50 protein-coding genes and 1 pseudogene (1 of these 51 running past the window's edge) are annotated in these 57,076 nt (G+C 69.3%); 18 read left to right on the forward strand and 33 right to left on the reverse strand.

Features of this window, described 5'->3' with window-relative positions; genetic code table 11:
* Positions 1–84 precede the first annotated feature (84 nt).
* Positions 85–2,265, reverse strand: coding sequence for a molybdopterin cofactor-binding domain-containing protein (locus J2X41_RS19425; RefSeq protein WP_310084559.1), 2,181 nt, complete (start codon positions 2,263–2,265; stop codon positions 85–87).
* Positions 2,266–2,267: 2 nt separating this feature from the next.
* Positions 2,268–2,732, reverse strand: a complete 465-nt coding sequence (locus J2X41_RS19430) for a 2Fe-2S iron-sulfur cluster-binding protein (RefSeq protein WP_310084561.1) — start codon at positions 2,730–2,732, stop codon at positions 2,268–2,270.
* 197 nt (positions 2,733–2,929) lie between these two features.
* On the opposite strand from J2X41_RS19430, the gene J2X41_RS19435 reads away from it, so the two are divergent.
* The 5 genes from J2X41_RS19435 (at position 2,930) to J2X41_RS19455 (ending at position 6,746) form a co-directional block, all read left to right on the forward strand.
* Complete coding sequence (locus tag J2X41_RS19435; protein ID WP_028040345.1) at positions 2,930–3,586, forward strand: DUF47 domain-containing protein; 657 nt, start codon at positions 2,930–2,932, stop codon at positions 3,584–3,586.
* A complete protein-coding gene (locus J2X41_RS19440) occupies positions 3,586–4,587 on the forward strand; it encodes an inorganic phosphate transporter (protein ID WP_310084564.1) in 1,002 nt (333 codons plus the stop codon). The genes J2X41_RS19435 and J2X41_RS19440 overlap by 1 nt, the downstream gene beginning before the upstream one ends.
* Positions 4,584–5,144 carry an NUDIX hydrolase gene (locus tag J2X41_RS19445; RefSeq protein WP_310084565.1) on the forward strand — a complete coding sequence of 187 codons (561 nt, stop codon included), beginning with the start codon at positions 4,584–4,586 and terminating at the stop codon, positions 5,142–5,144. The genes J2X41_RS19440 and J2X41_RS19445 overlap by 4 nt, the downstream gene beginning before the upstream one ends.
* Before the next feature lie 87 nt (positions 5,145–5,231).
* On the forward strand, positions 5,232–5,960 hold the full coding sequence (gene nth, locus J2X41_RS19450) for an endonuclease III (RefSeq protein ID WP_310084568.1): 729 nt from the start codon (positions 5,232–5,234) through the stop codon (positions 5,958–5,960).
* Between the two features lie 48 nt (positions 5,961–6,008).
* Positions 6,009–6,746 (forward strand): DUF72 domain-containing protein, encoded by a 738-nt coding sequence (locus J2X41_RS19455; RefSeq protein ID WP_310084570.1) that lies wholly within the window; start codon positions 6,009–6,011, stop codon positions 6,744–6,746.
* Here the strand turns inward: J2X41_RS19455 and J2X41_RS19460 are convergent.
* The 8 genes from J2X41_RS19460 to J2X41_RS19495 form a co-directional block, all read right to left on the reverse strand.
* Positions 6,721–7,713: a M15 family metallopeptidase gene (locus J2X41_RS19460; protein ID WP_310084572.1), complete on the reverse strand. Its 993-nt coding sequence runs from the start codon at positions 7,711–7,713 to the stop codon at positions 6,721–6,723. The genes J2X41_RS19455 and J2X41_RS19460 overlap by 26 nt on opposite strands.
* 11 nt (positions 7,714–7,724) lie before the next feature.
* Positions 7,725–9,221, reverse strand: coding sequence for a CoA-acylating methylmalonate-semialdehyde dehydrogenase (locus J2X41_RS19465; RefSeq protein WP_310084573.1), 1,497 nt, complete (start codon positions 9,219–9,221; stop codon positions 7,725–7,727).
* A gap of 75 nt (positions 9,222–9,296) precedes the next feature.
* A complete protein-coding gene (locus tag J2X41_RS19470) occupies positions 9,297–9,818 on the reverse strand; it encodes a flavin reductase family protein (protein WP_057184515.1) in 522 nt (173 codons plus the stop codon).
* Between the two features lie 134 nt (positions 9,819–9,952).
* Entirely contained in the window at positions 9,953–11,278 is a 1,326-nt protein-coding gene (locus tag J2X41_RS19475; RefSeq protein WP_310084578.1) for an RNA polymerase sigma factor, read from the reverse strand.
* Entirely contained in the window at positions 11,275–11,631 is a 357-nt protein-coding gene (locus J2X41_RS19480) for a YciI family protein (RefSeq protein WP_310084581.1), read from the reverse strand. Before J2X41_RS19480 ends, J2X41_RS19475 begins: the two co-directional genes overlap by 4 nt.
* A 996-nt stretch (positions 11,632–12,627) precedes the next feature.
* Positions 12,628–13,797, reverse strand: a complete 1,170-nt coding sequence (locus tag J2X41_RS19485; protein WP_310084582.1) for a glutathionylspermidine synthase family protein — start codon at positions 13,795–13,797, stop codon at positions 12,628–12,630.
* 183 nt (positions 13,798–13,980) lie between these two features.
* Positions 13,981–14,706 (reverse strand): PspA/IM30 family protein, encoded by a 726-nt coding sequence (locus J2X41_RS19490; RefSeq protein WP_310084586.1) that lies wholly within the window; start codon positions 14,704–14,706, stop codon positions 13,981–13,983.
* 27 nt (positions 14,707–14,733) lie between these two features.
* On the reverse strand, positions 14,734–15,162 hold the full coding sequence (locus tag J2X41_RS19495) for a YjfI family protein (RefSeq protein WP_310084588.1): 429 nt from the start codon (positions 15,160–15,162) through the stop codon (positions 14,734–14,736).
* Between the two features lie 195 nt (positions 15,163–15,357).
* Between J2X41_RS19495 and J2X41_RS19500 the strand changes: the two genes are divergently transcribed.
* From J2X41_RS19500 to J2X41_RS19525, 6 genes are all read left to right on the forward strand, one after another.
* Positions 15,358–16,011, forward strand: coding sequence for a DUF2491 family protein (locus tag J2X41_RS19500; protein WP_310084590.1), 654 nt, complete (start codon positions 15,358–15,360; stop codon positions 16,009–16,011).
* Positions 16,012–16,030: 19 nt separating this feature from the next.
* The gene (locus J2X41_RS19505; protein WP_310084593.1) at positions 16,031–16,444 is read left to right on the forward strand and encodes a DUF350 domain-containing protein; all 414 of its coding nucleotides are present in this window, start codon (positions 16,031–16,033) and stop codon (positions 16,442–16,444) included.
* Between the two features lie 8 nt (positions 16,445–16,452).
* Complete coding sequence (locus tag J2X41_RS19510) at positions 16,453–17,118, forward strand: DUF1190 domain-containing protein (protein WP_310084597.1); 666 nt, start codon at positions 16,453–16,455, stop codon at positions 17,116–17,118.
* Positions 17,119–17,358: 240 nt separating this feature from the next.
* Positions 17,359–18,078 carry a response regulator transcription factor gene (locus J2X41_RS19515; RefSeq protein ID WP_310084599.1) on the forward strand — a complete coding sequence of 240 codons (720 nt, stop codon included), beginning with the start codon at positions 17,359–17,361 and terminating at the stop codon, positions 18,076–18,078.
* Positions 18,075–19,442 carry a FecR domain-containing protein gene (locus J2X41_RS19520; protein ID WP_310084602.1) on the forward strand — a complete coding sequence of 456 codons (1,368 nt, stop codon included), beginning with the start codon at positions 18,075–18,077 and terminating at the stop codon, positions 19,440–19,442. Before J2X41_RS19515 ends, J2X41_RS19520 begins: the two co-directional genes overlap by 4 nt.
* Before the next feature lie 3 nt (positions 19,443–19,445).
* Positions 19,446–21,770, forward strand: coding sequence for a CHASE2 domain-containing protein (locus J2X41_RS19525; RefSeq protein ID WP_310084604.1), 2,325 nt, complete (start codon positions 19,446–19,448; stop codon positions 21,768–21,770).
* Between the two features lie 240 nt (positions 21,771–22,010).
* Here J2X41_RS19525 and J2X41_RS19530 read toward each other — a convergent pair whose 3' ends face one another.
* From J2X41_RS19530 to J2X41_RS19550, 5 genes are all read right to left on the reverse strand, one after another.
* A complete protein-coding gene (locus J2X41_RS19530; RefSeq protein ID WP_310084606.1) occupies positions 22,011–22,781 on the reverse strand; it encodes a class I SAM-dependent methyltransferase in 771 nt (256 codons plus the stop codon).
* Between the two features lie 292 nt (positions 22,782–23,073).
* Complete coding sequence (locus tag J2X41_RS19535; protein WP_310084609.1) at positions 23,074–23,574, reverse strand: hypothetical protein; 501 nt, start codon at positions 23,572–23,574, stop codon at positions 23,074–23,076.
* Positions 23,575–23,707: 133 nt separating this feature from the next.
* Entirely contained in the window at positions 23,708–23,866 is a 159-nt protein-coding gene (locus J2X41_RS19540; RefSeq protein WP_310084612.1) for a hypothetical protein, read from the reverse strand.
* A gap of 2 nt (positions 23,867–23,868) precedes the next feature.
* Positions 23,869–24,258 carry a hypothetical protein gene (locus J2X41_RS19545; protein WP_310084613.1) on the reverse strand — a complete coding sequence of 130 codons (390 nt, stop codon included), beginning with the start codon at positions 24,256–24,258 and terminating at the stop codon, positions 23,869–23,871.
* A gap of 85 nt (positions 24,259–24,343) precedes the next feature.
* Entirely contained in the window at positions 24,344–25,837 is a 1,494-nt protein-coding gene (locus J2X41_RS19550; RefSeq protein WP_310084615.1) for an amino acid permease, read from the reverse strand.
* A gap of 166 nt (positions 25,838–26,003) precedes the next feature.
* Here J2X41_RS19550 and J2X41_RS19555 point away from each other — a divergent pair, with 166 nt between their 5' ends.
* The 5 genes from J2X41_RS19555 to J2X41_RS19575 all read left to right on the forward strand — a co-directional run bounded on the left by J2X41_RS19555 (position 26,004) and on the right by J2X41_RS19575 (position 30,988).
* A complete protein-coding gene (locus J2X41_RS19555; RefSeq protein WP_310084618.1) occupies positions 26,004–26,393 on the forward strand; it encodes a VOC family protein in 390 nt (129 codons plus the stop codon).
* Between the two features lie 84 nt (positions 26,394–26,477).
* Positions 26,478–27,053 (forward strand): MarR family transcriptional regulator, encoded by a 576-nt coding sequence (locus J2X41_RS19560; RefSeq protein WP_310084621.1) that lies wholly within the window; start codon positions 26,478–26,480, stop codon positions 27,051–27,053.
* 65 nt (positions 27,054–27,118) lie between these two features.
* Complete coding sequence (locus tag J2X41_RS19565) at positions 27,119–27,826, forward strand: DUF4166 domain-containing protein (protein ID WP_310084624.1); 708 nt, start codon at positions 27,119–27,121, stop codon at positions 27,824–27,826.
* On the forward strand, positions 27,823–29,319 hold the full coding sequence (locus J2X41_RS19570; protein ID WP_310084628.1) for a TIGR01777 family oxidoreductase: 1,497 nt from the start codon (positions 27,823–27,825) through the stop codon (positions 29,317–29,319). Before J2X41_RS19565 ends, J2X41_RS19570 begins: the two co-directional genes overlap by 4 nt.
* Before the next feature lie 49 nt (positions 29,320–29,368).
* The gene (locus J2X41_RS19575; RefSeq protein WP_310084632.1) at positions 29,369–30,988 is read left to right on the forward strand and encodes a GMC family oxidoreductase N-terminal domain-containing protein; all 1,620 of its coding nucleotides are present in this window, start codon (positions 29,369–29,371) and stop codon (positions 30,986–30,988) included.
* 728 nt (positions 30,989–31,716) lie between these two features.
* Here J2X41_RS19575 and alaS read toward each other — a convergent pair.
* The 4 genes and pseudogenes from alaS to J2X41_RS19600 form a co-directional block, all read right to left on the reverse strand.
* Entirely contained in the window at positions 31,717–34,365 is a 2,649-nt protein-coding gene (gene alaS / locus J2X41_RS19585; RefSeq protein ID WP_310084721.1) for an alanine--tRNA ligase, read from the reverse strand.
* A gap of 168 nt (positions 34,366–34,533) precedes the next feature.
* Positions 34,534–34,683, reverse strand: a pseudogene (locus J2X41_RS25355) (transposase family protein); the annotation flags it as partial.
* Between the two features lie 112 nt (positions 34,684–34,795).
* Positions 34,796–36,625, reverse strand: a complete 1,830-nt coding sequence (locus J2X41_RS19595; protein ID WP_310084638.1) for a DUF885 family protein — start codon at positions 36,623–36,625, stop codon at positions 34,796–34,798.
* A 130-nt stretch (positions 36,626–36,755) separates the two neighbouring features.
* Positions 36,756–37,133, reverse strand: a complete 378-nt coding sequence (locus J2X41_RS19600) for a nuclear transport factor 2 family protein (protein WP_310084641.1) — start codon at positions 37,131–37,133, stop codon at positions 36,756–36,758.
* A 71-nt stretch (positions 37,134–37,204) separates the two neighbouring features.
* On the opposite strand from J2X41_RS19600, the gene J2X41_RS19605 reads away from it, so the two are divergent.
* Positions 37,205–37,735, forward strand: a complete 531-nt coding sequence (locus tag J2X41_RS19605) for a GNAT family N-acetyltransferase (RefSeq protein ID WP_310084644.1) — start codon at positions 37,205–37,207, stop codon at positions 37,733–37,735.
* Here J2X41_RS19605 and J2X41_RS19610 read toward each other — a convergent pair.
* The 3 genes from J2X41_RS19610 to J2X41_RS19620 form a co-directional block, all read right to left on the reverse strand.
* Positions 37,696–38,091, reverse strand: coding sequence for a hypothetical protein (locus tag J2X41_RS19610; protein WP_310084646.1), 396 nt, complete (start codon positions 38,089–38,091; stop codon positions 37,696–37,698). The two genes, J2X41_RS19605 and J2X41_RS19610, sit on opposite strands and share 40 nt — an antisense overlap.
* A 163-nt stretch (positions 38,092–38,254) precedes the next feature.
* Positions 38,255–40,342 (reverse strand): cell cycle histidine kinase CckA, encoded by a 2,088-nt coding sequence (cckA, locus tag J2X41_RS19615; protein WP_310084649.1) that lies wholly within the window; start codon positions 40,340–40,342, stop codon positions 38,255–38,257.
* Positions 40,343–40,461: 119 nt separating this feature from the next.
* Positions 40,462–40,932, reverse strand: a complete 471-nt coding sequence (locus J2X41_RS19620; protein ID WP_310084651.1) for a MarR family winged helix-turn-helix transcriptional regulator — start codon at positions 40,930–40,932, stop codon at positions 40,462–40,464.
* A 63-nt stretch (positions 40,933–40,995) separates the two neighbouring features.
* Between J2X41_RS19620 and J2X41_RS19625 the strand changes: the two genes are divergently transcribed.
* On the forward strand, positions 40,996–41,349 hold the full coding sequence (locus tag J2X41_RS19625; RefSeq protein ID WP_310084653.1) for a hypothetical protein: 354 nt from the start codon (positions 40,996–40,998) through the stop codon (positions 41,347–41,349).
* Positions 41,350–41,353: 4 nt separating this feature from the next.
* On the opposite strand, the gene J2X41_RS19630 is transcribed toward J2X41_RS19625, so the two are convergent.
* From J2X41_RS19630 to J2X41_RS19680, 11 genes are all read right to left on the reverse strand, one after another.
* On the reverse strand, positions 41,354–41,956 hold the full coding sequence (locus J2X41_RS19630; protein ID WP_310084654.1) for a hypothetical protein: 603 nt from the start codon (positions 41,954–41,956) through the stop codon (positions 41,354–41,356).
* 67 nt (positions 41,957–42,023) lie between these two features.
* A complete protein-coding gene (gene flhB / locus J2X41_RS19635) occupies positions 42,024–43,106 on the reverse strand; it encodes a flagellar biosynthesis protein FlhB (protein WP_310084658.1) in 1,083 nt (360 codons plus the stop codon).
* A 9-nt stretch (positions 43,107–43,115) separates the two neighbouring features.
* Positions 43,116–43,871 carry a flagellar biosynthetic protein FliR gene (gene fliR / locus J2X41_RS19640; protein ID WP_310084662.1) on the reverse strand — a complete coding sequence of 252 codons (756 nt, stop codon included), beginning with the start codon at positions 43,869–43,871 and terminating at the stop codon, positions 43,116–43,118.
* Between the two features lie 10 nt (positions 43,872–43,881).
* A complete protein-coding gene (fliQ, locus tag J2X41_RS19645) occupies positions 43,882–44,145 on the reverse strand; it encodes a flagellar biosynthesis protein FliQ (RefSeq protein WP_056758903.1) in 264 nt (87 codons plus the stop codon).
* Between the two features lie 277 nt (positions 44,146–44,422).
* The gene (locus tag J2X41_RS19650; RefSeq protein WP_310084665.1) at positions 44,423–44,917 is read right to left on the reverse strand and encodes a RidA family protein; all 495 of its coding nucleotides are present in this window, start codon (positions 44,915–44,917) and stop codon (positions 44,423–44,425) included.
* Positions 44,918–44,983: 66 nt separating this feature from the next.
* Positions 44,984–45,379, reverse strand: a complete 396-nt coding sequence (locus tag J2X41_RS19655) for a cytochrome c (RefSeq protein ID WP_310084667.1) — start codon at positions 45,377–45,379, stop codon at positions 44,984–44,986.
* Between the two features lie 41 nt (positions 45,380–45,420).
* The gene (locus J2X41_RS19660) at positions 45,421–47,037 is read right to left on the reverse strand and encodes an FAD-dependent oxidoreductase (RefSeq protein ID WP_310084669.1); all 1,617 of its coding nucleotides are present in this window, start codon (positions 47,035–47,037) and stop codon (positions 45,421–45,423) included.
* Between the two features lie 302 nt (positions 47,038–47,339).
* Positions 47,340–49,754 carry a TonB-dependent receptor gene (locus J2X41_RS19665; protein ID WP_310084672.1) on the reverse strand — a complete coding sequence of 805 codons (2,415 nt, stop codon included), beginning with the start codon at positions 49,752–49,754 and terminating at the stop codon, positions 47,340–47,342.
* A gap of 480 nt (positions 49,755–50,234) precedes the next feature.
* Positions 50,235–52,775 carry a TonB-dependent receptor domain-containing protein gene (locus tag J2X41_RS19670; RefSeq protein ID WP_310084674.1) on the reverse strand — a complete coding sequence of 847 codons (2,541 nt, stop codon included), beginning with the start codon at positions 52,773–52,775 and terminating at the stop codon, positions 50,235–50,237.
* Between the two features lie 332 nt (positions 52,776–53,107).
* Positions 53,108–55,669 carry a family 20 glycosylhydrolase gene (locus J2X41_RS19675; protein WP_310084677.1) on the reverse strand — a complete coding sequence of 854 codons (2,562 nt, stop codon included), beginning with the start codon at positions 55,667–55,669 and terminating at the stop codon, positions 53,108–53,110.
* Between the two features lie 75 nt (positions 55,670–55,744).
* Positions 55,745–57,076 carry the 3' portion of an alkaline phosphatase family protein gene (locus J2X41_RS19680; RefSeq protein ID WP_310084679.1) on the reverse strand. The gene runs 351 nt beyond the window's last position, so the window shows 1,332 of its 1,683 coding nt (coding positions 352–1,683); its start codon lies off the right edge, out of view — the gene reads right to left on this strand; the stop codon is at positions 55,745–55,747.

Below are 57,076 nucleotides of genomic sequence, written 5' to 3' on the forward strand. Positions count from 1 at the left end.
AAAGGACCGCCCCGCCGGATGGGGCGGAACGACGACGAACTTGGCCATGGGACGCTATGCCGCGCCTTACGGAACGCCAGGCTTCTAAGCCAATTGATCGCCGATCGGCAGGGTCCGGATGCGCTTGCCGGTCGCGGCGAAGATCGCGTTGACCAGGGCGGCCGGCGCCGGCGGCAGGGCCGGCTCGCCCAGGCCCGTCGGCGGGTTGTCGCTGGTCACGAAATGCACCTCCACATCCGGCGCGTCGGCCAGGCGCAGCATCGGGAAGTCGCCGAAATTGCTCTGGGTCACGGCGCCGTTCTCGATGGTGATCGCCTGGCCCAGCGCGCTGCCGATTCCGTCGAGGACCGAGCCCTGCACCTGCTGCTCGGCGCCGTTGGGGTTGACGATCTGACGGCCGACGTCGGCCGCCGCCCACGCCTTGCGAACCGTCAGGCTGCCGTCCACGACCGCCACCTCGACGACCACCGCCACATAGCCGCGATGGCTGTAGTGGCAGGCCACGCCCAGGCCGACGCCCTTGGGGGTCTTTCGGCCCCAGCCGGACGCCTCGGCCGCCCGGTCGAGCACGGCGCGCATCCGGCCGGTATGGAAGCTGTCGCCCTTGCCCGGCTCGCCGATAAGCCGAGGTTCGCCCAGCAGCTTGCGGCGGAACTCGACGGGGTCGACGCCCGCCGCGTGGGCCACCTCGTCGGTGAAGCTCTGGTACACGAAGCCGTAGGCGTTGTTGCCCGGCGCTCGCAGCCAACCAGTCGGCACGCCCAGCGGCATGACTGAGACGTCCTGGGCGTAGTTTTCCACCGCCCCGTACGGAAACTGCGTGCCGCCAATATTGGCCGCGCGCGCGAACTTCTGGCCTTCGCCGAAGGTCACGAAGTGGTTGCGCCAGGCGGTCAGCCCGCCCTGGGCGTCCAGCCCCGCCGTCAGCCGGTGGAAGCCGGCGGGACGGTAGAAGTCGTGCTGCATGTCGTCCTCGCGGGTCCACAGCAGCTTGACCGGCGCCCCGACCGTCTTGGAGATCCACGCCGCCTCGACCATGAAGTCGTTCATCAGCCGCCGGCCGAAGCCGCCGCCGCTGCGGGTGAAGTGGATGGTGATGTCCTCGGGCCGGATCCCGAGGGTCTTGGCCACCAGTTCGCGCCCGTCCTCGGGGTTCTGGGCGGGAGCCCAGATCTCGACCTTGCCGTCCTTGAAGCTGGCCGTGCAGTTCTGCGGCTCCAGCGTGGCGTGGGCGTTGAACGGATAGCTGTAGTCGGCCCTCACCACCTTGGCCGCGCCCTTCAGGGCGGCGTCGACGTCGCCGACCGTCTTGAGATTGCGATGCGGCGGCTGGCCGTGCAGTTCGGCGGCCTTGGCGATGAAGCCCGCGCTGCTCTGGGCGCTGGTCGGGTGGTCGGCCCAGGTGACCTCCAGGGCGTTGCGGCCCTTGCGCGCCGCCCACCAGGTGTCGGCCACCACCACCACGCCGCCGAGCAGGCCCTCCAGCTCGGTTCCGCCGTCGACCACGAAGGCGTGGCGCACGCCCTTGACCGCCTTGGCCGGGGCCAGGTCGACCTTGGCCACCTTGGCGGCGAACACCGGGGCCTTGAGGAAGGTGGCGTACAGCATGCCCGGTACGCGCACGTCGATGCCGTAAAGCGGCTTGCCGACCACGATGGCGGCGGTGTCGGACTGGGGCTGCGGCTTGCCGATGATCCGGTAGGCCTTGGGATCCTTGAGGACCAGGGTCTTGGGGTCGGGCGCCGCCAGGCCGGCCGCGGCCTGGGCCAGCTCGCCATAGGACAGCCGGCGCTTGCCCGCCTCGTCGACCACGAAGCCCGGCTCGGTGGCCAGACCGGCCGTCGGGACGCCCCAGCGCTGGGCGGCGGCCTGGATCAGCAGGGCCCGGCCCACCGCCCCGACCTGGCGCATCGGCTCCCAGTCGTCCGGGGTGGAGGTGCTGCCGCCGGCCGACTGCTCGCCGAACACCTTGGCGTCGATCGGGGCCTGCTCGATGCGCACGGCCGACCAGTCGACGTCCAGCTCCTCGGCGATCAGCATCGGCATCGAGGTCTTGATCCCCTGCCCGATCTCCGGCCGCTTGGCGGCGATGGTCACCACGCCGTCGGGCGCGATGCGGACGAAGGCGTTGAAGGGATTGGCGCTGGCCTCGCCCTGGGCCTGCACCAGCCCCGGCAGGCTGAACGACAGCAGCAGACCGCCGCCGGCCGCCGCGCCGGTCTTGAGGAACAGCCGGCGAGCGGGACTTTCCAGGATCGCGGCCATGCTCACGCCTCCACCTGGCCGGACGCCGCCTTGATGGCCTTGCGGATGCGGATGTAGGTGGCGCAGCGGCAGAGATTGCCGTTCATCGCCGTGTCGATCTCGTCGTCGGTGGGCTTGGGCGCGGCGGCCAGCAGGGCCGTGGCCGACATGATTTGGCCGGCCTGGCAGTAGCCGCATTGCGGCACGTCGATCGCCTTCCACGCCGCCTGCACCTTGGCCCCGACGGGATTGGCGCCGACACCCTCGATGGTCGTCACCGCCTTGCCGCCCACCCGGGCCAGCGAGGTGACGCAGGACCGCATGGCCACGCCGTCGATATGGACGGTGCACGCGCCGCACTGGGCGATCCCGCAGCCGTACTTGGTCCCGACCAGACCCAACTCGTCGCGCAGCACCCACAGCAGGGGCGTATCCGGCTCGGCTTCCACCGTGTGGACCTGGCCATTCACCTTGAGACTGGTCGACATGCCGCTGCTCCCGAACTGACGCGGCGACACAGTGCCAAAGGCCGGGAACGACGACCAGAGGGTGTGGTTGTCATAAATCCGTCACTCAAGGCTTGAACGCGGTCGCCTTCCGTGGTTCCGCTCCGCCCCGTCGGGCGTCGTTCGGTACCAGGATCGCCTGAAAGATCTCCACGCTTCGAACAGAGGATGAAGCGACCATGCTGGGCTTGTTCCGGGCCGTCATGCCCAAGGAAGACCGCTTCTTCGAGCTGTTCGCGCAGCATGCCGCCACCCTGGTGCTGGGCGCCAAGGCGTTGCGGGACCTGATGGAGGGCGGCGAAGGCGTCGAGGCCGCCAGCGCCCGGGTCTACCAGCACGAGGAGGAGGCCGACGAGATCACTCGCCAGGTGATGGGCGCGATCCGCCGCAGCTTCATCACCCCGTTCGACCGCAGCGACATCCAGGACCTGACCACCTCGCTCGACGACGCCATCGACCAGATGCGCAAGACCGCCAAGGTCGTCAGCCTGTTCGAGGTCAAGACCTTCGAACCCCAGATGCGCGAGATGGCCGCGATCATCGTCCAGGCCGCCGAACTGACGGTCGAGGCCGTGGCCCTGCTGCCCGACATGCGCAAGAACGCCCAGCGCCTGACCGAACTGGCCGTCCGCGTCACCCAGATCGAGGAACAGGCCGACCTGATGTACGACCAGGGCCGCAAGGCGCTGTTCCTGGCCAACCGCGCGACGGGCTCCTCCGGCGACCCGATGACCTTCATCGTCGGGGTCGACATCTACAGCCACCTGGAAAAGGTCGTCGATCGCTTCGAGGACGTCGCCAACCGCATCAGCGGCATCGTGGTCGAGCAGGTCTAGTGGATCCGACCTTCCTGATCCTGGTCGTGCTGGTGGTCGTGGCCCTGGGCTTCGACTTCCTGAACGGCCTGCACGACGCCGCCAACTCGATCGCCACCATCGTCTCGACGCGCGTGCTGTCGGCCAAGTGGGCGGTGCTGTGGGCGGCATTCTTCAACTTCATCGCCTTCATCTTCTTCGGCACCAGCGTCGCCAAGATGGTCGGCGCGGGCATCATCGACCCGCACATCATCAGCGACCGCCTGATCTTCGCCGCCCTGATGGGCGCGATCAGCTGGAACCTGATTACCTGGTGGGCCGGCATCCCCTCGTCCAGCTCGCACGCCCTGATCGGCGGCCTGGTCGGAGCCTCGGTCGCGCGGGTCGGCAGCTTCGACGCGGTGCAGTGGGCGGGACTGGGCAAGACCGCGGCCGGCATCGTGGTCTCGCCGTTGATGGGCTTCGTCCTGGCGCTGCTGCTGGTGCTGATCGTCTCTTGGACCTTCCTGAAAAGCTCGCCCTTCTTCGCCGACCGGGTGTTCCGCAAGCTGCAGTTCGTTTCGGCGGCGGCCTATTCCCTGGGCCACGGCGGCAACGACGCCCAGAAGACCATGGGCATCATCGCCGCCCTGCTGTTCGCCCACGGCGCCACCCACGCCCCCGGCACGATCCCGTTGTGGGTGGTGCTGTCGTGCCAGACCGCTATGGCGCTCGGCACCCTCTTTGGCGGTTGGCGCATTGTGCACACCATGGGCAGCAAGATCACCCGCCTGACGCCGATGCAGGGCTTCTGCGCCGAGACCGGCGGCGCGATTACGTTGTTCCTGGCGACCCATATCGGCGTTCCGGTCTCGACGACTCACACGATCACGGGCGCTATTGTCGGCGTCGGCGCGTCGCGTCGGGTTTCAGCCGTCCGCTGGGGCGTGGCCAAGAGCATCGTGACGGCCTGGATCGTCACCCTGCCCGCGGCCGGCCTCGTCGCGGCGGCGTTCTACTATCTCGGGTTCTGGATGAAGTGAGCGACACGGCGGGCGGCAAGCAGGCGGGACGCAAGTCCGGAACACGGCGCCGCCAGGTCGCCGCCCTGCCCTGGCGCGCCGACCCGGTCGCGGGCCTGCAGATCCTGCTGGTCTCGTCCCGCGAGACCCGCCGCTGGGTGATCCCCAAGGGCTGGCCGATGAAGGGCAAGCTCGACCACCAGGCGGCCGCCCAAGAAGCCTATGAGGAAGCCGGGCTGGACGGCCGCATCGTCGAGACCCCGATCGGCGACTATCCCTATCTGAAGCGGCTCAAGAGCGGCACGGCGCGTCCGGTGACGGTCGACGTCTATCCGATGGAAGTCACGGGCGAGCACGCCGCCTGGCCCGAGAAGGGCCAGCGGACCCTCCGGTGGATGTCGCCGGTCGAGGCGGCGCTGGCGGTGCAGGAGCCCGAGCTGCGCGACATGATCGCCCGCTTCGCCCAGGTCGAGCTGCCGGCCGAGGAGCGCCCGGCCCCGACCCTGGCGCCGACGCCGGTCCGAGTGGCCTTCGATCGCCTGCGCCGGCGGGTCACCGCGCTGTGGGGCCGACGCTAGGCCGACGCCTTTCAACAGGCTGGGGATAACTCGACAAGCCGCTTTGCGTTCACTATGTTCTCGTTACGTTCCGAAGCGAGAATCGCCATGCAGCTGTCCCTCGACCTTTCGACCTCGCCGCTCGAAGCCCTGCGCGACGGCCTGCTCAAGACCTTCGGACCGCAACGGCCGACCAAGCGGCTGGATCCGGTGTCGCAGCTGGTCAAGTCGTCGATCAGCGGCCGGACCAAGGACGCGGTCTCCTGGGCGGTCTATCACCGCCTGAAGGACCGCTTCGCCACCTGGGAGGAACTGGTCGAAACGCCGGACGCCGAGGTCCAGGAGCTGATCAAGGACGTCACCTATCCCGAGGAGAAGGCCCGCCACCTGCCCCACGCCCTGCGGCTGATCCAGGTGCGCAGCGGCTGGAAACTGTCGCTGGACCACCTGGCCGAACTGGAGCTGGACAGCGCCCGCTGGTGGCTGCAGGGCCTGCCCGGCGTCGGGGTCAAGGTCGCCGCCTCGGTGCTGAACTTCAGTCCGCTGAACATGCGGGCCCTGGTGGTCGACACCCATGTGCATCGCGTGGCCGGCCGCTATGGGCTGATCCCCGCCAGCTACGACACCGCCCACGCCTACCGGGCGCTGATGGACCTGGTCCCCGACAGCTGGACGGCCGAGGATCTCTACGAGCTGCACTGGCTGATGAAGGGGCTGGGCCAGCTGCTGTGCTCGCACCACGCGCCGCGCTGCGGGGCGTGTTCGCTGAAGGCGACCTGTTCCCGGGTCGGGGTGGAACGCAGCGCCGACATCCTGGCCTGGCGACCGCGCGCCTAAGGCCGGCGGGCGCGGTGAACCGCTTGCGTCCCCGCACGCTCCCTCCGCATGGCTCACGACATCCGCATCGGCACGGCCGGCTGGAGCTTTCCGCGAACGCTCGACGTCTTTCCCGCCGAAGGTTCCGGCCTGGAGCGCTACGCCGCGGTGTTCAACAGCGTCGAGATCAACTCGTCCTTCTACCGCCCCCACCAGCGCAAGACCTACGAGCGCTGGGCCGGCTTGACCCCGGCCGGGTTCCGCTTCGCGGTCAAGGTCCCCCGGACGATCACCCACGCGCGGCGGCTGGTCGATTGCGGCGAGCCGCTGGCCCGGTTCCTGGAGGAGTGCGGTGGGCTGGGCGACAAGCTCGGCCCGCTGCTGATCCAGCTGCCGCCGAGTCTGGCGTTCGACGCAGGGACCGTGGAGCATTTCCTCCGGCGCTGGCGCCAGGCGACCCGCGCCGCGACGGTGCTGGAGCCGCGCCATGCCACCTGGTTCGAAGCGCCAGCGCAGGCGCTGTTGCAAACCTTCGAGATCGCGCGGGTCGCCGCCGATCCCGCCGTGGTCCCCGCCGCCGCCCAGCCCGGCGGCTGGAGCACACTGGCTTATCGCCGCCTGCACGGCTCGCCCGCCATGTACGCGACACCGTATGACGACGGTCGGCTCGAGCCCCTGGCCGAGCAGGTCGCCAGCGAGACCCGGAGCATCGAAAGCTGGTGCGTGTTCGACAACACCCAGTTCGGCGCGGCGACCACCGACGCCCTGAGGCTGATGGCCCTCACCGCTCCGCCGCCAGTTCGCTGAAGGTCCGCGTCCCGATGCCGTAGTGGCGCCAGTCCTTGTAGTCGAAGTGCCACCATTCCTCGGGATAGACCTCGAATCCCTGGGCGACCATGGCCTCGCGCAGCGTCGCGCGCATCGCCCGCTGCCGGGTCGTGCCGCCGATGAAGTCGGCGTAGGAGCGGCCCGACATCTCGTCGTAGCGGCTGGGCATCTCGACCGGCTTGCTGGTCTTCAGGTCATAGAGCGTCAGGTCGACGGCGCAGCCGCGGTTGTGGCGCGAGCCCTGGGCCGGATCGGCCACGAACATGTGGTCCTCGGGCGGCGTCGCCTCCCAGAACATCCAGGTCACGAACCAGGGCCGGTAGGCGTCGTGGATCAACAGGCCGTAACCCTTGGCCTTCAGCGCCTGGGCGGCCCGGGCCAGGGCCAGGGCGGCGGGGCGCTGCAGATAGGCCGCCGCCCGCTCGTACAGCGGCAGGCCCATGAAGTTGTCCGCACCGGCGTAGCGGATGTCGAGGCGGATCGTCGGGTCCAGGGTCGACAGGTCGACCAGGTCGGCGGGCCGGTGCTCGGCGGTCTCGACCGGCGGCTTGGCGGCCAGGGCCCTGGCCCGCAGGGCGGCGGGATCGGCGCGGACCGCCGCTCGGATGCCCGCCTCGACCTCCGCCCCGAAGTCGTGGCGCGGCAGGCGGATCCCGTCCAGGCGCACGGCGACCGGCTCCAGCACCAGCTCGCCGCCGCCCTCGATCCGGTAGCGGCCGCGGCCCAGCGGCGTCAGCCTGGCGTCCTGACGGCCCTGGCCGTCGACCCGCAGCACCCCGGCCCGCTCGAACACCGTCAGCGGCGCGGCGCGCTGGCCGTACTGGCCGACCGCCGCCATCTCGGCGGCGTCCAAGGGCTGGGCGAAGGCGGTGGTGCTCAGGACAAGTCCCATCAGCAAGGGGGCGACAACGGTGAAAGCTCCGGCCAGTTTTCGCATCGTCCCCATGCCGTGTCGTCCTACTTCATCGTCGGGATGACGAAGGCGTCGCCCTCGTGGTCGCCCTCCGGCCACCGCGCCGTGATGGTCTTGACCTTGGTGTAGAACTTCACGCCCTCGACGCCGTGCTGGTTGGTGTCGCCGAACGCGCTGCGCTTCCAGCCGCCGAAGGTGTGGTAGGCCACCGGCACCGGGATCGGCACGTTGATCCCCACCATGCCGACATTGACCCTGCTGGCGAATTCGCGCGCCGCCCGGCCGTTGCGGGTGAAGATCGCCACGCCGTTGCCGTACTGGTGCTCGGACGGCAGGGCCAGGGCCTCCTCGAAGCTCTCGGCGCGGACGATCTGCAGCACGGGGCCGAAGATCTCCTCCTGGTAGGTCCGCATGCCTTTCTTGACGCCGTCGAACAGCGAGGGGCCGATGAAGAAGCCCTCTTCGAAGCCCTGCAGGGAAAAGTCGCGGCCGTCGACCACCAGCTCCGCGCCCTCGTCGACGCCCAGCTGGATGTAGTCGGCGATCTTGGCCCGGTGCGCCGCGCTGACCACTGGTCCGTAGTGGGCGGCGAGATCGGTGGAGATGCCGACCTTCAGGGTCTCGATCTCGGCGACCATCCGCTCGCGCAGTTCGTCACCGGTCTTCTTGCCGACCGGAACGACCACCGGCAGGGCCATGCAGCGCTCGCCGGCCGAGCCGAAGGCCGCCCCCGACAGGTCCTTGACCACCTGGTCGAGGTCGGCGTCGGGCAGGACGACGCCATGGTTCTTGGCCCCGCCCATGGCCTGGATGCGTTTGCCGTGCGCCGTGCCGGTCTGGTAGACGTAATGGGCGATGTCGGAACTGCCAACGAAGCTGACCGCACGGATCAGCGGGTGGGTCAGGATGGCGTCGACGGCGGTCTTGTCGCCGTGCACCACGTTCAGCACCCCGGGGGGCGCGCCGGCCTCCATCATCAGCTCGGCCAGCTTGACCGGCACGGTCGGATCCTTCTCCGACGGCTTGAGGATGAAGCTGTTGCCCACGGCTACGGCGATGCCGAACATCCACATCGGGATCATGGCCGGGAAGTTGAACGGCGTGATGCCCGCGCAGACGCCCAGCGGCTGGCGCATCGAATAGACGTCGATACCGGGGCCCGCGCCCTCGGTGTATTCGCCCTTCAGGACGTGGGGGATGCCGCAGGCGAACTCGATGACTTCCAGGCCGCGCTGGATGTCGCCCTTGCTATCGGCGATCACCTTGCCGTGCTCGGACGACAGGATCTCGGCCAGGGCGTTCATGTCGCGCTCGATCAGGCGCTTGAACTCGAACATCACCCGGGCGCGGCGCTGGGGATTGGTCGCCGCCCAGCCGAGCTGGGCCTTGGCGGCGGCCTGGACGGCGGCGTCCAGCTCGGCGTCGGTCGCCAGGGCCACGCGGGCCTGGACCTCGCCGGTGTTCGGATTGAACACATCGCCGAAGCGGCCGGAGGTTCCCTCCAGGGTCTGTCCGTTCACGAAATGGCTGATGGTCCGCATGATACGCTCCCTGGATCTTGTTTTGCGCGTCAATAGCATCCGAATACCGGGCCGTATCGCGCAAATTCGTACCGCCTACTCCTCTACGTGCACCCGCCGGAACCGGCCCTGCAGATAGACCAGCGGCTCGTGGTCCGGGTCGTAGCGCAGCTTGACCACCCGGCCGACATAGACCCGGTGGTCGCCGGCGTCGAAGACCTGGTGGGTCACGCATTCGAAATTGGCCATGCAGTCGGGCAGGATCGGCGCACCGGTGCCCCAGGTCTCGGTGTCGATGCCCGCGAACCGGTCGCCGTCCTTCTGCACGAACTGGCGGGCCATCAGTTGCTGGTCGGCGTGCAGCACGTTGACCGTGAACCGCTGGGCGGCGTCCAGGATCGGCAGGCTGCGCGAGTTGAGATCGACGCAGACCAGGGCTAGGGGCGGATCCAGCGACACCGAGGTGAACGAGTTGGCCGTCAGCCCGACGCGGCGGCCGTCCTCGCACACCGTGGTGATCACCGTCACCCCGGTGGTGAAGCATCCGAAGGCGTGGCGCAGCGCCCGGGCGTCATGCGCGCCGCCCTCGCCCAGTTCGATCGTGACCGGCTGACTCATCCGCTCACCAGTGATGCAAACCGGCGTGACGGGCAAGGGTCGGCCGCTCCGCCAGCGACAGGTCCTCCCCCTGTGGGGGAGGTGGCCGAAGGCCGGTGGGGGGAGTGCTCGGACGGTTGATCCGGATTGCTGGACTATCCTACCGCTCCCCCCTCCGTCGGCTTCGCCGACACCTCCCCCACAGGGGGAGGACCTGGACGCCCCGCCTCCGCCGCCCGTCGCCGCAGCAGCGCTTCCTCCCGCCGGTTGCCGGCCAGGGCGGCGGCGGCCTCGAACGCCACGCGGGCTTCCTCGAAGCGGCCCAGCTTGAACAGCAGGTCGCCGCGGACGCTGGGCAGCAGGTGATAGGCCTTCAGCGCCGGCGCCTCGGCCAGGGCCTCGACGATCGCCAGCCCGGCCGCCGGACCTTCCGCCATGCCCACCGCCACGGCGCGGTTCAACTGGACCACCGGCGAGGGCGCGACCACGGCCAGCTCGGCATAGAGGGCGGCGATGCGCGGCCAGTCGGTGTCGGCGGCGGTCCGCGCCTGGGCGTGACAGGCGACGATCGCCGCCTGCAGGGCGTAGAAGCCGCCGGCCCCGCCCAGGTCCCGCGCCCGCTTCAGGGCCTTCAGCCCGCGCCGGATCTGCAGCAGGTCCCAGAGGCCGCGATCCTGGTCGAGCATCAGCACCGGCTCACCCTCTGCGTCGGTGCGGGCCGCCGTGCGCGAGGCGTTCAGCTCCATCAGGGCCAGCAGGCCATGGGCTTCAGGCTCGTCCGGGGCGATGGCGGTCAGCACCCGGCCCAGGCGCAGGGCCTCGCCGCACAGCTGCGGCCGCTGCCAGTCGTCGCCCCGGGCGGCGGTGTAGCCCTCGTTGAAGATCAGGTAGACCACCTCCAGCACCGAGGCCAGGCGCGCCGAGCGCTCCGCGCCGCGCGGGGTCTCATAGGTCAGGCCTGACTCCGACAGGGTCCGCTTGGCCCGCACGATGCGTTGGGCGACCGTGGCCTCGGGCAGCAGGAAGGCGCGGGCGATCTCGCCCGTGGTCAGGCCGCAGACCATGCGCAGGGCCAGGGCGGCGCGGGCCTCGCGCGACAGCAGCGGATGACAGGCGGTAAAGATCAGCCGCAGCATCTCGTCGCCGATGTCGTCGTCCAGGACGGAGTCGAAGTCGGGCATGGCCTGCTGCTCGGTCTCCAGGTCGCGGGCGACCATGCCGTGCTTGCGCTCCAGCATGCGGCCACGCCGCAGGCGGTCCAGGGCCCGGCGCTTGGCGGTGGCCATCAGCCAGGCGCCGGGACGCTCGGGCACGCCGGCGGCCGGCCACTTTTCCAGCGCGGCCACCAGGGCGTCCTGGGTCAGTTCCTCGGCCAGGGGCACGTCGCGCAGCATCCTCGCCAAGCTGGTGATCAGCCTGGGATGCTCCACCCGCCAGACGGCGAGGATGGCGCGACGGGTCTCGGCGTCGGGCGGGCTCAATCGCCGAACATCTCGCGGATCTCGCACACGCCCTTCCAGCCGGGGATGTGGTCCAGGTGCAGCTGCAGGAACTCGCGCGCCGAGGCGATGGCCTCTTCCTTGCTGGCGAACTCGAAGATCGCGTAGCCGCCGATCACCTCCTTGGCCTCGACCATCGGGCCGTCCAGCACCGTCAGCTTGCCGTCGTCGACGGTGACGCGAGCGCCCCGGTCCAGCGGCAGCAACTGCCCGCCGCCCAGCATCCGGCCGGCCTGGATCTCGCGGTTGGCCATGGCGTGCATGGCCTCGACCAGTGCGGGCGAGGCTTCGGTCGGGCCGTCAATGGGTTGGGTGATGATCGACATGTAGCGCATCTGGGAATCCTCCTGAAGCGACCGGGGTGCCGTCGCCGCCGGACTGTCTCGCTATTGAAGTCGACGAACCAGTCCCGAATGGATCGACAGCGGCGGCGAAGATTTTTGACCGTGCGGCGAATGCTTGCCCCCAACGGACCGGCTCATCCAGATCCTCCCCCTGTGGGGGAGGCGATCGCGCAGCGATCGGTGGGGGGAGTTTTAGGGTCGAAGATCGTAGAACCGGCCATCGGCCGATCACTCCCCCCTCCGTCGGCTTCGCCGACACCTCCCCCATAGGGGGAGGATCTGATGAGCACGGCTTGGCCGCCTCACGCGGCTGGCCGCTGAGCTATCGGAAAGGGACGCGGAGCGCCGGACATCGTCCGGAGTATTTGAAGTAGTAACCGTTTCGACGAAGCCCGAACGCTCCGCGCGGTCGTTATCCGGAAGCCCGCGGCGCTGAGCCCTGTTGGAGCCTCGCCGCCTTGAAGCCTCCGGCGGGCGGGCCAGGTCAACGAACCCCGGTCCCGGACCGCGAGCGCGTCACCGCCCGCCTGTTGCGCCGCCAGCCCTCGCGCCACGCCGTTTTAGTGTTCCATGCCCGGCCGGCCCTGGAGACGCGAGGTTTGGTCCCAAGGGACCGCCGACGGAGCTTCCCGCTCGATCGCCCCCCGCCGCCGCATCGGTCGCTGGCCATGCGCCCTTTCCCTGCGTCGAGGTGAGGTCAGGATAAGGGCGGTCTGGAAGGGTGGGGATCAAATCGGGTCGAGAAAGTTCAGGGCGTTGGAATCGTGGGGGTTTGTCCGCTGAACGCCGAGCACAGCCGGGGACGTGCTCTCACGGCAAGGCGTCGCGGATCGATCCACGGCAAAGAGAGTGAGTGCATGTCCCCAACGCCATCCACGGCGTCACGAGACTTCTGCGCCGGACTCAGCGGGTCCGTTGGGGACACGCACTCACAACCGACGCCCTGCAAACCGGCTGGCGCCTTGCCGTGAGTGCGCGTCCCCGCGGCTATCCCTCGATCACGTGCGGCACGAACCGGGCCAGGTTCTTGGTGACCACGCTGTCGTCCTCGCGGATGCCGATGCCGGCCGGTTCGTTGCCGACCATCCAGGCCCCGACCACCGGGCGCTTGCCGTCGAACTCGGGCGGCGGATGGTAGGCCTGGACGATCGCGCCTTCCGCGCCGTAGCCCTGGTCGAGGACAGGCTCGTCAAGGTGTTCTGGGCCGCCGACCACCTCGACATTGGCCCCTTCGCGCGAGAACAGCGGCTTGCGCACAAACCGCCCGCCCAGCGCGCTGGCCGCCGGGTCGCCCTCGAAATAGGCCTCCAGCAGGTTGGGGTGGCCGCGATGGCGCTCCCACAGCAGCGGCAGGACGCCCTTGTTGGACAGGATCGCCTTCCACGGCGGCTCGATCCAGCGGACCTGGGCCGTGTTCAGGTGCGCGGCGTAGGGCTCGCGCAGCATGAACTCCCACGGATAGAGCTTGAACGCCGCCTGCAGGACGAAGCCCTCCAGGTCGACGAACTGGCCCTCCTCGTTCAGGCCGATATTGTCCATGGCCACGAACTTGGGCTCGACGCCGGCCTGCAGGGCCAGGTCCTCGAGGAAGCGCACGGTCTGGCGGTCCTCGACCGCGTCCTCGTCGCTGGCGAAGTGGACGAAGCCGCCCGTGGGGAACAGGACCTTGAACCGGTCGCGCAGGGCCTCGAACAGGCTGTTGAACTGGTCGGCATTGGCCGGAAGCGTGCCATTGGCGATCAGCTCCTCCAGCCACAGCCACTGGAAGGTGGCCGCCTCGAAGACGCTGGTCGGGGTGTCGGCGTTGTATTCGTAGAGCTTGGGTTTGGCCTGGCCGTCATAGCCGAAGTCGAAGCGGCCGTAGAGCGACGGCGACTTGGCGCGCCAGGAGGCGGCCACGAAGTCGCGGTGCTCGGCCGGGATCGCCAGCCGCTCCATCAGCTCCTGACTGCCGGCGACCTCGTCGACCAGGTCCAGGCACAGGTCGTGGAGCTCGGCCGCGGCCGGCTCCAGGTCCTGCTCCACCTGGTCCAGGGTGAAGGCGTAGGCCACGCCCTCGTCCCAATAGGCCTGGCCTTCGGTGTGGTGGTAGACGAACCCGACCGCCTCGGCCTTGGCCTGCCAGTCGGGACGCGGGGTGAGCTTGAGGCGGCGCATCAGGCTTCGATCCATTTCAGCATTGCGGTCGACAGGACCAGGTCTTCCAATCCGGTTGTCTTCCCGGAAGCCTCGAAGAGGCTGTCCGGGACCCAGGGGACTGGGCTGATGCGGTGCGGCTCACCTGGGTCCCGGACAGCGCTACGCGCTTCCGGGATAACAACCCTCTGAGGGCCGGAAACCCTACGCCTCGCCGTCCGGCTTCTGCTCGATCTGCAGGGGCGGCTGGGCCGGGGCCAAGCGGGCCAGGATGTCGTCGGCGCTGGACTGGCCGGGCAGGATGCCGGCCAAGCGCAGCTTTTCGTCGAGGTCGGCGCCGGTGCGGCGATCTTCCAGCTCGCCGGCGGCCTTGATCCGTTCGCCGCGGATCATCTGGCGTTCCTTGATGCGGGCCAGGCTGTCGGCGGCCGAGCCGAGCGAGGCGCCCGCGCCGGCCCCGCGCGCCGAGACGGCGGCCTGGGCCTTCTGGACGCTCTCGTTGACCTTCACGACCTCGACCTCGCGACGCAGGGTCTCGATGCGGCGGTCGGTGGCGGTGACGGCCTGGTGCAACTGGTCCTCGGCGGCGCGCATGTCGCCGATCTGCGGCTCCTTCAGCGCGATGTCCTGCTCGAGGTCGGCGATGCGCTGGGCCACCTGGCGGGCCAGGTCCATGTCGCCCTTCTGGACGGCGGCGCGGGCCGAGGCCTCGTACTTGGTGACCTGGTCGCGGAAACCGGCGACTTCCTTCTCCAGGATGCGGCGGCGAGCCACCAGCGTGGCCATGTCGTCGCGGGCCTTGCCCTGGGCGGTGTCGGCGTCGCGGATTTCCTGATCGAGAATACGCAGGGCGTTGGCGTCGACGACGGCCGCGGTGGCCTCGTGCGCGCCGGCGCGACCCAGGGTGAACAGCTTGTTCCAGATGGACATGAGGGGTCTCCGAAGGTGCGCGGGTGTTTAGGCGGCGGGGGTGAAGGACGAGCGCAGGTCGGACGCGGCCTCGATGGCGTTCTCGGCCAGGACCCGCAGCTCGATCAGGATATCGTCCAGGGACGAGCTGGGCGACAGCTCGCCGAACAGCTCGTAATAGTCGCGGCCGTTCACGGCGCTGATGCCGAAGTTCGACAGCGGCACCAGCTTCTGGGCCTTGAGCAGGAACTCGTTGAAGGCGTGGCGGTCGGCCTGTTCGTCGACCGGCCACAGCAGCACCGAGGCGGCGATCTGCTGGTCGCTGACGCTGACGAAGATCTCCAGGTCGCCGTGATCGTGCATGGTCACCAGCAGGATCGGGTCGGCGCCCTCGACCACGCGGGCCGTCATGGCGTCACTGAAACCGTCGGAAAGCGCCGTCTTCAGCGAGCGAACAGTCCAGGCGGGGGTCGTCATCGGGCGGTGTCTCCTCGGGAGCGTGTCTTGCGGCGAACCGATCTTGGGGCCGTTTCATACTAGATGGGCCGGCGAACGCCAGTCGTCGAGAGCGCAACCTTACGTGCGCTCATGACAAGTTGGTAATCCCCTTCCCTCTTTTGTCGCCGGGATTGGCGTCGTACATGTGACGGGAGTTTCGCATCGGGTCGCTTCATGTTCGGTAAGCTCTTCGGCCGCAAGGACGCCGCGCCCGCCTCGGCCCTGCCGGCGATCCGCAACGTCACCCTGGGCCGCACGGTCTGGTTGGACACCCTGGCCTGGCGACGCCTGGGCGACGACCTGAAGTTCGCGCTCGACACCGACACGCTGGAAATCACCGCCCAGGGCCTGGTCGAGCTGCGCGAGGGCGGCTTCGTCCACCGGTTCTATACCGACGACAACATCATGTTCCAGGCGGTGTCCGACGACCGCGAGGGCCAGCGCGTCACCGACATCACGCTCTTCATCCCCTGGGACAGCGCCTATCCGGGCGGCCGGGCCGACGAGGAGGCCTGGGCCAAGCGGCTGCGGGCGCGCACCTTCACCGGCCCGGGCTTGCCGGAGTACCGGCGCGACTGGTTCGGTGACGAGGCCGAGAGCCAGGAACCGGTCAGCTTCTGGGAAGACGTCCACGACGACCGTGACGGCGTTCCGGACCGGCGGATCTTCCAGACCTGCATGCTGTTCTCCCGCGACTTGCCGGGCGACGGCCGCGAGCTTCTGCTGGCCATCCAGCAGGAAAACGAGAACGAGGACACGCGCCAGCGCGAGATGTCGTTCGAGATCATGGTCGGCGTCGCCTTGGGCGTCGGCGAATTCCGGGCCTAGGCCTTTTAGGGGGAAAGACATGAGCGATCTGCACGGATTTGGCGGCAACGCCCTGGCCTTCGTGGTGGCCTTCGTGGTGGCCGGCCTGTTCACCGTCGTCTTCAAGCTGATCTACCAGTGGGTGACGCCCTATAACGAGGCCAAGCTGATCCGCGAGGGGAACGTCGCCGCGGCCCTGGCCCTGGGCGGAGCGCTGGTCGGCTATGTGCTGCCCCTGGCCTCGGCGCTCAGCAACACCGTATCGCTGGTCGAGTTCTGCGCCTGGGCGGCCCTGGCGGGCGTGATCCAGATCGCCGCCTTCACCGTGGTGCGCATGGTGGCCATGAAGGACGTCTCCGCCCGGATCGAGAAGGGCGAGATCGCCGCCGGCCTCTATCTGATGAGCATCTCCCTGGCGGTGGGCCTGCTCAACGCCGCCTGCATGACGGCCTGAGGCGCGCCATGACCGATCAGACCTCCATCCCCCAGACCTCGCGCCCCCAGACCTCGCGGGCGAAACGCCGCCTGCGCTCCAGCAGCCTGGCCCTGACCGGCCTGATGGCCGGCACGGCGATCTCGGTCAGCGCCTGCGACGATCCCGGCACGGCCACCCAGTGGGGCGACCCGCCGGCCGCCTCCAGCGAGGTCGACGCCAAGACCTACGCCTCGCTGGCCGACTGCAAGAGCTCGGGCGACATGACCGCCGAGCAGTGCGACACCGCCTACGCCCAGGCCCAGAAGGACAGCGCCGCCAACGCCCCCAAGTTCGGCGACCAGCAGAGTTGCGAGGAGCGCTACGGCGTCGACCAGTGCGTGCCGCGCAACAACGGCGGCGGCGGCAGCTTCTTCACCCCGCTGCTGACCGGCTTCATCGTCGGCCAGGCGCTGAACAACCTGGGCGGCGGCGGCGGCCGCTACTACGGCGCGCCGATGTATCGCGACCGCGAAGGGACCTATTACGGCGGCTCGGGCTATCCGCTGTCGCGCGACTATGTCACCGGCCGCACCCGCGTGCGCACCGACAGCTTCAACGCCCCGGAAATGCGCGCCCCGGCCCGCGTCCAGAGCCGCAGCGCGGTGATCTCGCGCGGCGGCTTCGGCGGCGGTGGTCGCGGGTTCGGCGGCTAGATCCAGATCCCGCTCGTCCCGGCCAGTCCCGGACGAGCGGAACGGGGCGGCCGGCGCGTAAACCCCAGACTGTAAACCATTGTAAATTTGGCCGTCCTAACCGGGCGTAGGGGGCTTCCGCACGGTACGCTTGCCAACGCGGATGGTCGCCTTGATCCTTCTCGGACGGCGCCCCGCCGCCGCGCGCCCCGCTCCCCACCCCCACGGGGCGCGCGAGTTACCCTGGTTGCAAGTGAACGCATGAAAGTCGCCCTGCTCGACGACGACGACAGCCACAACGCGCTGGTCGCCGCCCTACTGGGGCCGGCGGGCTATGACTGCACCAGCTTCACCCGCCCCGAGCGCCTGCTGGCCGAGCTGCGCCGCCAGACCTTCGACCTGCTGATCCTGGACTGGAACATGCCCGAGCTCAGCGGCATCGAGACCCTGCGCCGGGTCGGCGAGCTGCTGAGCCCGTCGCCGCCGGTACTGCTGCTGACCAGCCGCTCGGTCGAGGCCGACCTGGTCGAGGGGCTGAACGCCGGGGCCGACGACTACATCGTCAAGCCGCTGCAGCCGCCCGTGCTGCTGGCCCGCGTCAACGCCTTGGCCCGGCGCGCCTATCGCCCGACCGCCGTGCCCCAGGTCGAGCAGCACGGCCCCTATCGCCTGGACCCCGGCGCCCAGACCGTCAGCTGGGGCGATACTGTCGAGACCCTGACGCCCAAGGAATTCCAGCTGGCGGCCCTGCTGTTCAACAACCTGGCCCGGCCGCTGTCGCGCGAATACCTGCTGCGCCGGGTCTGGGGCCAACGGCCCGACCTGGAGACCCGCACCCTGGACGCCCACGTCTCGCGCCTGAGATCGAAGCTTCACCTGCGCCCCGCGAACGGCTTTAGACTGACGACGGTCTATGGGTTCGGCTACCGCCTGGAAGTCTGCGAGCCCGAGGCTGACGCCGCGTCCGGAGCCGCTGAATGATTCTTCGACCTTCGCTGTTCGCCCTGGCCTCCGTCCTGGCCCTGGCGTCCGGCCCGGCCCTGTGCGCGCCGCGGGCCCCGGCGAAGCCCTCCAAGCCCGTGGCCAGCCCGGCCGACCCGCCGGTCCGCTATGTCGTGCGACGTGGCGACACCCTGTTCGACCTGGGCCGCGCCTATCTGCGCCAGGTCAACGACTATCGCCATGTGCAGCGCGCCAACCAGATCAGCCGGCCGCGCGTCATGCCGGTGGGCAAGACCCTGACCATCGACGCCGACCTGCTCAAGACCGTGCCGATCGACGCCCGGCTCAGCGCCTTCAGCGGCAGGGTCGAGATCGAGACCGACGGCCGTCGGGCCCCGGCCCAGACGGGCATGCCCCTTCGGGAAGGCCAGCGCGTGATCACCGGCCCCGGCGCCTTCGCGACGTTCGAGATGGAGGACGCCTCGCGCGTCACCCTGCCCTCCAACACCGCCATGCGCGTGGTGCGGCTGCGCAGCGTCGTGCTGACCAACGCCCCGCAGCGGGTGTTCAAGCTGGACGAAGGCCGCAGCGCCATCCAGGCGACACCCAACCCCAATCCCAACGCCCGCTTCGAGGTGCGCACCCCGGTGTCGATCTCGGCCGTGCGCGGCACCGAATTCCGGGTGGCGGCGTCGGAGGGTCGGGCCCGGACCGAGGTGCTGAAGGGCGCGGTCGGCGTGGGCCCTGGCGAAGCGCCCCCCGCCGGGCCGCCGGTCCCGGCCGGCTTCGGCGTCACTGTTACGCCGGGGATCGCCGGTGTCAGCGCCCCCGTCGCCCTGCTGCCCCCGCCCCGGCTGGACGAGGCCGGCCAGAACCAGACCGGCCGCACCGTGCGCTTCGCCGTCCAGCCCCAGGCCGGAGCCGCCGGCTACCGGCTGCTGCTGTCGCACGACGCCGGCTTCGTCGACCTGTTCGCCGAGGCGACCCAGGCTGACTCCACGGCCGACTTCGGTCCGCTGGAGGACGGCGTCTATTTCGTCCGCGTCACCGCCCTGGACCCCGCCGGCTTGGAGGGCGCGCCCGCCGACTACAGCTTCGACCGCGACCTGGACCTGCTGGAGCCGGGCGCTCCGCCGGTCGCCGAGGTCAGCGGCAAGCATCGCCGTTTCCTGTTCCGCTGGAGCGCGGCGGGCGGCGGCGTGCGCAGCTTCCGCTTCCAGCTGTTCGCCGGGACCGAACCGACCAAGCCGATCGTCGACCAGCCGGGCCTGGTCGCGCCGCAGCTGACCCTGACCGACCTGCCGCCGGGCCTCTACAGCTGGCGGATCAGCGCCACGCGGGTGAAGAACGGCATCGTCACCGAGAAGGTCGCGCCGCTGCAGTCGCTGAAGATCGGAAGCTAGGCCTTGGCCACCTTTCCCCCTGCGCCGCTCTCCCGCCTGGCGCCGCTTCGGCGGCTGAGGCCCGGACCGCCGCGATCCCCGCGCCGGCGGCTGGCGCGCTGGCTGATCGTCACCGTCCTCACCGGCCTGGCCCTGGCCGGCCTGACCGCCAGTTCGCTGACCACGCGGCTGGACAACATCCTCTACGATCGGCTGGTGCGCGCTTCGGAGCGGCCGGTCGATTCCTCGATCCTGATCGTCGGCGTCGACGAGCGCAGCCTGCGCGCCTTGGGCGCCTGGCCGTGGAACCGCGCGCGCCATGCCCAGATGATCGACCGGCTCAGCCAGGCCGGCGCCAAGGCGATCGTCTATGACGTGCTGTTCGGCCAGCCGTCCCAGGACCCCGCCGCCGACGACGCCCTGGCCGCCGCCGTCGCCCGCTCGGGCAAGGTCTACCTGCCGCAGTTCCTGGAGCCTTCGCCCCAGGAGGGCGCGCCGCCAACCCTGGTCGGGCCGATGCCGAGCATCGCCCAGGGCGCGGCGGCCGTCGGCCTGGTGCACGTGCGGTTCGACCGCGACGGCATGGTCCGCCGCATGGCGCCGTTCGAGGCCGACGGCTCGCGCCTGGCGCCCGACCTGATGACCGTGGTCCACCGCGCCACCAAGCCGTTCGACGCCCCCGACGCCACGCGCGGCGAGGCCCCGACCCTGCTGATCCCGTTCGCGGGCCCACCGGACCGCTATCGCCAGGTGGCCTTTTCCAGCGTCCTGGCCGGCGAGGTGCCGCGCGAGTTGATCGCTGGCCGGACGGTGTTCGTCGGCCTGACCGCGCCGGGCCTGGGTCCCGCCTTCCCCACCCCGGTCACCCCCGACGCCGCTAGCATGACCGGCGTGCAGCTGCAGGCCAGCGTGCTGGACGGCCTGCGCGGCGGGACGATGATCCGGCAGGCCGGCCTGGCCGCGCGGCTGGTCTTCGCCCTCAGCCTGCTGTGGCTGCTGCTGGCCGGGCTGCTGGTGCTGCCGCCCCGGGCCAGCCTGCTGCTGCTGGCGGTGCTGCTGGCCGCGGCCCTGGGGACCAGCGCGGCCCTGTTCTCCAGGGGCCACCTGTGGCTGTCGCCGGTGGCGGCGATCATCGGCATGGGCCTGGTCTCCCTGGTCTGGGGCTGGGGTCGGCTGGGACGGGTCAACGATCTGCTAGGCCATCAGCTCGACCGCCTGCGCGCGGTGGATCCGACCGGCGGGGTCCATGCCGACGCCGAATTCGAAAGCGACCTCGTCGCCCGCCAGGCGCTCAGCCTCGGCGCGGCCATCACCCGGATCGACGACCTGCGGCGGTTCTCGGCCGACGCCCTGTTCAGCCTGCCCGACGCCACCCTGGTGGCCGACGCCGAGCGGCGGGTGATCGCCGCCAACGCCGCGGCCCAGGCCTTGCTGGCCGATCGCCGCCCGGTGCTGGACGGCGGCGGCCTGGCCGACGTCCTCAACGCCCTGTCGCCCCTGGGCCGCACCTTTCCGGCCAGCTGGCCAGCCGAGGGCGACGGGGGCCATCCGATCGACCTGCACCTGGCCGACGGTCGCGCCTTCCAGATCCAGACCGTGTTCCGGCGCGACGAGGCGGGGGACGGCGCGGGCTGGATCGTGCGCCTGGCCGACATCACGCCCCTGACCGCCGCCATGCGCCAGCGCGAGCAGGCGCTGCAGCTGCTGACCCACGACATGCGCTCGCCGCAGACCTCGATCCTGGCCCTGCTGGCGACGACGCCCGGCCTGCCGCCCGAGCTGTCCGAGCGCCTGGCGGCCTATGCCCGGCGCACCCTGGCCCTGGCCGATGGCTTCGTGCAACTGGCCCGCGCCGAGGTCACCCAGACGGCGATGGAGCCGGTCGACCTGTGCGACGTGGCGGTCGAGGCGATCGACGAGCTGTGGCCCCAGTGCCGCCAGCGCCATATCGAGATCCGCCAGGAGGGTTGCAACGGGCCGATGATGGCCCTGGGCGACCGCGGCGTGCTGGCCCGCGCCCTGGTCAACCTGATCGGCAACGCGGTGAAGTACGGTCCGGACGGCTCGACCATCATGGTGCGCGCGGCCACGGTGCTGGACGGCGGCCGCACCTATGTCGACCTGTCGGTGGCCGACCAGGGACCGGGCCTGACCGTCGAGGAGGCGGCCCTGGCCTTCCGGCCGTTCCAGCGCTTCGACCGCCCGGGCGCCGAGGCCGCCGGCGGTGCGGGCCTGGGCCTGGCCTTCGTCCAGGCCGCCGCCACCCGGCACGGCGGTGGGGTCAGCTGCCGAAGCACGCCCGGCGGCGGCGCGACCTTCACGCTGCGGCTGCCGGAGATGCCGGCCTAGGCGGGCACGACCTTCAAGGCCGTGCGTGGCAGGAACGGAGCCGTGCATCCAAGATCCTCCCCCTGTGGGGGAGGTGTCGCCCAAAGGGCGACGGAGGGGGGAGTGATCGGCCGATGGCCGGATCCCGGATCGACGATCCCAAAACTCCCCCCACCGATCGCTCCGCGATCGCCTCCCCCACAGGGGGAGGACCATTGAAAAGGACACGCCCGGCGCGGGCGTGTCCCCTCCTCCCCTCCCCTAGGGCTTGACGAACTTGAGGACGAACTGGTCGGTCTTGCCGCGGATGGCGGGGTCGAAGACGCTGGCGGTGCGTGGGTCGGCGGGGTTGTGCAGCAGCGGGCTTTCCGCGGCCAGCTTGAAGCCGGCGGCCTCGACCTCGGACTTGACGGCCGCGATGTCGATCCGGTGCAGGGTGTCCGCAGCCGACAGGCCCGAGCCGTCGGCGGCGTAGTGGTCGACGACCAGGAACACCCCGCCCGGCTTCAGCGACTTGAACACCTCGGCATTGACCTTGGCGGCGGTGTCGGCCGGGAACGGCTTGAGGTGCAGGTCGTGGTAGTTCTGGACGGTGATCACCGCATCCAGGCCGTCGGGCAGGTCCAGGCCTGTCAAGCTACCATCCAGCGGGGTGACGTTCTTGTAGGCCGCCGCGACGGTCTTCAGGTCGTCGCCGTACTTGGCCTGGAACTTGATGAACTCGGCCGGCTGGTAGGCGTAGACCGTTCCCGTCGGGCCCACCGCCGCCGACAGGATGCGGGTGAAATAGCCGCCGCCGATGATGAAGTCCGCCACCTTGCCGCCCGGCTTGATGTCGGCCAGGGCCAGCAGTTCGGCCGGATGGCGCGCGGCGTCGCGGGCGGTGTCGGCGGTCGGCCGGGCTGGGTCGGCCAGGGCGGCCGTCAGGTTGGCCGGGACCTGGGCGAAGCCGGGCGCGGCGGACAGGCCGAGCGCCAGGGCGACCGCCCAGCCCGCCAGGCCGGGGACGGAGATCAAGGACCGCGACGTCATGGGCTTCCTCACCTTTGTTTCCCCTCGATAGCGCGTCGCATCGCCCGGGTGAACATCGGTATTCGAGATCCCCGCGCGTTTTCCGGGAGAAGCTGGGGATAGCTTGCGGGCGGCCCTTAGGTCTCGTCTTCCGATCCACACGATGTTGTCATCCCGGCCGTAGCCAAGCGTAGAGCCGGGATCCAGGTGAACCACACCGAATCTGCCCAGTCCCCTGGGTCCCGGACAGCCTCTGCGAAGCTTCCGGGATGACAACCGTTCAAGGTCGCCGGCCCGCGGACTACGCCGCCCCTTACGTCTGGGCCGGCTTCAGGGCCGCGACCAGGCGGTCGGCCAGGTCGATGGGATCGTCGCTCGACGCGCGGACCGTCGCCCAGGCCACGACCTTGCCGCTCGACAGGTCCAGCACCGCCAGGGCCGCCGTGCGGACCGGTCCACGGCGCGACCAGGGGCGCAGCCGGGTCGGGGCGCTGCGCCAGGGCGCGACCCCGACCTGCGGGCCGACGGCGGTGGAGATCCCGACCCCGGCCGGGGAGGTCCCGACCGTCACCTGCAACCGGTAGCGGGCCGGCATGGGCCCCGGCCGGACGGCGCCGACCTCGCCCATGCGACTGGCCGCCCGGGCCTGGATCGCCTGGACCAGGATGTGGTCGGGGTCGGCGGGCCCTGCGGCCTGCATCGCGACGGCTTGTCCCGCCAGCACGCCCAGATCGCCCTCGTGCGCCACCTGCGGGGGCGTCGCGCAGCCGCCCAGCAGCAGCCCCGCGACCAGGGTCATCGACAACATACGCATGGAAAACCCCCGACGGCCCTTGGCGGCCATCCTAGAGCAAGCCGTGCGATTTGGGAATCGCTCGGCTTGCTCTAGATTTTTGTTTTCGCATCGCTTTTGCGGAAAATCGGCATCCACTTTTCCGCGCGATGCTCTAGCCGTGGACCATCCGCCCGACCAGCCACGACAGCCCCCAGGCGATCACGCTCCACAGCACCAGGCTCAGCAGCGAGGCGACCAGCAGCAGGCGCGGGCGCCGAAAGGCGGGGTCCAGGCCGAGCCGGTCGGCCAGGGCGCGCAGGGCCAGTTCCATCGTCAACGGACCCCGGCGTTCGCCCGGCCGCGCATCATGCCGTAGGCGTGGTCGGTCAAGGCCCAGCGCTGGCTGTGCGGACCATAGGGCAGGTGCAGCAGGTTGGCGGCCCGCGGGTCGCTGGCGCCCAGGCAATAGGCCGCGAAGGCCTCGTCCAGTTCGCGCCGCATCGCCTCGGACGGCCGGTACACGCCCCGGCGCTTGGCGATATAGGCCACGACGAGGTCGCGATGGGCCGCGCCGCCCAGGTCCAGCAAGGCCTCGGCGATCTCGCCGACCAGCGGGTTGAGGATCGCGACCCCGCTCGCGACCCTCTCCAGGTTCCGCCTTCCGGCCTCCGACCAAGCCATCGATCCGACCCCCGACAATTGCGGGACGGATTTAAAGGCCATGGACCGTCAATCCACCAGAGGGCGAACTCCGGTTTTTACAATGCGTTACATTGACCTGACGTCCCGGAAAGGGCGCGCCGGCTTGTCAGTGCGTCTCGTAGGCGGCCTTGCCGCCGCTGATCGCGAAGGCCTCCTCCGGCGACAGCACCAGCTTCTTGCGCCCGAACAGGGCGAAATAGGCGATGCCGACCGCGAACCAGATCGCCACCCCGATCACCCCGGTGCGATAGATCGGGTCCTTCAGCTGGTAGAAGATCGTCACCAGCGAGATGGCCACCGTCAGCACCGCCCCGGTCAGGCCAAAGCGGCTCCTGTAGGGGCGCTCCAGGTTGGGGAACTTGCGGCGCAGCAGGATGAACGACAGGCCCTGGGCCAGGTAGGACAGCATGGCCCCGAACACCGCCATGTTCAGCAGCGTGCCGCCGATCACCGCCGCGCCCTTCTCGGCCCCGAGGATGAACCACACCGCCAGCATCACCGCCAGGCCGGCCACAGCCCCGGTGATCAGGGCCACGTCCGGGGTCTTGCGCACCCCGTGGGTCACCGACAGGGCGCGGGGGAAGTAGCCGGCGCGCGACAGCGAATAGATCTGCCGGCCATAGGCGAAGATCACCGCATGGAAGCTGGCGACCAGGCCGGCCACCGCCACCGCCGCCAGCACCTTGGCCAGGCCGCCGCCATAGATGGTGCGGAAGCCTTCCAGGATCGGCTCGCCCGACTTGGCCAGGGCGAAGGTGCCCGGCGAAATGGCGCTGTTGAGCCACAGCACCAGCAGGGCCGAGACGATCAGGGTCGAGATGCCCAGGATGATGCCCTTGGGCAGGTCGCGGGCCGGGGTGTGCGACTCCTCGGCCGCCAGCGGCAGTTGCTCGATGGCCAGGAACAGCCAGACCGCGAACGGCAGCTGGGCCAGGGCCCCGCCGATGCCGGCCGGCAGGAACGGCCCGTGGCCGTCCTTCAGCTCGGCCCCGCCCGGGCCGACGTTCATGGCGTATTTGAAGAAGTCGGCGTGCGGCAGGGCGCTGACCCAGAACACCGCCAGACAGGCCAGGGCCAGCAGGGTGATGAACACCGTGAACTTGAACGACATCGCCACCCCGCCGGCGTTCAGCCCGACGAAGACGGCGTAGGCTCCGATCCAGTAGAGCGGCTGCACCCAGGCCGGCGTCTCGAAGATGCCGCCCAGATAGCTGCCGATGAAGAAGCAGACCACCGCGGCGGTCAGCACATATTCGACATTCTCGCACAGGCCGGTGATGAAGCCGCCCCACGGCCCCATGGCGGCGCGGGCGAAGCTGTAGGCGCCGCCGGTGTGCGGCTGGGCCGCGGCCATCTCGGCGATCGAGAAGGTCAGGCCCAGGTACATGACGGTGATGATCAGGGTGGCGACCAGCATGCCGCCCCAGCCGCCGGTCCCCATGCCCAGGTTCCAGCCCGAGAACTGGCCGGCGATCACCGCCCCCACCCCCAGGGCCCACAGCGAGAACACCCCCGCATAGCGCTTGAGTCCGCGCTTGTCGAAATAGGCGTCGTCGACCTTCTCGTAGCTGACGCCGCCGCCGGCGGTTTCCTCGCTCATGACCGTCCCCTTCTCGCCACTGTCCCGAGTCACGCTTGCGCGGTTCACCGGCGACGACGAGCCTTCGTGATCACGAATTTCGTCTTTGATCGATCGGCGTTCACTATTTCGGCGCCGCCTGGCGTGGTCGGGGCCGATTGAGACCGCGCCTGCCAAGGGAAACGGCATGATCGTCCTCGACCGTCTCGATCACCTGGTGCTGACCGTCGCCGACCTGGACCGGACCATTGCCTTCTATCGCGACGTCCTGGGCATGCGGCTCGAGACGTTCGGCCAGGGGCGCAAGGCGCTGACGTTCGGCGACCAGAAGATCAACCTGCACCAGGCCGGACACGAATTCGAGCCCAAGGCCCTGCGGCCGACACGCGGTTCGGCGGACCTGTGCTTCCTCGCCGCGACGCCGCTGGAGCAGGTGGCGGCCCATGTCGAAGCGCTGGGCGTGGCGATCGAGGAAGGCCCGGTGCGGCGCACCGGCGCGACAGGCCCGATCCTGTCGATCTATGTGCGCGACCCGGATGGCAACCTGGTGGAAATCGCCAATCCGGCCACGGACTGACCTCGGGCCAGGCCGCCTTGGCCCTCGATGTCCGGGCCGGCGGGTCCGGTTGACGATCGCTCAACCTGTCTCTATATTTCTGTCATGACAGAAATTGCAGACAATACGAAGCGCCTCCCCGCCGCGGTCGAGCAGTTCGTCCTGCGCTGGGGCGACATGGGCGGGCAGTGGGGCGTCAACCGCTCCGTCGCCCAGATCCACGCCCTGCTCTACCTGGCCGACCGGCCGATGACCGCCGAGGACATCGCCGAGAGCCTGGGCATGGCTCGCTCCAACGTCTCCAACAGCATCCGCGAGCTGATCGGCTGGAAGCTGATCCGCCGCGTGCCCCAGCTGGGCGACCGGCGCGACCACTACGAGGCCGAAGCCGATCTGTGGCAGATGCTGACCCGCATCGCCCAGGGCCGAAAGGAACGCGAGATCGACCCGATGGTCGAGGCGCTGGGCCCGGTCCTGGCGGCGGCCGAGAACGACCCTACCCTCAGTAAGGTCGCCCGCAAGCGCCTGAGCGAGATGCATAGCTTCGTCACCACGATCGACAGCTGGTACGGCCAGATGCTGAGCGTGCCGCCCAGCACCCTGATGTCGCTGATCAAGATGGGCTCGAAGGTGGTCGGCCTGCTGGGCATGGGTCGCGGCAAGCCGGACAGGACGACCTAAAAAATTTCGCCGGTAATTTCTCTTTGGACAGAAATAACAGGCAAGACCGGAAGAGGAAGTTGGTCATGAACAGGATCGCAGAAGCCCGCCCGGCGCCGGACCAAGACCTTCCACCGCCCGCGCCCGCCGACCTGCGCGACCTGCGCTTCCGCGCCCTGCTGGGCGAGGCCGGCTGGAACCGCCTGCCCCAGGCCGTGCGCGACCGGTTCAGCAAGCGCTTGGGCCCCGGCATGGCTGTGACCTATGTCGGCGAGATCACCGAGAGCCGCCGGAATGGGGCCGGCCGCGTCTTGGCCCAGCTGTGCCGCCTGATCGGAGCGCCCCTGCCCCTCCATGACGACCTGGGCGTCGCCGCGGTCGTGACGGTCACCGAGGACGGCCCGGCCGGCGGCCAGTTCTGGACCCGGATGTACAACCGGGCCCACGGCTTCCCGCAGGTGATCCACAGCAGCAAGCGCTTCGCCGGCCCCACGGGCCTGGAGGAATATCTGGGCTGGGGCTTCGGCATCGCGTTGGCGGTCAGCGCCGACGAGACCGCGCTGCACTTCCACAGCCACGGCTACTTCCTGGCGCTGGGCCCGGCGCGGCTGGGGCTGCGCCTGCGCCTGCCGGCCTGGCTGGCTCCGGGCGCCCTGACCATCAGCCACGTCGACCAGGGCGACGGCGGCTTCGCCTTCGTGCTCGACCTGCGCCACCCGCTGCTGGGCCAGATGCTTCGCCAGGTCGGGATGTTCCGCGAGCGGCCGGCCTATCTCCAGGAGACCCGCCGATGACCGATCTGATCTGGACCCTGGTGTTCATCCAGGTGGCGATGGGCGGGTTCGACACCCTCTACCACCACGAACTGACCGAGCGCCTGGCCTGGCGGCCGTCCCAGGCCCGCGAGCTGCGGCTGCACGGCGTGCGCAACCTGGCCTATGCGGCGATGTTCCTGCTGCTGGGCTGGAGCCGGCCGCAAGGCGCGCTGGCGATCGCCCTGATCGCCCTGATGCTGGGCGAGCTGGTCCTGACCCTGTGGGACTTCGTTGAGGAGGACCGCACCCGCAAGCTGCCGGCCAGCGAACGGATCACCCACACCCTGCTGACCCTGAACTACGGCGTGTTCCTGGCGCTGGTCCTGCCGGTCCTGGCCGGCTGGGCGACGCGTCCGACCGCGCTGGTCCCCGCCGCCTATGGCGCCTGGAGCGGTCTGTGCGCCCTAGCCGCCCTGGCGGTGGTGCTGTTCGGCCTGCGCGACCTGGCCGCCGCGGCGCGGGCCGGGCGGATCGTGGCGAGCGATCCCGTTCCGCTGGTCGCGGCCCTGCCGTCCGGACAGTCGGTCTTGGTCACCGGCGCCACGGGCCTGATCGGCCGGCGCCTGGTTGCGGCCCTGGTCGGCGCCGGACACGAGGTCACCGCCCTGACCCGCGACAGCGCCACCGCCGCCGGCCTGCCGGCCCCGATCCGCATCGTCACCGACCTGGACCAGATCACCGACGACGCGCGGATCGACGCCATCGTCAACCTCGCCGGCGAGCCGATCTCCGATGGCTTGTGGACGCCCGCCAAGCGCCGGCGGATCGTCGGCTCGCGCTTGGCGGTGACCCGGGCCGTGGTCGCCCTGATCGCCCGATTGGACCGCCGGCCAGCCGTGCTGGTCAACGGCTCGGCGATCGGCTGGTACGGCCTGCGCGGCGACGAGGTGCTGGACGAGACCGCCGACGGGCTCGACTGCTTCTCGCGCACGGTCTGCCGGCGCTGGGAGCGCGCGGCCCAGCAAGCCGAGGACCTGGGCGTACGCGTGGTGCGCCTGCGCATCGGCCTGGTCCTGGCCCTCGACGGCGGGGCCCTGTCGCGCATGCTGACGCCGTTCGAGTTCGGCCTGGGCGGACCGTTCGGGGCGGGACGCCACTGGATGAGCTGGATCCACCTGGACGACCTGGTGCGCCTGATCGCCCACGCCATCGCCACGCCGGGCCTGGCGGGACCGCTCAACGGCACGGCGCCGGAGCCGGTGCGCAACGCCGCCTTCGCCCGCGCGCTCGGCCGCGCCCTGAACCGCCCGGCCCTGCTGCCGGCCCCGGCCGCGCCCCTGCGGCTGGCCCTGGGCGCCTTCGCCGACGAGCTGCTGCTGAAGGGCCAGCGAGTCACGCCCGCCGCCGCGCTGGCCAGTGGCTTCCGGTTCGTCCACCCCGCGCTGGACGGGGCGCTGGACGATCTCGTCGGCAACCGGACACGGCGCCCTAAGCTGGAGGCTTCCCAACGCGGCGCGCTTGCCTCAGCCTGAGCGCTTCGACCGGCCCGACGAAGGCGCGGCGCAAGGAGGAGCCGGCGCGATGGCGGACGAGACCGACCTGGGAACGTTCGACTATGTGGTGGTGGGCGCCGGCTCGGCCGGGTGCGTGCTGGCCAACCGCCTGTCGGCTGATCCCTCGGTCAGGGTGCTGTTGCTGGAGGCCGGTGGCCGCGACGACTGGATCTGGTTCCACATTCCCGTCGGCTACCTGTTCGCCATCGGCCATCCCCGCGCCGACTGGTTGTTCGAGACCATCGCCCAGCCCGGCCTCGACGGCCGGGCCCTGGCCTATCCGCGCGGCAAGGTGATCGGCGGCTCCTCGTCGATCAACGCCATGATCTACATGCGCGGCCAGGCCCAGGACTATGACGCTTGGCGACAGAACGGGCTGGTGGGCTGGGGATGGGCCGACGTCCTGCCGTTCTTCCTGCGCCACGAGGACCACATCGCGCCGCGCGGCGAACATCACCGGTCGGGCGGCGAATACCGGGTGGAGCATCCCCGGGTGCGCTGGGAGATCCTGGACGCCATCCGCGAGGCCGGGCGGCAGGCGGGCGTTCCCATGGTCGAGGATTTCAACGGCGGCGACAATTCCGGCTCGTCCTATTTCCAGGTCAACCAGCGGGCGGGCCGGCGGTGGAGCACCGCCTCGGCCTTCCTGAAACCCGTGCTGGCGCGGGGCAATCTGCGGCTGGAGACCGGGGTCGAGGTCCAGCGGATGGAGCTGGACGGACGACGGGTGACGGGTCTGCGCGCCGTGCGCGGCGGCCAGGTCCTGACCGCCCGGGTGGCCGGCGAACTGATCCTGGCCGCAGGCGCGATCGGCTCGCCGCTGATCCTGCAGCGGTCGGGGATCGGCGATCCGGAACGCCTGGCGCGCGCCGGCGTCGCCGTGCGGCATGCCCTGCCTGGGGTCGGCGCCAACCTGCAGGACCACCTGCAGATCCGGCCGGTCTACAAGGTCTCCGGCGTGCGCACCCTCAACACCGACTACGCCAACCTGGCCCGGCGCCTGGCCATGGGCGTCGACTACGCGCTGCGCCGGTCTGGCCCGCTGACCATGGCGCCGTCGCAGCTGGGGATGTTCTGCCGCTCGGACCCCGGCCGGGCCACGCCGAACCTGCAGTTCCACTTCCAGCCGCTGAGCCTGGACCGCTGGGGCGAGGGCCTGCACCGGTTCGGCGCCTTCACCGCCAGCGTCTGCAACCTGCGCCCCACCAGCCGGGGTAGCGTCGGCCTGTCGGGGCCGGGTCTGGCCGACCCGCCCCGGATCGATCCCAACTACCTGACCACCGAGGAGGACCGCGACGTCGCCGTCGCCTCGCTGCGCTGGGCGCGCCGGATCGCCGGCCAGCCCGCTTTGGCCCGCTACGCGCCCCAGGAGTTCCGGCCCGGGGCGGCGATCGAGACCGACGAGGACCTGCTGGCGGCGGCCAAGGCCCTGGCCACCACGATCTTCCACCCGGTCGGCACGGCGGCCATGGGGACGGCCGACAAGCCGCTGGCGGTGGTGGACGAGCGCCTGAGGGTGCGCGGCCTGCGGGGCCTGCGCGTGGTGGACGCCTCGGTGATGCCGGCCATCACCTCCGGCAACACCAACGCCCCTACCGTGATGATCGCCGAGAAGGGCGCGGCGATGATCCTGGAGGATCGGCGGTGATAGGGGCAGAGGGTCGGAAACGGGAACAGAGTGAAGTCGGCATAGGCCCCATCGGACCTTACGGTGGACTGGACTCGCGGGCTTGCGTATCTGCTGAAGGAGGGACGAGGCAACCATGCAGGACGCGGTCACACGGCTGGTTACGACCACGCCGCAGCTTACAGACAGCCTTGATCAAGCCTCTCTTGAAGTGGCGGAGGGCTTGTTGGACCGACTCGTCTCGCCCCTTTCAGAGGAAGAGGTATGGGCGCTTTTGTCAGTCTTGCCGGCAAATGGCGACACCGCTTTCGGACTGAATTGGACAATTCTCCATTCAATCGAGGCCGCCCCCAGCTGGCCGATCTGGGCCGCTCTCAACGACCAATCTCATGGGTGGGTTGCAATACTTCTGATACGGCTCAACAACGCCGGGATGGCAGCGCCAACAGGCTAAGTCGAGCGCCCGCTTGCGATCCTAGTCGAAAGTTGACCCCTCTCCCATAGGGAGAGGGAGGGGCCCGCTGTGCAGCAGCGGGAGGGTGAGGGGTTATGAGGTTTGACGGCGTGCCGGCACTCCGTCTGGCCCCGTAGCCCCTCACCCCGACCCTCTCCCCATGGGAGAGGGAGCAGGTCCCGACGTCCGCCCCCCTGCCAACGATCGCCATATCCGGATCGGCGTCGACGTCAGGCGAACGATGGAACGGCTCGGCGGCTTGCCGAACCGTCCGGGACGAGGGTCGCCGGGGCGATTACCCCGCCAGGGCCGCCTTGATAGCGGCCAGGCCATCCTGGGCCTTGGTGGCGTCCGGGGCGCCGCCCTGGGCGAAGTCGGGCTTGCCGCCGGCGCCCTGGCCGCCCATGGCGATCACGGCGGCCTTGGCCAGGTCGGCGGCGCTGAACTTGGCCGTAAGGTCGGCGGTGACGGCGACGGTGACGGCGGCCTTGCCGTCGGTCGTGCCGACCAGGGCCACGACGCCCGAGCTCAGCTGCTTCTTGAACTCCTCGGCCACGCCGCGCAGCTCCTTGCCGCCGACGCCGTCCAGGACGCGGGCGATCAGGGCCGTGCCCGCGACGTCTTCAGGACCCGCCGCGCCGCCGCCCGAGCCGCCGCCCAGGGCCAGCTGCTTCTTGGCCTCGGCCAGCTGCTTTTCCAGGGCCTTGCGCTCGGCGACCAGGGCGTCGACGCGGGCCAGGACCTCGGCGACCGGGGTCTTGAACTGGTCGGCCAGGGCCTTGGCGACGCCGGCCTGGTCCAGCAGGAAGCGGCGGGCCGCCTCGCCGGTCAGGGCCTCGATACGGCGCACGCCGGCCGCCACGCCCTGCTCGGAAACGATCTTGAACAGGGCGATGTCGCCGGTGCGGGCCACGTGGGTGCCGCCGCACAGCTCGACCGAATAGGCCTTGCCGGCCTCGGTCAGGGACTCGCCCAGGGTCAGCACCCGGACGCTGTCGCCGTACTTCTCGCCGAACAACGCCACGGCGCCGGCCTCAATGGCCTCCTGCGGCGCCATCTCCTGGGTCTGGGCCGGGACGTTCTGGCGGATCACCGCGTTGACCTCGGCCTCGATGCGCTCGATCTCGTCGGCGCTCAGCGGGCCGCCATGGCTGAAGTCGAAGCGCATGCGGTCGCCGTCGACCATCTGGCCCTTCTGGGCGACGTGAGGGCCCAGCACGTGGTGCAGGGCGGCGTGCACCAGGTGGGCGGCCGAGTGGTTGGCGCGGGTGGTGGTGCGCTTGGCCGCGTCCACCGAGGCCACGACGGGGTCGCCGACCTTCAGCGGGCCGGCCAGCTCGACGCGATGGACGTGCAGGTCGCCGGCCTGCTTCTGGGTGTCGACCACGCGGCTTTCGACGCCGCCGGCCTCGATCACCCCGGTGTCGCCGGCCTGGCCGCCGCTCTCGGCGTAGAAGCTGGTGCGGTCCAGCAGGACGTCGACCGTGGCTCCGGCCGGGGCGGCTTCGACGGGCGCGCCGTCCAGCACGATGGCCTTGACGGTCCCGGTGGTCTCCGTGGTGTCGTAGCCGACGAAGCTGGTCGGGCCGTTGGCCTCGCGGATCGGGAACCAGGCGGCCGCCGCGCCCTGCTGGCCCGAGCCGGCCCAGTTGGCGCGGGCCATGGTGCGCTGGCGATCCATGGCCACGTCGAAGCCGTCGGTGTCGACCGTGATGCCCTTGGCGCGCACGGCGTCCTGGGTCAGGTCCAGCGGGAAGCCGTAGGTGTCGTAGAGCTTGAAGGCGGTCTCGCCGTCCAGCACGCCGCCGGCGGCCAGGTTGGCGGTGGCTTCGTCGAGAAGGCCCATGCCGCGGCCGAGGGTGACGCGGAAGCGCTCCTCCTCCTGGCGCAGAGTCTCGACGATCGAGGCCTCGGCGCGGCGCAGCTCGGGATAGGCCGCGCCCATCTCGGCCACCAGGGTCGGGGCCAGGCGGTGCATCAGGGGCTCATTGGCGCCCAGCAGATAGGCGTGGCGCATGGCCCGGCGCATGATCCGGCGCAGGACGTAGCCGCGGCCTTCGTTCGAGGGGGTGACGCCGTCGGCCAGCAGGAACGAGGACGAGCGCAGGTGGTCGGCGATCACCCGGTGCGACGGGGCCTGGTCGCCCTGCGCCTTGACGCCGGTCAGTTCGACGCTGGCGGCGATCAGGGCCTTGAACAGGTCGATGTCGTAGTTGTCGTGCACGCCCTGCAGGACGGCGGCGACGCGCTCCAGGCCCATGCCGGTGTCGATCGACGGCTTGGGCAGCGAGACGCGCTCGCCGCCGGCCATCTGCTCGAACTGCATGAACACCAGGTTCCAGATCTCGATGAACCGGTCGCCGTCTTCATCGGGACTGCCGGGCGGGCCGCCGGCGATATGGGGGCCGTGATCGAAGAAGATTTCCGAGCACGGGCCGCAGGGGCCGGTGTCGCCCATCGACCAGAAATTGTCGTTGGTCGGGATGCGGATGATGCGGCCGTCGTCCAGCCCCGCGATCTTCTTCCAGAGATCGGCGGCCTCGTCGTCGGTGTGGTAGACGGTGACCAGCAGCTTGTCCTTGGGCAGGGCGAAGTCGCGGGTCAGCAGGGTCCAGGCGTGGGTGATCGCCTGTTCCTTGAAGTAGTCGCCGAACGAGAAATTGCCCAGCATCTCGAAGAAGGTGTGGTGGCGGGCGGTGTAGCCGACATTGTCCAGGTCGTTGTGCTTGCCGCCGGCCCGGACGCACTTCTGCGACGAGGTCGCGCGCGGATGCGGCGGGGTCTCGGCGCCCGTGAACACGTTCTTGAACGGCACCATGCCGGCGTTGACGAACAGCAGGGTCGGATCGTTCTGCGGCACCAGCGGCGCCGACGGGACGATGGCGTGATCGGCCGCGCCGAAATAGTTCAGGAAGGTGCTGCGGATCTCGTTGAGGCTGGGCAGGCTGGTCATCGGCGTCTCGGGTGTTCGTACTGGGTCCGGTCGAACCGGAAGTCGGGGCTGCATAGCGCGGTTTCAAGCGATGTGGAAATCGCCTTGGTGGTCACCGGGCGCGGAAGCGTGTTGGAGGCGCGCCAGGGCCTGCCTCCGTGGAGGACGCGGTCGCGATGCGGCGAAGTCGGCGATGTCCACGCAGGTCTTGGTCCCGCAAAGCGTCGCCGCCAGCGCCACAAACAGGATCGAGGCCAGATCATGCCGCGCATTGATGCCGCGCGGATCAGCCCCGTGGGGGTGGCCCGCGTAGCGCGTCGGGTGGGGGATCGGTGCAGGGCGTTTCCGCGAGTTTGTTCGCTGTGTCAGCAAACCCCATCCGACCCTGGCGCTGCCAGGGCCCCCATAAAGACCCATAAAGAGGAGGGAAAACGCTTTCCTTTTACTTCCCCGCCTTGGTCTTGGCGATGTAGCTGTCAATCACGCGGTCAAGCACGGTCAGCGGGGTCATGCCCGCCAGCAGGCCGGCGTCGTGGAACTGGCGGATGTCGAACGCCTTGCCCAGCGCCTTCTTGGCGCGCTCACGGGCCCGAAGCCAGGTGATCTTGCCGATCATGTAGCTGCAGGCCTGGCCCGGCCAGACCACATAGCGTTCAATCTCGGTGATCGTGCCGCTTTCCTCGTCGCCCATGGTCTCGGCCATGTACTTGACGGCCTGCTCGCGGGTCCACTTCTTGTAGTGCATGCCGCTGTCGACCACCAGGCGGACGGCCCGGAACAGGGCGTCGTGCAGCATGCCGATGTGGCCCCGCGGATCGTCCTTGTAGATGCCCATCTCGACGGCCAGCTCTTCGGAATAGAGCGCCCAGCCCTCGGCGTAGCCCGAATTGCCGATCGTCTTGCGCAGCAGGGGCAGGCCCTGGGCTTCGTTCGACAGCGACAGCTGCAGGTGGTGGCCGGGAACGCCTTCGTGCACCGTCAGGGTGGTCAGGGTGTACTTGGCCTGCTCCTTGGTGTCGCGCAGATTGATCCAGTAGATCCCCGGGCGCTTGCCATCCAGCGAGGGCGAGTTGTAGTAGCCGCCCGGCGCGCCGGCCTCGATGGCCTTGGGCACGCGGCGGATCTCCAGCGAAGCCTTGGGCAGGGCGCCGAAATAGGCCGGCAGCTGCTTCTGGATCCAGGCCGCCTTGACGTTCAGGTCCTTGATCAGCTGTTCCTTGGCCGCGTCGGTGTTGTCGTAGATGTCCTTGCCCAGCTCGGCCATCCGCTCGCCGACCGTGCCCTTGGACATGCCGATGCTCTTGAACAGCTTGTCGGCCTGGACCGAGATCGACTTCACCAGGTCCAGGCCCAGCTGGTGGATCTCGTCGGGGGTCAGGGTCGAGGTCGTGTAGTTTTTCAGCGACACGGCGTAGTAGTCGCCGCCGTCCTTCAGGCGCCAGACGCCGGCGTCGTGGGTGGCCTTGGGGCGGACGCTCTCCAGCAGGGCGATCTGGCGTTTCAGGGCGGGCAGCACCGAGTTCTCGTAGATCTTGCTCGCCTCGCCGGCCCAGTCGCCGGGGATGTTCTTGTCCTTGGTCCGGCGGGCCACCGACAGCACCAGCGGCGCCTCGGCGGTGGGCGTGCCGGCGAAGGCCTTCATCTGGACCAGGGCCTTGTCGATCACGAAGTCCGGCGGGATCACGCCGTCGGCGTAGTCGCGGGCGGCGATGGCGGCTTCCTGGTCCATCAGCCGGGCGAAGGCCTCCATCCGCGACAGATAGGCGTCGGCGTCGGCCTTGGTCTCGATCGAATGCTGGGTGTCGAGAAAGTCGGGATAGGACTGGTAAGAACCGGTCAGCTGGCTGAGCACGTAGGGCGCGCCCGAACCGCCGCCGGCGTAGGTGAACTTGCTGTTGCCCTCGTCCTGCACGGCCAGGGTGAATTCGACCGTGTCGTAGTTGACCACGTCCATGCCGGTCAGCTGCTTGCGGTCGATGGCGCGCAGGTCGGCCAGTTGCTGCTTGGTCTGGGCGATCCCGGCGGCGATGGCGGCGAACGAGCGGTCGCCCAGCTGCGACTTGGTCCAGGCCAGGTCGCCGACGTCCAGGCCCAGGCCCGTGGCCGTCTCGGGCGACTGGCGCAGCTGCTTGGCCATGATGGCGTCGAACAGGGCGTTGAGCTTGGCGCTCTCGCCGGAGGCCGGCGCGGCCTGAGCCAGGGCGAGGCCTGGGGTCGCGGCCGCCAGGCCGACGGCGACGGTGGACAGCAGCATCTGACGGCGGTTTTGCAAGGCGGGGCCCCTTCCCTGGATCTTCGGACGCCAAGGGGTAGAGGGCCTTTTCCCCCTGGGCAACGGCGCTGGCATTAATTTCCCGTCATCTTGCGGCGGAGCGCACGTTTCGTGCGGCCGAGAACCGCGTCTAGCTCAAGGTCACGAACAGCTCGTTCTCGATCACCCACTGGCCGGTGACCTTGCGCCAGGTCGCCAGATAGGACCCGCTGGTGTCGGCCGCGCCGCGCGTCGTCCCGACCCAGGTCCCGTGCTCGGCGGCGCGCTGGCCAGCGGCGTCCAGCTCGATCCGGTCGGTGGTGCGAACATAGGCGACGAAGGCCGGGTCGGCGAACTGGCTGGCGAAGGCCTCCAGGACGTCGCGCGCGCCCAGGATCAGCGAGCCGTCGCCGACGATCACCTTGACGTCCGGCGCGAAGAACGGCGCCAGGCGGCGGGCGTCCTTGCCGGCGATCAGCCTGTTGGTCAGCTTGCGGCGGGCGGCGATGGCGTCTTGCGGCGCGGTCATGCGGTCTTTCCGGGTCTGGCGGGCGACGCCAGCCCGTATAGGCTGGCCGTGCAAAGCCGAACAGGACCTCGATGATTCCGTCCGCGACCCCGCCGACCCTGACCACCGCCCGCCTCACGCTCAGCCCGCCCCAGGCGTCTGACTTCGAGGACAGCGCCGCCATGTGGAGCGACCCGATGGTCACCCGCCACATCGGCGGCCGCACCTCGACGCCCGAGGAGAGCTGGCAGCGCCTGCTGCGGGCCCGGGGGCTGTGGGCGGTGCTGGGCTACGGCTACTGGGCGGCGCGCGAGACCGCCAGCGGCCGCTATGTCGGCGAGCTCGGCTTCGCCGACTTCCGCCGCGGCCTTCAGCCCTCGATCGACGGCGTCCCGGAAATGGGCTGGGCCCTGGCCAGCTGGGCCCACGGCAAGGGCTTCGCCAGCGAGGCCATCGTGGGCGCCCTATCCTGGGCCCGCGAGCAATGGGGCGACGCGCCGGTGGTCTGCATCATCGACCCCGACAATGCTCCGTCCCTGAAGCTGGCCTGGAAGATGGGTTTCCTGGAGGTGGCGCGCACCACCTATCGCGACGCGCCAACGGTGCTGCTGCGGCGAGGGTGAGACGGCGCGGCGGACCGCTCCCTCTGGCTCGACCAGGTTCCGAACCCGATGCAGGCGAGGATGCCGTAGCTCCAGAGCGCCATGCTCAGCCGGAAGGTGTTGATCGCCAGCCGGAAATCGATCGCGGTGGCGACGTGGGAGGCCACGATGAGGGTCATGAAGGCCGCCGCGACCACCGTCCAGATCCGTCGGGACCGCAGCGAAACCCAGACGAAATAGACCAGGGTCGCGCTGTCGACGCAGAACATCGCCAAGCCTGTGTCCCGGGTGCTGGCGTTGTTGACGGCCAGGGAGGTCACCCAGGACGCCAGGAACGCGCAACCCATCCTTCGCGCGGTCTGGTCGCCGTACTTCAAGGCCAAGCCCGCGGTTCCCACGGCCAGGCCGAGAGAGACTATGGTGTGAAGTTGCAAGCTGCCCCCGACGGCGACACGAATCCCGACGGCAACTTGCCTCAAGCGCCGGATCACCGACAGCAACCGAAGGTGCGGTCGGCCGCCCGCTCCCGTTTCGCGCCAGTCAGGCCGCCTGCAGCTGCTGCTTCACTCGCTCGGCCAGGGTCTTGATGTCGATCGGTTTGGGCAGGAAGGTCACGCCCGTCTCGCCTTCCAGCAGGTCGCTGAACTCGGCCTCGGCATAGCCGCTGATGAACATCACCGGCGCGTTGCCCAGATAGGCGCGGGCCTTCTTCAGCAGGGTCGGGCCGTCGATGCCCGGCATGATCACGTCGCTGATCAACAGGTCGATGGTGCCGGCGTGCTCCTCGGCGATGATCAGGGCCTCCTCGCCGTCGCTGGCCTCCAGCACCTCGTAGCCCCTGGCTCGAAGGAGGCGGGCGGCGACGCCGCGCACGGCGTCCTCGTCCTCGACGAACAGGATGCGGCCGGCGCCCGACAGGTCGCGGGGCGGGCGCGGCTTGGCCGGTTCGGCGACCGCCAGGGCGGCCGCGGCGGCGGCCTGTTGGGCCGGGGTGGCTTCATAGACGGGCAGGAAGATCCGGAAGGCCGCGCCCTCGCCCGGACGGCTGTGGACGTGGATCCAGCCGTCGCTCTGCTTGACGATGCCGTAGACCGTGGCCAGCCCCAGGCCCGTGCCCTCGCCCACCGGCTTGGTGGTGAAGAACGGATCGAAGATCTTGCCCATCACCTCGGGCGGGATGCCGGGGCCGTCGTCGCTGACCTCGATGAAGGCCTGGTCGCCCTCGGCGCCGGGGAAACCGAGCGACTGGGCTTCGTCCTGGGACAGACGGGCAGTGCGGATGCGCACGACGCCGCCGCCCTTGGCCGCCCGCACCGCGTCGCGGGCGTTGACGGCCAGGTTCATGACGGCGGTCTCGAGCTGGCTCTTGTCGGCCCGCACCTGCGGCAGGTCGCGGCCGTAGTCGGTGATCAGCTTGACGTCCTCGCGCAGCAGGCGGCGCAGCAGGACCTCGAACTCGCTGATCAGCTCGCCCAGCTCCAGCACCTCGCGCTGCACGGTCTGCTTGCGGCTGAAGGCCAGCAGCTTGCGGACCAGGTCGGCGGCGCGCACGCCGGTCTGGCGGATCTCGTTGAGGCCTTCGTAGGACGGATCGCCGACCGGGTGGCGGTGCAGCAGCTCGTCCAGGCGCAGCTGGATGGCGGTCAGCAGGTTGTTGAAGTCGTGGGCCACGCCGCCGGCCAACTGGCCGATGGCCTGCATCTTCTGGGCCTGGGCGAGTTGCAGCTCCATCTGCTTCTGCTCGGAGACATCGATCAGATAGGCCACCAGCCGGCCTTCGGCGCGGTAGAGATAGAGGTGGGCGATGCGGGTCGGGTCGCGGGCCAGGCGGACCTCGAACGGGCCGCTCTTGCCCTCGGCCAGGCGGGTCTCGGCCTCGGCGCGGGACGGCGGGTCGATCAGGGCGCCGAACAGCGTGCCCGACGGCACGGCGCCGGTCATGGCGGCCAGGGCCGGATTGGCCTCGAGGACGCGCGAGTTGAACGGGTCCAGCCCCTCCAGCAGGGCCGCGCCGAACGGCGAGGCGCCGGAGAAGGCGTCCAGCGTGCGTGGGGCGGGGGCGGACTGGGCGACCACCGGGGCGGGCGCGGCGGTCGGGACGTAGACCTCCTTCTCGACCACGGCCGGCAGGCGGACCAGCAGGCGGTCGCCGCGCAGGCGGGCGGCCTCGGCGCGGCGCTCCTGGCCGGCGATGATCAGCGTCCCCTCGGCGCGCTGGCCGTCGCGGGCCTTGACCAGGGCGGCGAACAGGCGAGCCCCGGCCGCGCCCCGGGGCAGGCGGCGGGCGTCGCCCACGGCCTGGACCCAGGCGGCGTTGGCGGCCAGCAGCCGGCCGTCGGCGGCGGTGACGGCCGCCGGTTCGGGCAGGGCCTCGACGAAGGCCTCGGCGCCCTCGGGATCAGGATCGCCGACCGCGGTCGAGGCGCGGATGGCCACCAGGCCCAGGATCGCCACGCCAGCAACGCCGCCCAGCAGCAGCAGGCCCGCCAGGGTGGCGGGACCGGCCCGCAGGGCGGGAGCGGCGGCGAACACGGCGGCCAGGACCAGGAACACCGCCGCGCCCCAGATCAGCAGGTCGGGGCGACGCTTTGCCTCGCCGGAAAGGTCTTTCATGGGCGTCTCGGTCATGGTCGACCGAAATCCTTCTGCAGCCTTGCGGGCATCCAGCCCATCGATTCGCGGGATAGGATAGCCCCAACCCGCTCGCGGAGCGCGATCCGTGATCGATTCCTGATTCCGTGACGGGATTATGGTCGCCGGACCTCGTCCGCCACGTTGGCGCGCAGGCGGTTCAGCAGGTTGCGCAGCAGGTCGGTCTCCTGGCCGGTCAGGTCGCCGCGCAGGCGGGCGTCGAAGCGCTCGGCCGTCTGGCGCAGGCGCAGGAACATCGCCCGCCCCTCCGGCGTCAGGGCCACCCGGTGGGCGCGACGGTCGGCATGGTCACGGGTACGGATGATCAGGCCCTGGGCTTCCAGGCCGTTCAGGTGGTGGGTCAGGGTCGGCCCCTGGACGCCGACGGCCAGGGCCAGATCCGCCTGAGGCCGATCGCCGCCGGGCATCAGCGACAGCAGGACCAGCCAGGTCGGCAGCGAACCGCCCGCTTCGTTCATCGCCTCGTCGAAGGCCCGGGCCACGGCCTTGGAGACCTGGGACAGCACGAAGCCGATCGGCGGGGCGGACGGCGGACCTGGGGTGCTCATGACTCGATAGATAGACATCGAATGATTCGATGTCTATCTATATCGCGCCGCCAGAACGGCGGTTCACGAGAGGAGCCCGTCATGAACATCGGATTGATCCTGCTGCTGTCGTTCCACGTGCTGGCCGCCATCTTCTGGGCCGGTACGACCTTCGTCCTGGCCCGGACCGGCGGAGTCGGCATCGAGGCCCTGCGTCGGCCGCAGATCGGCGCGGCCGTCGTCGCCGTGCTGACCGGCGCGGGCCTGGGCGCCTGGGTGCATGGCGGCGCCTTTGGACGCACCGAACAGGTGCTGATGGTCGCCATCATCGCCTCTCTAACCGCCTTGATCGTCCAACTGGCCGACCGGGCGAACCCCGCTCGCAGCCAGCGGATCGCCGCCGGCCTGCTGATGATCGCCGTCGTCGGAATGGTGTCCGCGCGGTACATTGCCTGAGGTCTCAGTCGGCGAAGCAGGGCATGGCGCGACCGTTGTAGGGCTGTGTCACCAAGAGCAGAGTCTGATCCTTATGCTCGACCTGTCGCCAGTTCTCGCCGTCGCGGCGCAATAGCATCGCCTGGGTCTCCTGGCTCCAGCCCTGGGGCAACAGATCGCACGACCGCCAACTGACCAGTGCGAAGCGGTCGCCCGGCCAGAATGCCGCACGGGAATAGGCCGAGCGCAGGACCGAGCGAGGTTTGCCGGGTAGGTACAGAACTGAAGCCGGAACCTTGGCGGCGTCGAGAGCGGCTCCGCAATCGATCGGCGCCACGGCCTTGCGTCCCTGACGCGCCAGTAGCCGGTCGATGAGCTTCCAGCGCCAGCTCCTGGGCTCGAAGGCCTTCGGCGCGCCGATCACCCGCTGAGCGCGGAAGACCTGGTAGGGCAAGGGCGTGTCCCGTGCTCGCAGGACCTCATAGCCCATCCGTTCGTGCTCCAGAGCGGCGATCAGGCGGCACTCGCGAGCGACATGGGCCGACGCGTCCACCGGATCGCGTAGCCCGGCCGCCGACGCCGTCACGCCCGCCGCGCCGATCACCAGCCCGACCACGAACAGCGCCAACCTTGCCATTGTCCCCTCCCCTTGATCCCGGCTCATGGCGCGGGGGCAACCATTGCCCCCAAGGACATCAGTCCGCCCAGCCGCGCTTCTTGGCCTGCTTGTTGCTCATCACGAAGCCGATGACCTTGGCGACGGCCTCGAAGTGCTCGGCGGGGATCTGTTCGTCGACGTCCATCGCGGCGTAGAGGGCGCGGGCCAGGGGCGGGTCTTCCAGCACGTAGACCCCGGCCTCCTCGGCCACGGCGCGGATCCTCAGGGCCAGGTCGTCGACGCCCTTGGCCACGCAGATCGGCGCGGCGGTCTCGCCCTGTTCGTACTTCAGCGCCACGGCGTAGTGGGTCGGGTTCATGACCACGACGGTCGCCTTGGGCACGGCCGCCATCATGCGCTGGCGCGAGCGCTGCATGCGGATCTGCTTCTGCTTGCCCTTGACGTGCGGGTCGCCCTCGGACTGCTTCATCTCGTCCTTGACGTCCTGCAGGCTCATCCGCATGCGCTTGTTGAAGCGGATGCGCTGCCAGAACCAGTCGAAGCCGGCGGTGGCGATCAGGAAGATCAGCACCATCCAGAACAGCTTGGTGCACAGCTTCATCGACATCGGGATGATCGCCCCGACGTCCATGCCGACCAGGTTGGTGATCAGGGCTGCGTCAGGCTTGACCACGAACCAGGCGATGACGCCGGTGACCAGGAACTTCAACGCCGACTTGGCGAACTGCACGAAGCCGTCGGGGCCGAAGATCCGCTGGAGCCCCTTGATCAGGTCCAGCTTCTTCAGGTCCGGCTTGATCTTGTCGGCCGACAGGATGAATCCGGACTGGGCGACGTTGGCCGCCGCGCCCAGCAGGCCCGAGACCACCATCACCAGGATCAAGGCCGGCAAGGCGGCCATGACCGCCGTCCTGGCGATGGCGCGGACGCCGCCCTCGACGTCCATGGTGCCGGCGTGGGCCAGGAAGGGCGTCAGGGACTGGACCATGTCGCGGGTCAGCCAGCCGCCGGCGATGACCACCACGCCGAACGCCCCGGACAGCGAGGCCAGTTGTGAGATGTCGGCGGATTTGGGGACGTCGCCCTTGGCGCGCGCGTCCGACAGCTTCTTGGCTGTTGGTTCTTCTGTCTTTGACGCGTCGTCCTGCTCGTCGGCCATGGCGCGCCCCTAGTTGAACACCGCCAGCAGGTCCCGATAGCGATCGGTCCACACCATGGCGATGCCGCCGAGCGAAAGGCCCAGCAAGGAGAGGCCCAGGATGACGCTGAGCGGCGAGGTGACGAAGAAGATCTGGAACGACGGCATGACCCGGCCGACCAGGCCGGTGGCCAGGTTGAAGACGATCGAGAACACCAGGACCGGGGCCGACAGCTGCAGGCCCAGCTTGAACGAGTCGGCGACCGTGCGCACGGCCAGTTCGGCGGCGTCGCCCACCGGCACCGGGCGGCTGAACGGGAACAGGTCGTAGGACTTGACCATCGCCCCGATGAACAGGTGGTGCAGGTCGGTGACCATGATCAGGGTCAGGCCCAGCATCGACAGGAAGGTGGCCACCGCCGTGCTGGTCTGGGCCCCGGCCGGGTTGGTGGTCTGGGCGAACGACAGGGTGGTCTGCAGCGAGATGATCTCGCCGGCCGTGGTCAGCGAGCTGACGAACAGCTTGAGCACCGCCCCGATCATCAGCCCCACCAGCACCTCGTGCAGCACCGCCCCGCTCATGGCCCCGACGCTGGAGGGCACGGTGACGATCGACTTGGAGACCAGGGGGGCCAGCAGCAGGGCCATCAGCACCGCGAACGACAGCCGGATGCGCGGCGGCACGACATTCTCGCCGATGCCGGGCATCAGCATGACCATCGCGCCGATCCGGGCGAAGACCAGGCCGCCGGCGTAGACCTGCAGAACGGTGGCGAAGCTGTCCAAGCCTTGCCCCCTACATTCCAGCGATCTTGGCGGCGATTTCCTTCATGAAGCCGGACATCAGCGCGCCCATCAGCGGCAGGAACAGCAGCAGGGCCACGAAGATCGCCACGATCTTGGGCGCATAGACCAGGGTGGCCTCCTGGATCTGGGTCAGGGCCTGGAACAGGCCGATGGCCACGCCGACCACCAGGCCAACGATCAGAATCGGCGCGCAGAGCTGCAGGGTCAGCCAGATGGCGTCGCGGCCGACATCCAGGACTTCGGCTCCGCTCATCGGAAGGCCTCTAGGTGACGCGCGTACGCGGGAACTGACGGTGACTCGCACCATCGTCCGTCATGGTTAACAGCCGGTTAGGGAGGATTAACAGAGGGCGGTTGCGCGCGTGGCGAAAGGTCGCCGGGGAAGGCTCTTCCCCCTCTGGGGGAAGACGGCCGCGAAGCGGCCCGTAGGGGGCAAGTGTTCGCCCTCGGTGCGGCTAGCTACTTGCCCCCACCTGACCGCTGCGCGGTCTGTCCGCCCCCATAGGGGGCGGAACGGCGGGCCTGCCCGCCTACTTCGGCTTGCGCGCCGCCTGCACCTCGATCTCCACCAGCATGCCCGGTTGGACCAGCGAAGTGATCTGGCTGGTGATGCGCGAGGGCTTGTTGGGCTGTTCGGCGGTGCCGAAGAAGGTCTTGTAGGCCTCCATCATGCCCATGAAGTCCATCTTGCCGCCCTTGGCCGGGTCGCCCACCAGCAGGACGCGCATCATCACCACGTCGCCCATGGTCGCGCCCTGGCTCTTGAGCGCCTCCTGGATGCGGGTCAGCACGCCCATGGTCTGGGTCTTGGTGTCGCCGAAGGTGGCGGGCAGGGCCGGGTCGCCCTTGGGGTCGAGCGGCGGCGGGGTCATGCCGCTGACATAGATGGTGTCGTAGCCGGCCGGCACGGTGACCACGCTGGCGATCGGCGAGGTCGGCGCGCCGCCCCGGACGATCTCCTGGGCGTGGACGGCGGTTCCGGCGAGGCTGGCGAGAGCGGCGGCGGCGAGGATCAGGCGCTTCATGGTCGTCTCCAGGGACTATCCGTTGCGAAATTCCGGGATGGCGGACGGCGCCCGCGATCCGATGCTCTAGTGGGCCTGCAGGCTGGCGGGCTTCTTCTTGCCGGACTTGAGCTTGGCGCGGGCGGCGGCGATATCGGAGGCGCTGACCGGCTTGCCCTTGTTGCCCCACGAGGTGCGGACATAGGTCAGCACCGAGGCCAGCTCCAGATCGTTCAGGTCGTCCTTGAACGACGGCATGCCGGCCCGGCCGGCCAGGACCGTGGCCATCATCGGGGCCGGATCGCCCTGGACGAACGGGTCGCCGGCCAGGGCCGGGAACGCGCCCTTCACGCCCTTGCCGGTCGTCTGGTGGCAGGCCGAGCAGTTGTCGTTGAACAGGGCCGAAGGGGTGGCGGCGAAGGCGGCCGCCGAGACGGCGGAGGCGGCCAGCACGCCGGCGAGGAAGACGATTGAACGACTCATGGAAACTCCTCAAGCAACCTTTGGACAGGCATAGCGCGACTTCACGCCGTGAGCACGCGGGCGTGCAGCTTGCCGATCTGCTGCCAGGCCGACTCGATGGCCCCCGCCTGCCAGCCGCCCAGATAGGTCAGGTGCTCGCCCGCCAGGTAGATGCGGCCGTCGGGCTCGCACAGCACCGGATAGGCCGCCTTGCGCCCCTCCTCGCCCCACTCGGCCCAGCCGCCCAGATTGAACGGCGCCAGGTGCCAGCTGAACGAGAAGGCGTTCTCGAAGTTCTCGGCGTATTCGGGGAAGATCTTCTGGCCGGCGGCCACGGCGAAGGCCGCGCGCTCGGCCGGCGGCTTGGCGCTGATCTTGGCCGCCTCGCCGCCGAACGCGTAGTAGCCCAGCAGCACGCCCTTCTGGCCCTGCCAGCCGGTGGACGGCAGGGTGATCGTGCCGATGCCGGGCATGTCGTTGTAGATATGGCCGCCGTAGATGTGGTGGTTCTCTTCCCAGAACCGGGTCTTCATCTGCAGGCCGATCTTGTTGACCGGCGCATAGGCCACGCCCGACATCGCCGCCTTGAACGGCTTGGAGAAGTCGGCGTCGATGTTCTTGAGCACGCTGAGCGGGATGGTGCAGACGCAGTAGTCGGCGGTGATCGTGTCCTGCTCGCCGAACTTGTCGGTATAGGTGACCACCACGCCCTTGGGGCCCTGCTTGATCTTGTCGACCACGCAGGAATAGCGGATCAGCGTTCCGACGCGCTTTTCGAAGCCCTTGGCGATCTGGTCCATGCCGCCGACCGGCTGCAGCATGGTGCGCTGCTGCTCGTAGCCGGAGACCGAGCTGAGCACCCGCCAGGCGTTGGAGTGCAGCACGTCCGACAGGCTGTAGGGCGTCGAGGGCTTGCCTGGGCCCGGATCCACGCCGGCTCCGGGATGGACGTCGAAGCCGCGGCCTTCCGTGCCGGTATAGGCCAGGTCGGTGGGCGAGAGGCGGCCCTCGTTGATCATGTAGGCCACGAACAGGTCACGGTCCGCGGCGGTCAGGGGCGCGTCGAGCTGGCCCTTGGAGGCGGCCTTGGCGATCATCTCGGCGGCGTAGCCGCGGACGTCGGCGGCGATCTGGCCCTTGCGGATCGGCTTGCCGGCCAGCGGCCCGTCGCCCTTCTCGAAATAGACATAGGCCGCGTCGTTGTCGTTGACGAAGCTCTCCAGCTGCACGCCGAACAGCTTGGTGTAGTGCAGGGTCGAGCGGTGGTGGTACGGGATCCGCCACGGGCCGTGGTTGATGTACAGCCCCTCGTCGAACTCGCAGGTCTGGTTGTTGCCGACCAGGTCGGTGTGCTGGAAGCCCTTGCGGGCCGTCTGGCAGCGGCCGCCGGCGAAGGACCGGGCCTCGATCACCTGCACCTGGTAGCCGGCCTTGGTCAGTTCGTAGGCCGCGGTCATGCCGGCCAGGCCCGCGCCCAGCACCACGACCTTGGTCCCCTTGGGATCGCCTTCCAGCTTGGGCGGGGCGGTCTGGGCCGAGGCGAAGCCGAAGCCCAGGGCGTCCATGCCGGCCATGGCCAGCGACACGCCGCCGAACGCCGCCAGGCTCTCGAAGAACCGCCGCCGCGTCAGCACGCCGCCCGCCTCGCTCAGGGGCGCGGCCGCCGATTGATCACCCATACTGGTCCCCGATTTTTTCTTGTCGCGAAAACGCCTGCGAGCCAAACGGCCGCCTTGGCTATGTCAGACCAAGCCCGCCCAACGACAATGCGAAAAACTTGTCAGTCTTATGAGAAAACCCTCCGGCGCCATGCCCTTGGGCGCCCGCGGCAAGGCATGTGCGGAGAGCGGGCGGCGTGAAATTTCACGCCAGAAATCAAGATTTCACCGCCGGAAAATCCGTCGACGGACATCGTTGACGAAAACGCAGAAAAGCCGGGCGCGAGGCCCGGCTTTCCTTGTTCGATAACGCCTTCCAGGGATCAGAAGTTGTAGGCGAACTTGGCGTAGTAGTAGCCGCCGTTTAGGCCGTAGGGCGAGATGCTGGAATAGATATCTTGCGCCCCATTGCCATTGTTGGCTTCGTCGTCAATTTCCAAGGCGCTCTTCTTGTTCGGATGTTTATCGAACAGGTTATTAGCGCCGACCGAAATCTTGAATTGATCCATTACGCGCCAATCGACTTCCAGGTCCGTGATGAAAGCCTGCTTGACCTTGTTCGTCCAAAACTTTCCGTCTTTGCCACCGCCGTTGTAGCTGACATCCTCCGACGCCAGTCCGTAATAGGTTTCGTGCAGGTTGATGGTCACCGGTCCGAAGCTGTAGAGAGCGCCGCCAGAAATCTTGTATTCCGGCGAAGCGGTTTCCAGGTCGGAGATCGAGGTCCGGTCGTACAGCAAGGCCCCGCCGAGTTCGGCTGGCGGAGCGGCGATCTTGGTGACCTCGGTCTTGTTGTAGTTGGCCGCCAGGCTCCAATCGACGTGGCCCCAGTCGCCCAAGCTCGTCGGATAGGTGACGACGGCTTCCACGCCGCGGGTGCGGGTGTCCAGACCGTTGGAGAAGATGTTGATGCCGATGAACTCGGCGTCGTCGGAAATCGAATTGCCGGCGGCCTTGATGGCGGCGGCCACGGCCGGATAGTTTTGCGCGCAGCCCGCCGCGCAAAGCGTTCCGCTGCCGGCGATGCGGTCCCTGACTTCGATCTGATAGACGTCGAGCGTCGCTGTCAGGCCGGAAACCGGATGGGTCACGAAGCCGACGCTGTAGTTGGTCGACTTCTCGGGCTTCAGGCCGTTGACGCCGATCAGCTTGGCGGCGGAGGAGTTGGGCGCCAGCTGCACATAGGCCGAGCTTGGCCCGACATTGGTGGCCGAATAGTATTCCTCGGCCAGGGTCGGGGCGCGGAAGCCGGTGCTGGCCGTGCCGCGCAGGGCGAAGGCCGGCGAGAAGTCGTAGCGGCTGGTCAGCTTGGCGACCGTGGTGTCGCCGAAGTCGCTGAAGTGCTCGTAGCGGACGGCGGCGTCCAGTTGCAGGGCCTCCACCGGCTTGACCGCCAGGTCCAGATAGGCCGCGACGTTGTCGCGTTCGTGCTTGCCCGCATCGGTCAGCGAGAAGCCCGGATAGGACTGCGAGCCGCCGATGTAGCGCGAGGCGTATTCGCCGGACTTGATCTTGTAGGTCTCGTGACGCTGCTCGACGCCGAAGGCGACGGTCAGCGGTCCGGCCAGGCCGACGTCGAAGGGACGGCTGACGTCCAGGGTGGTGGTCCACTGGGTGGAGAGGAAGGCGCCGACGTCGAAGGCTGACTGGGTCGAACCATGACCGGGGACGCTCGAATCCGCGAGATAGAGGTCCTTGTTGACCGAGTTGGTGACATTGATGTCGTCGAAGTCGCGGCCGTAGGTCGAGCTCAGGTCCCAGTCCCAGTCGCCGAACACCTTGCCCTTCACGCCGCCGGTGACGGCGTAGTCCTCTTCCTTGATGGTCTCCATCGGGTTGAAGCCCAGCGGATACAGCTGCGGCAGGCGGGTGGGGGTGCGGTAGTTCTCGTAGGCGCCAGCGTATTTGTGGCCGTAGGTGCCGAACGAATAGAGCTCCAGGTCGCCGATCTCGACGCCGCTGTTATAGGCCAGGGTGGTCAGCTGGTAGCGGGCGTCGCCCGAGATCTTGTTGGTGTGCGGATAGCCGGCGAGGATCGTGCTCCAACCGTTGGCGGCGGTGTTTCCGCGGATCACCCGCTGGTCGTCGCCGCCCCAGTCGCTGAAGTCGTGGTAGCGGGTCTCGGCGGTGAGGTTCAGGTAGGAGTTGGCGAACGGCGACAGGCCGATATTGCCCGACACGTTGCCGGTCTTGCCGTCGCCGCCGTAGTAGCGGCCGGCCGTGACGTCCAGCGAGCCGCCGGAGGTGTTCTTCTTCAGGATGATGTTGACCACGCCGGCGATGGCGTCGGTGCCGTACTGAGCCGCGGCGCCGTCGGTCAGCACTTCGATATGGTCGATCGCCGACAGCGGGATGAAGTTCAGGTCGGCCGCCGCGCCGCCCTGGTAGGGTCCGCCCAGGACCGCCAGGTTGGCCGTGCCGTGCCGGCGCTTGCCGTTGATCAGCACCAGGGTGTGGTTGGCGCTCAGGCCGCGAAGCCGGGCCGACAGGGTCAGGGCCGCGGTGTCGCCGCCGAAGGATTGCGCGTTGAACGAGGGAATCGCCTGGGCCAGGGCCGCGATCAGGTCCGGCTTGCCGGCCCGCTTCAGCGACGCGGAATCGACGACCTGGATCGGCGCGGCGCTGTCGACGGCCTTCATGCCGGTGGTGCGCGTGCCGGTGACGATGACCGTCTCGACCTCGGTGGTGGCCGGGTCAGCCGGCGCGTCGGCGGCATAGGCCAGGCTGGCGCTCGCCATGCCGAGCGAAAGAGTTGAGATCCCGGCAAGCAGGATATTCCGCGAACACTTATTCATTAAGATCCCCTGGTGGCGTTACAAACGCGCTGTGGTTTTCGCCGCCTGTGGAATCCCCCGATAGATCTTTTCTTTTTTTGAGTCTGGATGCTGTCAACCGTAGGAAGAATATTTTAAGCGCTGATCACATATACAAGCGGCGGCCGACCGCCGCCGATCGAAGACTTCCTCAGGGGGTAAAGTTCGGCAATAGCCGCTGCGCTTATGGACGCCGGCGCGGCGCCAGATCGGCCCCGGCGCCCCTTTGCGCGGCGCCCACGGCGCCTTTTGGCCGTCTTCTGATCATCGGCTTGGCGTCCGGGCCGCGCGAAAGCCCCTCGCGGCCCTGAAACAGGACGAGCCGGACGCGAACGCCCGGCTCGAGGATCTGGTCCGATCGCGGTCCAGACATCCGAACCGTGGACGCCAGGACCGCTCCGGAGCCTAGAAGCTGTAGGTGACCTTGCCGTAATAGTAGCCGCCGTTGATGCCGAAGGGCGAGAACGAGGGGAACTGGGTGACGAAGCCGTTGCTGTTGTTCTTCAGGTAGTGCTCGCGCAGCAGACCGTTGATCCGATTGGGATAGCGGTTGAGCAGGTTGTTGGCCCCAATGGACACCTTCACGCTCGGCAGCACCTGGTAGCCCAGGTCCAGGTCGGTGATCAGCGCCGTCTTGACGGTGGTCCTCATCAGCGCCGGCGAACCGCTGTCGTTGCTCAGGCCCGAAGACTTGCCGTAGACGCTCTCCTTCAGGTTCATCGAGAACTTGCCGAGGGTCCAATAGGCGCCCGCGATGATCTTGAACTTGGGCGAGGTGTCTTCCAGGTTGGCGATCGCAATGGCGTCGAACAGGGTCAATTTCGGATCCAGGCCCGGTGGGTTGGGCGCGATCTTGGTCACTTCGGTCTTGTTGTAGCTGGCGCTCAACGACCAATCGACCCGACCCCAGTCGTCGAAATCGCTGTAGTAGGTCGAGACGAAATCGATTCCGCGGGTGCGCGTGTCCAGGCCGTTGACGAACATGTTGGCGCCGACGCTGTAGGTCGCGTTGCTGCGGATCGAGGGATCCACGTTGACGCCGTTCGCCGCGAGGGCGGCGACGACCGCCGGCGAGACGATGCCATTCGTCACTTGCTTCGTGGTTTTGGCGCCCGTGACCGGGTCGGTAACGGTCTGGGTGACGACGTTCTCGCCGTACAGCGTGCCCGAGCTGACGATGCGGTTCTTGATGGTGATCTGGTAGGCGTCCAGCGTCATCGTCAGCTTGGGCGCCAGATGGGTGACCAGACCGATGCTGAAGTTGTTCGACTTCTCGGGCTTCAGGCCGTTGATGCCCAGCAGGCTGGCGCCCGGCGAGTTCGGCGGCAGTTGGCCGCTGATCGAACTGGGCGAAACGTTGATGCCTGAATAGTACGACTCCGCCAGGGTCGGGGCCCGGAAGCCCGTGCTGGCCGTGCCGCGCACGGCGATGGCCGGCGAGAAGTCGTAGCGACCGGTCAGCTTGGCGACCGTGGTGTCGCCGAAGTCGCTGAAGTCCTCGTAGCGGACCGCGGCGTCCAGCTTCAGCGCCTCGACCGGGCTAACCGCCAGGTCGACATAGACGGCCTTGTTGTTGCGCTTGTGCTTGCCGGCGTTGACCGGCGCGAAGCCGAAATACGACTGCGAACCGCCGCCATAGTAGGTGGCCGGGTCGCCCGCCGTGATCTCGTAGCTTTCCTTGCGATACTCGGCGCCCGCCGCGAAGGTCATCGGACCGGCCAGGCCGACCTCGAAGTCGTGGCTGACGTCGAGGGTGTTGCTCCATTGGGTGTTGATGAAGCCGCCCGCATGGATGTCCGTGGGCGAATAGCCCTTGGTCGTCGTCGTCGAGGTGTCGGCGTAGAGCGACGCATTGGCGGTATCCAGGACGTTGACCGAGTCGTCGTCCTTTCCGTAGGTCGAGCTCAGGTCCCAGTTCCAGGCGTTGGTCACGCCGCTGACGCCGCCGGTGACGGCGTAGTCGGTCTCGGTGATCGACTCCTTGGGATCGAAGCCCAGCGGGTACGGAATGTCGGTCGCCATCTTGCCCTTGACCACGTTGGGCAGGCGGTAGTTCTCGTGGGCGGCGCTCCATTTGCGGCCGATGGTGCCGAAGCTGTAGGCCTCGATGTCGGGCGTGATCTCGTAGCCGGCGTTGTAGGCCAGCACCGTCTGGCGGTACTGGGCGTCGCCGGCGATGCGGTTCACATAGGGCCAGTTCGGCGCGTTGACGACCTGCGGATAGCTCTTGGCCGGACTGTTGGTGGCGCCGGTGTTGTAGGGCGTGTTCACCACGCGCGGGTCGTAGTCGCCGCGGAAGCTGTAGCCGTGGTACTTGGTCTCGCCGGTCAGGTTCAGGTACGACTTGTCGGTCGGGGCGATGCCGATATTGGCGGTGAAATCGCCCGTCGTGCCGCCGCCGTCGATATAACCGCCGCCGTTGATGATGACCTCGCCGCCCGAGGTGGCCTTCTTCTGGATGATGTTGATGACGCCGGCGATGGCGTCGGTGCCATATTGAGCGGCCGCGCCTTCCAGCAGCACCTCGATGTGGTCGACCGAGGCCAGGGGGATGAAGTTCAGGTCAGCGGCCGCGCCGCCCTGATAGGCTCCACCGAGAACGGCGAGGTTGGCCGTGCCGTGACGGCGTTTTCCGTTCAGCAGGACCAGGGTGTGGTTGGGGCTGATGCCGCGCAGCTTGGCCGACAGGGTCAGGGCGGCGGTGTCGCCACCGAAGGCCTGGGCGTTGAACGACGGGACGTTCTGGGCCAAGGCCTGGATCATGTCCGGCTGGCCGGTCTTCTTGAGGATGTCGGCGCCCAGGACCGTGATCGGCGCGGGGCTGTCGACGGCCTTCATGCCGGTGGTGCGCGTCCCGGTGACGATGACGGCCTCGAGCTCGGCCGTGTCCGGCGAAGGCTCGGGGGCCTCGGCGGCATAAGCATTGACACCATAAGCAAAGATCATGCTGACAGCGGACACCCCGGAAAACAGGATGCTACGCGAACGGTTATTCATTCATACCCCCTCATGCGCTATCTAAGCGCGATTGTTTTCTCCTCTCTGGCGTTTCCCGTTAAGCGTGTTCTTTTTGGTTTGCACGAATACTCTGAATTCACGTCGATGACGCGATTGAAACATTTCGTCGAAGCTGAAATTTCTGCAAGCGCCGCAACCGTCGTCGGATCGTCACGGACGTCCTGAGAGGCTTCGGCGCCCCTTTGGACGGCGCCGGCCACGATTTTTGTGCAATGCGATGGTCACGATTGGGGCGCCTTTGCGGCGGCCTGAAAGCCTTCTCAGGGGATGACGACGGCCCGCCCGGCCCGTTTGCCGTCGGCCGAGCGGGCCCGCACCTCGACCTTGCCGGCGACCGGCGTGTCGGGCGCATAGGGCCGCCAGGCGCCGCCATCGACGCGGTACTCGATCGGCAAGCCGGGGAACTCGACATTGGCCCGCAACCGGCCGTTCTCGACCACCGCCCCGACCGTCGGGATGCGATAGGCCACGCCCGCCGCGTCCAGCCTGGCCAGCTCGCGCCCGCCCAGCAGGTTAGCGAAGGCGGCCCAGTCGGCGTCGCGCCGGGCCCGCATGTCGGCCGTGAAGGCCCCGGTCGTGGAGTCGTAGGCCTTGCCGGGCGTATAGGGCGTTTCCCAGCTGGCGCCGTGCCAGGCCCGCTCGGCCAGGGCCAGCAGGCGCGGATACAGCATGTAGTCGACCTGGGCGTCCGAACGGATCGTCTCGCTCCACAGCTGGCCCTGCAGCCCGTCGAAGCGCACGCCGGGCTCCAGCGGGTGGTCGTCCTTGGAAGCCTGGGGCCTGCCCTGCAGGTCGGGCCACAGCTCGGCGTGGGCCGGCAGGTTCTCGGGCATGAAGTCGAACACCTTGCGGGTGTCGGTGGCGCGCGAGGGCCAGTCGTAGCCGCGCTCCTTGGGGTCGGCGGCTTGGGGGCTGTCGAAGTACAGGACCTCGGGGGTGGAGATCACCACCTCCCAGCCCTGGTTGGCCTGGACGTGGGCGCTGGCCGGTCCCTCGCCGGCCAGGGCGCCCCAATTGTTGGAATGGACCTTGGCCGGCATGCGGTCGGGCTTGGCGTGGCTCATGCCGTCGCTCCAGCCGGCCACCACCACGCCCCGCGCCGCCAGCAGGGCCGAGACCTTCTCGATGAAGTGGCCGCTCAGGTCGGCCGGCTTGACCCCGGTCCTGGCTTCGTAGGCCGCGCAGGCCGGCGAGGCGCTCCAGGCGCCCGGGGTCTCGTCGGCGCCGATGTGGTAGCGGGTCAGCGGCTGGCCGGCGGCGGCGTGCAGGGCGGCCATCTCGTCCACCACCTTGCCGAGGAAGGCGTAGGCGCTGTCCAGGCAGACATTGATGGTGTTGTCGTCATAGTGCTGGATGCTGCTGTAGACCGAGGCGTTGGCGGCCTCGCTCAGCAGGTAGCGGCCGGCCTCGACCTCCGGCCTGCCCTCGGCGCGCAGCCTGGCCGCGCGGGCCTCCATCGCCTTGATCGCCGCCCGCGAATGGCCCGGCATGTCGAACGACGGAATCACCTGGATATGCCGCGCCTGGGCCGCGCGAACGATCTCGATGTAGTCGGCGCGGGAATAGAAGCCGTTGACAGGGGTCGACGGGTCCGGCCCCGAGCCGAGTTGCGGCAGCAGGCAGGTCCGCTCGGTCAGGTCGTGGCAACGGCGCGAACCGATGTCGGTCAGCTCCGGCAGGCCGGCGATCTCGACCCGCCAGCCCTCATCGTCGGCCAGGTGCAGGTGCAGGCGGTTCAGCTTGTAGGCCGCCATCTGGTCGAGGATGGCCAGGATCTCGGCCTTGGAATGGAAGTTGCGGGCCACGTCAATGTGCAGGCCGCGGAAGTCGAAGCGCGGGGCGTCGTCGATGGCCAGCAACGGGACCGTACGGTGGGCGTCGACCAGCTGGGCCAGCGAGGCCAGGCCATTGGCCGCGCCTTCGGGGTCCGAGGCGAGGATCTGGATCCGGTCCGCCCGGATCGCCAGCTGGTAGCCGCCGGCCGCCAGCTTCTCGGCGGGCGCCAGCCGGATCCGCAGGGGGACGCCGGCGGCTGCCTCTCCCGCCCCAGCCTTGGCCAGGTGCGCCAGGCCCGCCGCCAGGGCCGGGCGCGCAACGCCGCTGATCGAAACCTTCACCCCGCGCGACAGGTCCAGCGCGCCGCCGCCCGGATCCAGCCGGGTCCGCAGCGGCGTGGGCAGGACGGCGCCGCGCGGGATCGGTTGGACGCGGCCCCCGGCGGCGGCGTTGACGGCGAAGACCCTGGGCGCGGTGGCCCACACCGTCGCGTCGGCCGCCGAGCCGCCGGCCAGTCGGGCCTCGTCGGTGAACGGCGCCACGAACGGCAGGCTCTCCAGCCCGGTCTCGGGATCGACGACGGGCCGGGTGCTGGCGATGGTCCGCGCCGCCACGCCCTCGGCCGCCACATAGTAGTTGGGCATCGGGTAGAGCTCGGACAGCTGGTGGCCTTCCAGCTTCAGGGGGATGCGGATCGGCCGTCCGAGCGCGAAGCCGCCGAAGGCCGCCGTCGGCGCCAGGCGATAGAGGTCGCCGTTGATGTGGGTCAGGGCGAAGGCGTCGCTGTCGGCGTTCAGGATCGGGGTGACGCTGCTGAAATACAGCGACCAGCCGGCGGCCGGGGCTTGCGGCGCGGCCAGGGTCAGTTCGGCCAGGTGGCATGCCAGGGCCGGCGCGCAGGCGGCGGGACCGGGGCGGTTGTCGAGCACCGCATAGCGGACGTCGAGCGTGGCGGCGAAGCGATCGAGCTGGGCCTGCCTGGGCTGGGCGTGGGCGCCCGTGGCGGCGAGGGCCAAGGCGGTGAGCGCGATCAGGCGTCGTGGCATGGAGCCTCCCCGGGATTCGCCAGACCCTAACCCTCGCCGTCGAAGTCCGTCATCCCCGACGTGTTCGGGAGACCCTTAGCAGCCCGGCCCCGCCCCCAGCGGCAGGCAGCGCCCGTCGACGTCGGCCGGGATCGGCACGCCGGTCACCGCCGCGAGGGTCGGGGCGATGTCGACGGTCTCGATCGGCAGCACGCGCTCGCGCGCCGGGCCGCCCTTCCACCAGAACAGGATCGGCACCCGGCGGTCGTAGTTCCACGGGCTGCCGTGACTGGCGACATAGGTCGCCCCCGCCGAGGCCGGGGTCTGGTAGGGCTGGAAGGCCACCAGGATGTCGCCGACCCGGCCGGGATAAGCGCTGCGGCGCATGCGTTCGGCGACGCTGATCTCGTCCGGCGGCGTCCCCCGGGGCGGCGGGGCGGCGGTGACCAGGGCGTCAGCGTCATAGGCCGCGAACACCTCCGGCCGCTTGGCCAGGACGGCCAGGGCGGCGGCGGTGATCCGGGCGTGGTCGACGGCGGTGGGCGCCTTGCCGTCGGCCCCGACCACGTACAGCGACTCGACGCCGCCGGCCTGGACCAGCGGATCGTAGGCCAACTGCAGTTGGCCGCGCACGGCGGCGTTGATGTCCTTCAGCCACTGGACGGGCGGTACGCGGCCGGCGCCGTAGCCCTGCTGGACCAGGCGCTCGGGAAAGTCCGACCCGCCGTGGTCGGCGGTCAGCACGACCAGCACCTGGCCCTTGACCTTGTCCAGGCTGTCGAGGAACGCGCCCAGACGGTCGTCCAGCCGCATCAGGTGGTCGCACATCTCCGGCCCCTTGGTCCCGAAGCGGTGGCCGATGAAGTCGGTGGCCGACAGGCTGATGGCCAGGACGTCGGTGGCCTCGCCGTCGCCCAGCTTGAACTGGTCGCGCAGCATCTGGGCCGCATCGAGCGTCACCCGGTCGGTATAGGGGCTGACCGCCAGGTCGTCGGTCGCCGCCGCGGCGTCCTTCGGCGCGGGGCGAGGCAGGGCCGCGCGCCAGGCCCGGCCGCCGGTGACATAGTCGTCCTCCAGGGCCGCGCAGCGCTTGTCGCCATAGGTCCAGGTGAACGGGTGCGCCTTCTGGTCGGCGACCAGCTTGGCGTTGAACGCCGCCACCGGCGCCAGCCGGGCCTTGGCGTCCTGGCCGGGCTCGACCCAGGTGGTCATGCCGAAACGCGTCTCCAGCCAGAACACCCCGTCGCCCTGGTGGCCGGCCATGTTGATCGCCCCGCGATCCTTGCCCGACACCGCATAGACCCGGCTCGCGGGCGACACCGCCTTGAGCCAGTCGCCATAGGTGGCGGCCATCAGCAGCTTGGGGCTGACCAACCGGCCGCCGCCCGACGGGTCGTTGGCCAGGGTCACCGACGGGTCGGCCAGGCA

Origin of the sequence: Caulobacter sp. BE254, assembly GCF_031457295.1 — a bacterium.
In the GTDB taxonomy this organism is placed as follows: domain Bacteria; phylum Pseudomonadota; class Alphaproteobacteria; order Caulobacterales; family Caulobacteraceae; genus Caulobacter.

Coding starts and splice junctions, on each gene's coding strand:
- J2X41_RS19425 (WP_310084559.1), bottom strand. CDS start 2,265: ATGGCCGCGATCCTGGAAAGTCCCGCTCGCCGGCTGTTCCTCAAGACC.
- J2X41_RS19430 (WP_310084561.1), bottom strand. CDS start 2,732: ATGTCGACCAGTCTCAAGGTGAATGGCCAGGTCCACACGGTGGAAGCC.
- J2X41_RS19435 (WP_028040345.1), top strand. CDS start 2,930: ATGCTGGGCTTGTTCCGGGCCGTCATGCCCAAGGAAGACCGCTTCTTC.
- nth (WP_310084568.1), top strand. CDS start 5,232: ATGCAGCTGTCCCTCGACCTTTCGACCTCGCCGCTCGAAGCCCTGCGC.
- J2X41_RS19455 (WP_310084570.1), top strand. CDS start 6,009: ATGGCTCACGACATCCGCATCGGCACGGCCGGCTGGAGCTTTCCGCGA.
- J2X41_RS19460 (WP_310084572.1), bottom strand. CDS start 7,713: ATGGGGACGATGCGAAAACTGGCCGGAGCTTTCACCGTTGTCGCCCCC.
- J2X41_RS19465 (WP_310084573.1), bottom strand. CDS start 9,221: ATGCGGACCATCAGCCATTTCGTGAACGGACAGACCCTGGAGGGAACC.
- J2X41_RS19470 (WP_057184515.1), bottom strand. CDS start 9,818: ATGAGTCAGCCGGTCACGATCGAACTGGGCGAGGGCGGCGCGCATGAC.
- J2X41_RS19480 (WP_310084581.1), bottom strand. CDS start 11,631: ATGCGCTACATGTCGATCATCACCCAACCCATTGACGGCCCGACCGAA.
- J2X41_RS19485 (WP_310084582.1), bottom strand. CDS start 13,797: ATGCGCCGCCTCAAGCTCACCCCGCGTCCCGACTGGCAGGCCAAGGCC.
- J2X41_RS19490 (WP_310084586.1), bottom strand. CDS start 14,706: ATGTCCATCTGGAACAAGCTGTTCACCCTGGGTCGCGCCGGCGCGCAC.
- J2X41_RS19495 (WP_310084588.1), bottom strand. CDS start 15,162: ATGACGACCCCCGCCTGGACTGTTCGCTCGCTGAAGACGGCGCTTTCC.
- J2X41_RS19500 (WP_310084590.1), top strand. CDS start 15,358: ATGTTCGGTAAGCTCTTCGGCCGCAAGGACGCCGCGCCCGCCTCGGCC.
- J2X41_RS19505 (WP_310084593.1), top strand. CDS start 16,031: ATGAGCGATCTGCACGGATTTGGCGGCAACGCCCTGGCCTTCGTGGTG.
- J2X41_RS19510 (WP_310084597.1), top strand. CDS start 16,453: ATGACCGATCAGACCTCCATCCCCCAGACCTCGCGCCCCCAGACCTCG.
- J2X41_RS19515 (WP_310084599.1), top strand. CDS start 17,359: ATGAAAGTCGCCCTGCTCGACGACGACGACAGCCACAACGCGCTGGTC.
- J2X41_RS19520 (WP_310084602.1), top strand. CDS start 18,075: ATGATTCTTCGACCTTCGCTGTTCGCCCTGGCCTCCGTCCTGGCCCTG.
- J2X41_RS19530 (WP_310084606.1), bottom strand. CDS start 22,781: ATGACGTCGCGGTCCTTGATCTCCGTCCCCGGCCTGGCGGGCTGGGCG.
- J2X41_RS19535 (WP_310084609.1), bottom strand. CDS start 23,574: ATGCGTATGTTGTCGATGACCCTGGTCGCGGGGCTGCTGCTGGGCGGC.
- J2X41_RS19540 (WP_310084612.1), bottom strand. CDS start 23,866: ATGGAACTGGCCCTGCGCGCCCTGGCCGACCGGCTCGGCCTGGACCCC.
- J2X41_RS19545 (WP_310084613.1), bottom strand. CDS start 24,258: ATGGCCTTTAAATCCGTCCCGCAATTGTCGGGGGTCGGATCGATGGCT.
- J2X41_RS19550 (WP_310084615.1), bottom strand. CDS start 25,837: ATGAGCGAGGAAACCGCCGGCGGCGGCGTCAGCTACGAGAAGGTCGAC.
- J2X41_RS19555 (WP_310084618.1), top strand. CDS start 26,004: ATGATCGTCCTCGACCGTCTCGATCACCTGGTGCTGACCGTCGCCGAC.
- J2X41_RS19560 (WP_310084621.1), top strand. CDS start 26,478: ATGACAGAAATTGCAGACAATACGAAGCGCCTCCCCGCCGCGGTCGAG.
- J2X41_RS19565 (WP_310084624.1), top strand. CDS start 27,119: ATGAACAGGATCGCAGAAGCCCGCCCGGCGCCGGACCAAGACCTTCCA.
- J2X41_RS19570 (WP_310084628.1), top strand. CDS start 27,823: ATGACCGATCTGATCTGGACCCTGGTGTTCATCCAGGTGGCGATGGGC.
- J2X41_RS19575 (WP_310084632.1), top strand. CDS start 29,369: ATGGCGGACGAGACCGACCTGGGAACGTTCGACTATGTGGTGGTGGGC.
- J2X41_RS19600 (WP_310084641.1), bottom strand. CDS start 37,133: ATGACCGCGCCGCAAGACGCCATCGCCGCCCGCCGCAAGCTGACCAAC.
- J2X41_RS19605 (WP_310084644.1), top strand. CDS start 37,205: ATGATTCCGTCCGCGACCCCGCCGACCCTGACCACCGCCCGCCTCACG.
- cckA (WP_310084649.1), bottom strand. CDS start 40,342: ATGACCGAGACGCCCATGAAAGACCTTTCCGGCGAGGCAAAGCGTCGC.
- J2X41_RS19620 (WP_310084651.1), bottom strand. CDS start 40,932: ATGTCTATCTATCGAGTCATGAGCACCCCAGGTCCGCCGTCCGCCCCG.
- J2X41_RS19625 (WP_310084653.1), top strand. CDS start 40,996: ATGAACATCGGATTGATCCTGCTGCTGTCGTTCCACGTGCTGGCCGCC.
- flhB (WP_310084658.1), bottom strand. CDS start 43,106: ATGGCCGACGAGCAGGACGACGCGTCAAAGACAGAAGAACCAACAGCC.
- fliQ (WP_056758903.1), bottom strand. CDS start 44,145: ATGAGCGGAGCCGAAGTCCTGGATGTCGGCCGCGACGCCATCTGGCTG.
- J2X41_RS19650 (WP_310084665.1), bottom strand. CDS start 44,917: ATGAAGCGCCTGATCCTCGCCGCCGCCGCTCTCGCCAGCCTCGCCGGA.
- J2X41_RS19655 (WP_310084667.1), bottom strand. CDS start 45,379: ATGAGTCGTTCAATCGTCTTCCTCGCCGGCGTGCTGGCCGCCTCCGCC.
- J2X41_RS19660 (WP_310084669.1), bottom strand. CDS start 47,037: ATGGGTGATCAATCGGCGGCCGCGCCCCTGAGCGAGGCGGGCGGCGTG.
- J2X41_RS19665 (WP_310084672.1), bottom strand. CDS start 49,754: ATGGCGAGCGCCAGCCTGGCCTATGCCGCCGACGCGCCGGCTGACCCG.
- J2X41_RS19670 (WP_310084674.1), bottom strand. CDS start 52,775: ATGATCTTTGCTTATGGTGTCAATGCTTATGCCGCCGAGGCCCCCGAG.
- J2X41_RS19675 (WP_310084677.1), bottom strand. CDS start 55,669: ATGCCACGACGCCTGATCGCGCTCACCGCCTTGGCCCTCGCCGCCACG.